This window comes from Nonomuraea sp. NPDC049625 (genome assembly GCF_040675285.1).
Classification (GTDB): domain Bacteria; phylum Actinomycetota; class Actinomycetes; order Streptosporangiales; family Streptosporangiaceae; genus Nonomuraea; species Nonomuraea angiospora_A.
This window is the reverse complement of the sequence record NZ_JBFAOQ010000021.1, coordinates 57,672-112,841: the sequence shown is the minus strand read 5'-3', so window position 1 is coordinate 112,841 and position 55,170 is coordinate 57,672. Positions and strand designations below refer to the sequence as shown.

At 69.7% G+C, this 55,170-nt stretch carries 56 protein-coding genes and 1 tRNA gene (2 of these 57 running past the window's edge); 31 read left to right on the top strand and 26 right to left on the bottom strand.

Features of this window, described 5'->3' with window-relative positions:
- From AB0J87_RS54565 to AB0J87_RS54530, 8 genes are all read left to right on the top strand, one after another.
- Positions 1-191 carry the end of a GNAT family N-acetyltransferase gene (locus AB0J87_RS54565; protein ID WP_350728137.1) on the top strand. The gene continues 940 nt to the left of window position 1, outside the view, so the window shows 191 of its 1,131 coding nt (coding positions 941-1,131); its start codon lies beyond the left edge, outside the window; the stop codon is at positions 189-191.
- A gap of 141 nt (positions 192-332) precedes the next feature.
- Positions 333-1,166 (top strand): glycosyltransferase family 2 protein, encoded by an 834-nt coding sequence (locus tag AB0J87_RS54560; RefSeq protein WP_350728138.1) that lies wholly within the window; start codon positions 333-335, stop codon positions 1,164-1,166.
- Between the two features lie 11 nt (positions 1,167-1,177).
- The gene (locus tag AB0J87_RS54555; protein WP_363981836.1) at positions 1,178-2,119 is read left to right on the top strand and encodes a glycosyltransferase family 2 protein; all 942 of its coding nucleotides are present in this window, start codon (positions 1,178-1,180) and stop codon (positions 2,117-2,119) included.
- Positions 2,116-2,919, top strand: coding sequence for a polysaccharide deacetylase family protein (locus AB0J87_RS54550; protein ID WP_363981833.1), 804 nt, complete (start codon positions 2,116-2,118; stop codon positions 2,917-2,919). The genes AB0J87_RS54555 and AB0J87_RS54550 overlap by 4 nt, the downstream gene beginning before the upstream one ends.
- Positions 2,912-4,228, top strand: coding sequence for a hypothetical protein (locus AB0J87_RS54545; protein ID WP_363981830.1), 1,317 nt, complete (start codon positions 2,912-2,914; stop codon positions 4,226-4,228). Before AB0J87_RS54550 ends, AB0J87_RS54545 begins: the two co-directional genes overlap by 8 nt.
- 89 nt (positions 4,229-4,317) lie before the next feature.
- Entirely contained in the window at positions 4,318-7,380 is a 3,063-nt protein-coding gene (locus tag AB0J87_RS54540; RefSeq protein WP_363981827.1) for a hypothetical protein, read from the top strand.
- A gap of 109 nt (positions 7,381-7,489) precedes the next feature.
- Positions 7,490-8,656, top strand: coding sequence for a DUF418 domain-containing protein (locus tag AB0J87_RS54535; protein ID WP_363981824.1), 1,167 nt, complete (start codon positions 7,490-7,492; stop codon positions 8,654-8,656).
- 6 nt (positions 8,657-8,662) lie between these two features.
- Positions 8,663-9,295 carry a GNAT family N-acetyltransferase gene (locus AB0J87_RS54530; RefSeq protein ID WP_363981821.1) on the top strand — a complete coding sequence of 211 codons (633 nt, stop codon included), beginning with the start codon at positions 8,663-8,665 and terminating at the stop codon, positions 9,293-9,295.
- On the opposite strand, the gene AB0J87_RS54525 is transcribed toward AB0J87_RS54530, so the two are convergent.
- Positions 9,288-10,007, bottom strand: a complete 720-nt coding sequence (locus tag AB0J87_RS54525; RefSeq protein ID WP_363981818.1) for a uridine kinase — start codon at positions 10,005-10,007, stop codon at positions 9,288-9,290. The two genes, AB0J87_RS54530 and AB0J87_RS54525, sit on opposite strands and share 8 nt — an antisense overlap.
- 150 nt (positions 10,008-10,157) lie before the next feature.
- Between AB0J87_RS54525 and AB0J87_RS54520 the strand changes: the two genes are divergently transcribed.
- On the top strand, positions 10,158-10,931 hold the full coding sequence (locus tag AB0J87_RS54520; RefSeq protein WP_363981815.1) for a hypothetical protein: 774 nt from the start codon (positions 10,158-10,160) through the stop codon (positions 10,929-10,931).
- 263 nt (positions 10,932-11,194) lie between these two features.
- Here the strand turns inward: AB0J87_RS54520 and AB0J87_RS54515 are convergent, their stop codons facing one another.
- Both AB0J87_RS54515 and AB0J87_RS54510 read right to left on the bottom strand, forming a co-directional pair.
- On the bottom strand, positions 11,195-11,521 hold the full coding sequence (locus AB0J87_RS54515) for a dihydrofolate reductase family protein (RefSeq protein WP_363981812.1): 327 nt from the start codon (positions 11,519-11,521) through the stop codon (positions 11,195-11,197).
- A gap of 82 nt (positions 11,522-11,603) precedes the next feature.
- On the bottom strand, positions 11,604-13,154 hold the full coding sequence (locus AB0J87_RS54510) for an alpha/beta hydrolase (protein ID WP_363981809.1): 1,551 nt from the start codon (positions 13,152-13,154) through the stop codon (positions 11,604-11,606).
- 523 nt (positions 13,155-13,677) lie between these two features.
- On the opposite strand from AB0J87_RS54510, the gene AB0J87_RS54505 reads away from it, so the two are divergent.
- Both AB0J87_RS54505 and AB0J87_RS54500 read left to right on the top strand, forming a co-directional pair.
- A complete protein-coding gene (locus tag AB0J87_RS54505) occupies positions 13,678-14,448 on the top strand; it encodes a MerR family transcriptional regulator (RefSeq protein WP_363981806.1) in 771 nt (256 codons plus the stop codon).
- Positions 14,449-14,688: 240 nt separating this feature from the next.
- Positions 14,689-15,282 (top strand): RICIN domain-containing protein, encoded by a 594-nt coding sequence (locus AB0J87_RS54500; protein ID WP_363981803.1) that lies wholly within the window; start codon positions 14,689-14,691, stop codon positions 15,280-15,282.
- A gap of 372 nt (positions 15,283-15,654) precedes the next feature.
- On the opposite strand, the gene AB0J87_RS54495 is transcribed toward AB0J87_RS54500, so the two are convergent.
- The 3 genes from AB0J87_RS54495 to AB0J87_RS54485 form a co-directional block, all read right to left on the bottom strand.
- Positions 15,655-17,043 (bottom strand): xylan 1,4-beta-xylosidase, encoded by a 1,389-nt coding sequence (locus AB0J87_RS54495; RefSeq protein ID WP_363981800.1) that lies wholly within the window; start codon positions 17,041-17,043, stop codon positions 15,655-15,657.
- Positions 17,044-17,203: 160 nt separating this feature from the next.
- A complete protein-coding gene (locus AB0J87_RS54490) occupies positions 17,204-17,953 on the bottom strand; it encodes an SDR family NAD(P)-dependent oxidoreductase (protein WP_363981797.1) in 750 nt (249 codons plus the stop codon).
- Positions 17,954-17,997: 44 nt separating this feature from the next.
- Positions 17,998-19,026 (bottom strand): phosphotransferase family protein, encoded by a 1,029-nt coding sequence (locus AB0J87_RS54485; RefSeq protein WP_350728159.1) that lies wholly within the window; start codon positions 19,024-19,026, stop codon positions 17,998-18,000.
- Positions 19,027-19,184: 158 nt separating this feature from the next.
- On the opposite strand from AB0J87_RS54485, the gene AB0J87_RS54480 reads away from it, so the two are divergent.
- Both AB0J87_RS54480 and AB0J87_RS54475 read left to right on the top strand, forming a co-directional pair.
- A complete protein-coding gene (locus AB0J87_RS54480) occupies positions 19,185-20,267 on the top strand; it encodes a GNAT family N-acetyltransferase (protein ID WP_363981794.1) in 1,083 nt (360 codons plus the stop codon).
- The gene (locus AB0J87_RS54475) at positions 20,264-21,397 is read left to right on the top strand and encodes a DegT/DnrJ/EryC1/StrS family aminotransferase (RefSeq protein WP_363981791.1); all 1,134 of its coding nucleotides are present in this window, start codon (positions 20,264-20,266) and stop codon (positions 21,395-21,397) included. The genes AB0J87_RS54480 and AB0J87_RS54475 overlap by 4 nt, the downstream gene beginning before the upstream one ends.
- Here AB0J87_RS54475 and AB0J87_RS54470 read toward each other — a convergent pair.
- Entirely contained in the window at positions 21,378-22,085 is a 708-nt protein-coding gene (locus AB0J87_RS54470; RefSeq protein ID WP_363981787.1) for a hypothetical protein, read from the bottom strand. The genes AB0J87_RS54475 and AB0J87_RS54470 overlap by 20 nt on opposite strands.
- Before the next feature lie 182 nt (positions 22,086-22,267).
- On the bottom strand, positions 22,268-23,650 hold the full coding sequence (locus AB0J87_RS54465; RefSeq protein WP_363981784.1) for a PLP-dependent aminotransferase family protein: 1,383 nt from the start codon (positions 23,648-23,650) through the stop codon (positions 22,268-22,270).
- 71 nt (positions 23,651-23,721) lie between these two features.
- On the opposite strand from AB0J87_RS54465, the gene AB0J87_RS54460 reads away from it, so the two are divergent.
- The 9 genes from AB0J87_RS54460 (at position 23,722) to AB0J87_RS54420 (ending at position 33,537) form a co-directional block, all read left to right on the top strand.
- Positions 23,722-24,360 carry a pyridoxamine 5'-phosphate oxidase family protein gene (locus AB0J87_RS54460; RefSeq protein ID WP_363981781.1) on the top strand — a complete coding sequence of 213 codons (639 nt, stop codon included), beginning with the start codon at positions 23,722-23,724 and terminating at the stop codon, positions 24,358-24,360.
- Between the two features lie 48 nt (positions 24,361-24,408).
- Positions 24,409-26,742 carry a serine/threonine-protein kinase gene (locus AB0J87_RS54455; RefSeq protein WP_363981778.1) on the top strand — a complete coding sequence of 778 codons (2,334 nt, stop codon included), beginning with the start codon at positions 24,409-24,411 and terminating at the stop codon, positions 26,740-26,742.
- A gap of 106 nt (positions 26,743-26,848) precedes the next feature.
- Positions 26,849-28,495 (top strand): protein kinase, encoded by a 1,647-nt coding sequence (locus AB0J87_RS54450; protein ID WP_363981775.1) that lies wholly within the window; start codon positions 26,849-26,851, stop codon positions 28,493-28,495.
- 21 nt (positions 28,496-28,516) lie between these two features.
- Complete coding sequence (locus AB0J87_RS54445; protein WP_363981772.1) at positions 28,517-29,851, top strand: hypothetical protein; 1,335 nt, start codon at positions 28,517-28,519, stop codon at positions 29,849-29,851.
- A 49-nt stretch (positions 29,852-29,900) separates the two neighbouring features.
- Positions 29,901-31,019 (top strand): DUF2510 domain-containing protein, encoded by a 1,119-nt coding sequence (locus AB0J87_RS54440; RefSeq protein ID WP_363981769.1) that lies wholly within the window; start codon positions 29,901-29,903, stop codon positions 31,017-31,019.
- A 68-nt stretch (positions 31,020-31,087) separates the two neighbouring features.
- Entirely contained in the window at positions 31,088-31,681 is a 594-nt protein-coding gene (orn, locus tag AB0J87_RS54435; RefSeq protein WP_363981766.1) for an oligoribonuclease, read from the top strand.
- Between the two features lie 67 nt (positions 31,682-31,748).
- A tRNA-His gene (locus tag AB0J87_RS54430) sits at positions 31,749-31,824 on the top strand.
- A gap of 188 nt (positions 31,825-32,012) precedes the next feature.
- Positions 32,013-32,207, top strand: a complete 195-nt coding sequence (locus AB0J87_RS54425; protein WP_235030925.1) for a LuxR C-terminal-related transcriptional regulator — start codon at positions 32,013-32,015, stop codon at positions 32,205-32,207.
- Between the two features lie 109 nt (positions 32,208-32,316).
- Positions 32,317-33,537, top strand: a complete 1,221-nt coding sequence (locus tag AB0J87_RS54420; protein ID WP_363981762.1) for an NAD(P)/FAD-dependent oxidoreductase — start codon at positions 32,317-32,319, stop codon at positions 33,535-33,537.
- On the opposite strand, the gene lat is transcribed toward AB0J87_RS54420, so the two are convergent.
- The 5 genes from lat to AB0J87_RS54395 form a co-directional block, all read right to left on the bottom strand.
- A complete protein-coding gene (gene lat, locus AB0J87_RS54415) occupies positions 33,527-34,801 on the bottom strand; it encodes an L-lysine 6-transaminase (RefSeq protein ID WP_363981759.1) in 1,275 nt (424 codons plus the stop codon). The two genes, AB0J87_RS54420 and lat, sit on opposite strands and share 11 nt — an antisense overlap.
- Positions 34,802-34,867: 66 nt before the next feature.
- Positions 34,868-35,410, bottom strand: a complete 543-nt coding sequence (locus AB0J87_RS54410) for an HdeD family acid-resistance protein (protein ID WP_363981756.1) — start codon at positions 35,408-35,410, stop codon at positions 34,868-34,870.
- Between the two features lie 46 nt (positions 35,411-35,456).
- On the bottom strand, positions 35,457-35,822 hold the full coding sequence (locus tag AB0J87_RS54405) for a PPOX class F420-dependent oxidoreductase (RefSeq protein WP_363981753.1): 366 nt from the start codon (positions 35,820-35,822) through the stop codon (positions 35,457-35,459).
- The gene (locus AB0J87_RS54400; RefSeq protein WP_363981750.1) at positions 35,822-36,469 is read right to left on the bottom strand and encodes a hemolysin III family protein; all 648 of its coding nucleotides are present in this window, start codon (positions 36,467-36,469) and stop codon (positions 35,822-35,824) included. Before AB0J87_RS54400 ends, AB0J87_RS54405 begins: the two co-directional genes overlap by 1 nt.
- Before the next feature lie 121 nt (positions 36,470-36,590).
- On the bottom strand, positions 36,591-38,126 hold the full coding sequence (locus tag AB0J87_RS54395) for a penicillin-binding transpeptidase domain-containing protein (RefSeq protein ID WP_363981747.1): 1,536 nt from the start codon (positions 38,124-38,126) through the stop codon (positions 36,591-36,593).
- A gap of 50 nt (positions 38,127-38,176) precedes the next feature.
- Between AB0J87_RS54395 and AB0J87_RS54390 the strand changes: the two genes are divergently transcribed.
- The 6 genes from AB0J87_RS54390 to AB0J87_RS54365 all read left to right on the top strand — a co-directional run bounded on the left by AB0J87_RS54390 (position 38,177) and on the right by AB0J87_RS54365 (position 41,847).
- Positions 38,177-38,998, top strand: coding sequence for a fused MFS/spermidine synthase (locus tag AB0J87_RS54390; protein ID WP_363981744.1), 822 nt, complete (start codon positions 38,177-38,179; stop codon positions 38,996-38,998).
- Between the two features lie 97 nt (positions 38,999-39,095).
- Positions 39,096-40,034: an SPFH domain-containing protein gene (locus AB0J87_RS54385; RefSeq protein WP_363981741.1), complete on the top strand. Its 939-nt coding sequence runs from the start codon at positions 39,096-39,098 to the stop codon at positions 40,032-40,034.
- Positions 40,034-40,300 (top strand): hypothetical protein, encoded by a 267-nt coding sequence (locus AB0J87_RS54380; RefSeq protein ID WP_363982047.1) that lies wholly within the window; start codon positions 40,034-40,036, stop codon positions 40,298-40,300. The genes AB0J87_RS54385 and AB0J87_RS54380 overlap by 1 nt, the downstream gene beginning before the upstream one ends.
- On the top strand, positions 40,269-40,910 hold the full coding sequence (locus tag AB0J87_RS54375) for a GPP34 family phosphoprotein (RefSeq protein WP_363981738.1): 642 nt from the start codon (positions 40,269-40,271) through the stop codon (positions 40,908-40,910). Before AB0J87_RS54380 ends, AB0J87_RS54375 begins: the two co-directional genes overlap by 32 nt.
- 41 nt (positions 40,911-40,951) lie before the next feature.
- Complete coding sequence (locus tag AB0J87_RS54370; RefSeq protein ID WP_350728179.1) at positions 40,952-41,491, top strand: MarR family transcriptional regulator; 540 nt, start codon at positions 40,952-40,954, stop codon at positions 41,489-41,491.
- Positions 41,488-41,847 (top strand): hypothetical protein, encoded by a 360-nt coding sequence (locus tag AB0J87_RS54365; RefSeq protein ID WP_357741199.1) that lies wholly within the window; start codon positions 41,488-41,490, stop codon positions 41,845-41,847. The genes AB0J87_RS54370 and AB0J87_RS54365 overlap by 4 nt, the downstream gene beginning before the upstream one ends.
- On the opposite strand, the gene AB0J87_RS54360 is transcribed toward AB0J87_RS54365, so the two are convergent.
- From AB0J87_RS54360 to AB0J87_RS54315, 10 genes are all read right to left on the bottom strand, one after another.
- Positions 41,840-42,169, bottom strand: a complete 330-nt coding sequence (locus AB0J87_RS54360) for a nuclear transport factor 2 family protein (RefSeq protein ID WP_363981733.1) — start codon at positions 42,167-42,169, stop codon at positions 41,840-41,842. The two genes, AB0J87_RS54365 and AB0J87_RS54360, sit on opposite strands and share 8 nt — an antisense overlap.
- Positions 42,166-43,251, bottom strand: a complete 1,086-nt coding sequence (locus AB0J87_RS54355; RefSeq protein ID WP_363981730.1) for a low temperature requirement protein A — start codon at positions 43,249-43,251, stop codon at positions 42,166-42,168. The genes AB0J87_RS54360 and AB0J87_RS54355 overlap by 4 nt, the downstream gene beginning before the upstream one ends.
- A 50-nt stretch (positions 43,252-43,301) precedes the next feature.
- Positions 43,302-43,874 carry a superoxide dismutase family protein gene (locus AB0J87_RS54350; RefSeq protein ID WP_355199512.1) on the bottom strand — a complete coding sequence of 191 codons (573 nt, stop codon included), beginning with the start codon at positions 43,872-43,874 and terminating at the stop codon, positions 43,302-43,304.
- 95 nt (positions 43,875-43,969) lie between these two features.
- Positions 43,970-44,230: a 4a-hydroxytetrahydrobiopterin dehydratase gene (locus AB0J87_RS54345; protein ID WP_185067795.1), complete on the bottom strand. Its 261-nt coding sequence runs from the start codon at positions 44,228-44,230 to the stop codon at positions 43,970-43,972.
- A gap of 9 nt (positions 44,231-44,239) precedes the next feature.
- Positions 44,240-45,085 carry a carbohydrate ABC transporter permease gene (locus AB0J87_RS54340; protein ID WP_363981726.1) on the bottom strand — a complete coding sequence of 282 codons (846 nt, stop codon included), beginning with the start codon at positions 45,083-45,085 and terminating at the stop codon, positions 44,240-44,242.
- Positions 45,086-46,000 carry a sugar ABC transporter permease gene (locus AB0J87_RS54335; protein ID WP_350728185.1) on the bottom strand — a complete coding sequence of 305 codons (915 nt, stop codon included), beginning with the start codon at positions 45,998-46,000 and terminating at the stop codon, positions 45,086-45,088.
- 4 nt (positions 46,001-46,004) lie between these two features.
- Positions 46,005-47,444: an N-acetylglucosamine/diacetylchitobiose ABC transporter substrate-binding protein gene (gene ngcE / locus AB0J87_RS54330; protein WP_363981723.1), complete on the bottom strand. Its 1,440-nt coding sequence runs from the start codon at positions 47,442-47,444 to the stop codon at positions 46,005-46,007.
- 175 nt (positions 47,445-47,619) lie between these two features.
- Positions 47,620-48,537: a hypothetical protein gene (locus AB0J87_RS54325; protein WP_363981720.1), complete on the bottom strand. Its 918-nt coding sequence runs from the start codon at positions 48,535-48,537 to the stop codon at positions 47,620-47,622.
- The gene (locus AB0J87_RS54320; RefSeq protein WP_355199516.1) at positions 48,534-49,076 is read right to left on the bottom strand and encodes a sigma-70 family RNA polymerase sigma factor; all 543 of its coding nucleotides are present in this window, start codon (positions 49,074-49,076) and stop codon (positions 48,534-48,536) included. The genes AB0J87_RS54325 and AB0J87_RS54320 overlap by 4 nt, the downstream gene beginning before the upstream one ends.
- 331 nt (positions 49,077-49,407) lie before the next feature.
- Positions 49,408-49,758: a helix-turn-helix domain-containing protein gene (locus AB0J87_RS54315; RefSeq protein WP_363981717.1), complete on the bottom strand. Its 351-nt coding sequence runs from the start codon at positions 49,756-49,758 to the stop codon at positions 49,408-49,410.
- A gap of 54 nt (positions 49,759-49,812) precedes the next feature.
- Between AB0J87_RS54315 and AB0J87_RS54310 the strand changes: the two genes are divergently transcribed.
- Positions 49,813-50,415 carry an NAD(P)-dependent oxidoreductase gene (locus tag AB0J87_RS54310; protein ID WP_363981714.1) on the top strand — a complete coding sequence of 201 codons (603 nt, stop codon included), beginning with the start codon at positions 49,813-49,815 and terminating at the stop codon, positions 50,413-50,415.
- On the opposite strand, the gene AB0J87_RS54305 is transcribed toward AB0J87_RS54310, so the two are convergent.
- A complete protein-coding gene (locus AB0J87_RS54305) occupies positions 50,409-51,617 on the bottom strand; it encodes a DUF4032 domain-containing protein (RefSeq protein WP_363981711.1) in 1,209 nt (402 codons plus the stop codon). The two genes, AB0J87_RS54310 and AB0J87_RS54305, sit on opposite strands and share 7 nt — an antisense overlap.
- A gap of 64 nt (positions 51,618-51,681) precedes the next feature.
- On the opposite strand from AB0J87_RS54305, the gene AB0J87_RS54300 reads away from it, so the two are divergent.
- Entirely contained in the window at positions 51,682-53,208 is a 1,527-nt protein-coding gene (locus AB0J87_RS54300) for a DUF885 domain-containing protein (RefSeq protein WP_363981708.1), read from the top strand.
- Here AB0J87_RS54300 and AB0J87_RS54295 read toward each other — a convergent pair.
- Positions 53,203-53,838 (bottom strand): class II aldolase/adducin family protein, encoded by a 636-nt coding sequence (locus tag AB0J87_RS54295; protein WP_350728193.1) that lies wholly within the window; start codon positions 53,836-53,838, stop codon positions 53,203-53,205. The two genes, AB0J87_RS54300 and AB0J87_RS54295, sit on opposite strands and share 6 nt — an antisense overlap.
- A gap of 41 nt (positions 53,839-53,879) precedes the next feature.
- Positions 53,880-54,464: a TetR/AcrR family transcriptional regulator gene (locus AB0J87_RS54290; protein ID WP_363981704.1), complete on the bottom strand. Its 585-nt coding sequence runs from the start codon at positions 54,462-54,464 to the stop codon at positions 53,880-53,882.
- 46 nt (positions 54,465-54,510) lie between these two features.
- Between AB0J87_RS54290 and AB0J87_RS54285 the strand changes: the two genes are divergently transcribed.
- A protein-coding gene (locus tag AB0J87_RS54285) for a carbohydrate kinase family protein (protein ID WP_363981701.1) crosses the window boundary here: on the top strand, positions 54,511-55,170 show its 5' portion. The gene runs 258 nt beyond the window's last position; only the first 660 of its 918 coding nucleotides appear in the window; its start codon is at positions 54,511-54,513; its stop codon lies off the right edge, out of view.

Genomic DNA, 55,170 nt, shown 5'->3' with positions numbered 1-55,170 from the left:
CGTCCGCCGCCGCGGCCGTTCACTGGATGGGCCGAACTCCTTTCAACAAAGCCCGAACAATTGTCATGGACCGACCGTCTCTTTATAGGGCGGCCGACCGTGTCCTCAAGGGCTTCGGTCGGGTGCGCACCTCCATGCAGCAGCAGGAGTCACCCAACGGAGTAGTCAAAGAACCAACGGGAGCACGCTGAGCGCTCCCAAGTCCCGGCAGACACCCTCACAGCACAGGACCCTTCAATGCACCGTTCACCGGCTTCGTCATTCCCGCAGCACCCGGGGGTGGCCGCGACCGGACCGCAGCAGGGCGGGGTCCCGGAAGGATTTCCCTCGCCATGAGTCCCGAGATAGCCAAGCACAACGGCAAACTGCAAGCCTCGCCCTTGCGGTCGATGCCGCCCCCTTCGAGTTTCACGCCCGTCACCCCGCACCTGGCCATTTCGCCGACGGTCAGTGTGGTCGTGCCGGCGATGAACGAGGCCGAGAACCTGCCGCACGTCTTCGCCACCATCCCCCAGTGGGTGGACGAGATCGTGCTCGTCGACGGCAACTCCGTCGACGACACGGTCGCCGTGGCCAAGCGACTGCGGCCGAACGTGAAGATCGTCACGCAGACCGGCAAGGGCAAGGGTGACGCCCTGTCCGCCGGCTTCGCCGCGTGCACGAGCGACATCATCGTCATGATCGACGCCGACGGCTCGACCGACGGCCGCGAGATCATCAACTTCGTGGGCGCTCTGGTGACGGGCGCCGACTTCGTCAAGGGCTCGCGCTACGCCTCCGGCGGCGGCAGCGACGACCTGACGCTGAACCGCCGGCTGGGCAACAAGGTCCTCACCGGCATGGTCAACGTCATGTACAACACCAAGTACACCGACCTGTGCTACGGCTACAACGCCTTCTGGGCCCGTCACCTCGACGCGCTCAACCTCGACTGCGACGGCTTCGAGGTGGAGACGCTGATGAACGTGCGCGCGGCCAAGGCCGGGTTGAAGGTGCATGAGGTGCCCAGCCACGAGCGCAACCGCATTCACGGCGAGAGCAACCTGCACGCCGTACGAGATGGCTTCCGCGTGCTCAAGACCATCCTGAGGGAGTGGCGTCGCCAGCCCGCTCCCGCTCAGCCTGAGCCGACCGCCACTCCTGCCGCTGACCGAGGCGTCGCTTAAGAAGGAACGCTGTGAACACGTCTGTTGTCATCTGCGTCTACACCGAAGAGCGGTGGGAGGACATCAGGCAGGCAATCGAGTCGGTCGAGAACCAGACCAGCCCGGCACACGAGCTGATCCTGGTGGTCGACCACAACACCGACCTGCACCTCAAGCTCAAGCGCGCGTATCCGCAGGCCATTGTGGTGGAGAACACGCATGAGAAAGGGCTGTCGGGGGGCAAGAACACCGGAGTGGCCACGGCCAACGGTGAAATTGTCGCGTTCCTCGACGACGACGCGGTCGCCGACGCCGGATGGCTGGAGGCTTTGGAGGAGGGCTTCCAGGAATCCGGTGTGGTGGGCGTCGGGGGTCGCACGGAGCCGCTGTGGGCGTCCGAGCGACGCCCGCGGTGGTTCCCGTACGAGTTCGACTGGACGGTCGGCTGCACCTACCGCGGCATGCCCGCGGTACGCGCGCCGATCCGCAACGTCATGGGCGGCAACGCCGCGTTCCTGCGCGACGTCGTGTCCGAGGTGGGCGGCTTCCACAGCGGCATCGGGCGCAGCGTGCAGGGGCGCAAGTCGCGTCCGCTGGGGTGCGAGGAGACGGAGTTCTGCATCCGGCTGAGCCAGCGCAAGCCCGGCTCGGTCATGCTGTTCGAGCCGCGTGCCGTGATCGGGCACAAGGTGTCGAAGCAGCGCGAACGGTTCGCCTACTTCAGATCCAGGTGCTACGCGGAGGGGCTGTCGAAGGCCCTGGTGACGAAGGAGGTCGGCACCCAGGACGGGCTGGCCAGCGAGCGGGCGCACGCGCTCAAGACGCTGCCGCTCGGCGCGCTGCGCGGGGTCGGTGAGGCCGTCCGCGGCGACGTGGGCGGGCTCGGCCGGGCCGCCGCGATCGTGATCGGGCTGGCCTGGACGACCTGGGGTTACGTGGTGGGCTCCGTACGGCTGAAGGCGGCACGATCATGACCCGCATCCCGATCCTGATGTACCACTCGGTCACCGACACGCCCAACGACGAGACCAAGCCGCATTCCGTGCGGCCCTCGGACCTGGCCGAGCAGCTCGCGTACCTGTCGGAGAGCGGCTTCACCCCTCTCACCCTGGGCGACCTCGTGGCCTCCCTCAACCAGAACAACGGCCGCTCGATGCCGGACAAGCCGATCGTGGTGACGTTCGACGACGGCTACGCCGACTTCCACGGCCACGCCCTGCCCCTGCTCGAGCGCTACAACTTCCCGGCCACGGTCTTCCTGACCAGCGGCTGGGTGTCCGACGCGGGCAAGGACGCGGCGGGCCGGCCGCTGGACGACATGCTGTCCTGGGGCCAGGCCCGCGAGATCGCCCAGACCGGCATCGAGATCGGCGGCCACAGCCACAGCCACCCGCAGCTCGACCAGCTCCGCATCGAGGACCTGCGGCAGGAGCTGCGCAAGAACAAGGGCCTGCTGGAGGAGAAGATCGGCGCGCCGGTCGCCACCATGGCCTACCCCTACGGCTACTCCAGCGCCCGCGTCCGCCGCGAGGTGCGCAAGGCCGGCTATTTCGCCGCCTGCGCCGTGAGCAACACGATCGCCGCCGACCGGCACGACATGCTCGCCATCCCCCGGCTGACGGTCGGCAAGCACACGACCATCAGCATGTTCAAGCGCGCCGTCGAAGGCAACGCCGTACCCCTCATCTACCTGCGCGAACGCATCCTCACCAAGGGGTACGCGGTCGTGCGCAGGACGAGGTACGGGCTGCAGCGGGTGCGCGGAAATGTCTAGCGTCTGGGGGAAGATCCTCCACGACCTCCGCAACCCGCTGTTCCGCCAGGGCTACGCGCTCATGGCGAACACCGTGGTCACCGGCGTGCTCGGCATGGGCTACTGGCTGCTGGCCGCCCGCCTCTACTCCCCGGAGGAGTTCGGCCGCGGCCAGGCGGTGATCACGGCGATGCGGCTGTTCGCGTCGCTGACGGCGCTGGGGTTCGTGGGCGCGCTGGCCCGCTTCCTGCCGGTCGCCGGGCGCCGCACCCCCGAACTGGCCCTGCGCGGGTACGGCCTGGCCGCCGCCACGGGCGGGGTCGCGGCGCTCGGCTTCCTGCTGACGCTGCCGATGTGGGGCAAGACGTACTCGGTGCTGAGCGGCTTCTGGCCCGGGCTGTTCTTCCTGGCGTCCGTGCTGGTGTGGGCCGTCTTCACGCTCCAGGACGTGGTGCTGACCGGGCTGCGGCGGGCCACGTTCGTGCCCCTGAACAACCTGGTCTTCGGCATCGTCAAGATGGGGCTGCTGGTCGCGCTGGCCGGCGCGCTGCCGTCGGGCGGGATCTTCGTCTCGTGGGTCATCCCGACCGCCCTCGCGCTGATCCCCGTCAACTGGCTGATCTTCGCCGTCGTGGTGCCCAGACACGTGGAGAAGAGCGACGCCGAGCAGGAGCCTCCTCGGCTGCGCGAAATTGGAAGGTTCCTAGCTGGGGACTTCCCCGGGACGCTGTCCATTCTCGGCATCGTCTACCTGGTGCCCGTGGTGGTCGCCACGCAGGTGGGCGAGGCCACGTTCGGCCGCTTCTCGATGGCGCACACGCTCGCGAGCATGATCGAGCTGCTGGCCATGAACATGGCGGTCTCGCTGACCGTCGAGGGCTCTTTCGACCGTGCCAAACTGGCCGACAACTGCCGGCGGGCGCTGCGGCGGGCCTTCATGATCGTCACCCCGATCATCGCGGTGGCGATCCTGGCGGCGCCGCTGATCCTGACCATCTTCGGCTCGGCCTTCGCGGCCGAGGGCACGACGCTGCTGCGGCTGATGTCGCTGGCCGTGCTGCCGCGGGTGCTGATCGAGGTCTACCTGAGCGCGCTGCGGGCGCAGAGCCGGGCCCGTACGCTGGCGACCGTGCAGATCGGGCTGGCCGTGCTCGTGCTGGTGTCCACCGTCGCGCTGTTCCCGTACGCGGGTGTGAACGCGGTGGGGTACGGGCTGCTCTTCAGCGAACTTCTCGTGGCAGTTTTGATCTTCGGGAATCTACGTAAAATTCTCAAGTTCGGCGAAACCCGTACGCCGGTTGTCACCCAGGGGTCGTCCGGGGCCGCATGATGGTCAACGTGAAGCAACGGGACGGCGATGGCGTGGCAAGCTCCTCGGAGGTGCGAGGGGAGGTGCGCGGAGGCAAGGAGGAGTCAGACGTGCCCTTCGATCCGGAGGCGACCGGGGTCATCCCGAAGCTGACGTTCGACACCGCTCCCCCGGAGGGCTCGCCTGCGGAGGACCCGCCCGCGGAGGACGCCGAGCCGGATTCGGACACGACGACGATGATCCGGCTGCCGGCCGCCCTGCACATCGGGCACCCGCCCACGGTGGAGGAGGCCGCCGACCCGGACGCGACGGGCACGGTGACCACCCCGGCGCAGACCGCCCCACCCGCTGACACCTCCGCGACCAAGCCCGGACTGCGGTCGCAGCCGGCGAGCGGGCCGCAGCCTGCCGATGGGACGCGGGCCGATGGCGCATCGGCGGAGGCGACGAGCACGAAGCCCGACACCGCCGCCAAACCCGGCACCACCACGCCCAGCGGCGCTACCTCCAGCCCTGCCGCACCCGGCACCTCCAAGGACGCCGCGCCCGGGAAGGCGCCCGCCAAGAGCGCGTCGCCGGCCGAAGCTCCCGCCAAGGACGCCGCATCCGGGAAGACGCCCGCCAAGGGTGCGACGCCTGCCAAGCGGCCCGTCACCGAGACCGCGGCCGCCGGGACCGTGCCCGTGCCGATAGTCCGTCCCGCCTCGGCGCCCTCCGCCGGAGGAGGAGCACCGGCCGGAACGACGCCCACCGGAACGACGCCCGCCGGTGGCTCGGCCTCCAGCGCGTCAGCCGCGAGTGGATCGGCCGCCAGCGCGTCGGCCGGCGGGTCGGCCACGAGTGGATCGGCCGCGAGTGGGTCGGCTGCCGCGCCTGTGGAGGCGCCGCAAGCCTCGCCCATGTCCGCCGCCCCGCCCACCGCGCCCCCGCAGCCCGCGGCCCCCAAGGTCGCGACGAAGCAGGCCCCGCCCCAGCAGGCGACCCCCCAACCGGCCCCTCAGGCGGCCCCCGGCAAGCCGCGCACGCTCGGCGGTCGGATCGGCGCGCTGGTCGCCAGTGCGCCCAAGTGGCTGCCCGTGCTGCTGGTCCTCGAGGGCCTGGCCATGTACATCCTGGCCCTCAAGGTCGCGCCAGGACCCCTGCGCGGCGTGGACCCCAACAAGATCGACGGCCTGGGCCTGATCTCGGCCCTCCCGACGACGGCGTTCATCGCCATCCTCATCATGATCGTGTCGTTCTTCGTCACGGTCGCCCAGAGCACCGACCGCAAGTTCCTCCTGCTGTTCCAGATCGCCGCCATCACCTTCGCCCTGCACGGCGCGGGAGCGCTGGTGGCCACGGCCCCGCGCTTCCCCACGGCGTACATCCACGCCGGTTTCGTGGAGTTCATCAGCAGGACCGGCGAGTCGGCCATCAGCATCGACGCCCGCATGGGCTGGCCGGGCTTCTTCGCGCTGTTCGCCTTCGTGACGAAGGCCGCCGGGATCACCGACCTGACGCCGATCCTGCAGTGGACGCCGCTCGTCTCGAACCTGCTCTACCTGCTCCCGTTCGTGCTGATCCTGCGCCAGGTCGTGGCCACCACGCGCGCGCGGTGGTTCGCGGCGCTGCTGTTCGTGCTGGTGCAGTGGATCGGGCAGGACTACTTCTCGCCCCAGGGCTTCACGTTCGCCTTGTACCTGGCGTTCATCGCGATCCTGCTCAGATGGTTCGGACGGGTCGAACAGCGGACGAAGCCGATCCCGCCCAAGGGCCTGCGCAAGCTGCTCGGCAAGCTGGACGCGATGACCCCGGGCGAGCTGGCCAACACCGGCACGTACCGGGCCGACAAGCTGCTCATGCTGATGATGCTGCTGGCGCTGTTCGTCGCGTCGGTGGCCTCGCACCAGATCACCCCGTTCATGATGCTCGGGGTCGTAACGGCGTTCCTCATCTTCAAGCGGACGTCGCTGACCTGGGGGTTGCCGTTCTTCCTCGGGCTGCTCGTGCTGGCCTGGATCAGCTACATGACAGTGGGCTTCTGGTCCAGCCAGATCGGCGCCATCTTCGGCGGCTTCGGCCGGATCCTGCAGAACATCGGCAACAGCACCGGCGACCGGATCGAGGGCAGCGACCCCGCGCACGCGCTGGTGCTGCAGGCGCGGCTCGGCATCCTCGTGGTGATCCTCAGCCTGGCGGCCACGGGGCTGTTCCGGCGGTTCCGGCGCGGGGTGTTCGACCGGTCGGCGCTGATCCTGCTCTGCGTGCCGGTGCTGGCGCTGGGGCTGCAGAGCTACGGCGGCGAGATCGGGCTGCGGATCTACATGTTCGCGCTGCCCGGGGCCTGTCTGCTGGCCGCGTACGCGTTCTTCCCCAACCTGCCGGCCGACAGCGCGGACGTGCGCGAGGAGACCGTGCCGCTGCGCAAGCGGAACGTGCGCTTCAACCCGCAGCTCACCAAGAAGCTCTCGGTCGTGCTCGCGGCGTGCTTCGCGGTGCTTTTCGCGTTCGCGTTCCTGCTGGCCAGGTACGGCAACGAGAAGTTCGAGCGGGTCACCGTGGGTGAGGTGGCCGCGCTGCACTACGTCTACCAGCACGACAAGCCGAGCGCCAAGGTGCTCTACCTGGTCCCCAAGACGGGGCCGGAGGTCACGCCGACCCTGCCGTGGGGCGAGAAGGACGTCGAGCTGGTCAACTTCGGCGTGCAGGCCCTGGTGCACAAGGACCCGACGCAGGTCGCGGACGCGATCGCGGCGCTCAAGGAGCAACCGCGTAACTCGTACCTGATCGTGAGCCGCGGGCAGGTGAGCTACCTGCAGCTCAACGAGGGCTTCCCGGAGGACTGGGGGACGAAGTTCCGCGCGGCGCTGGACGCCTCGCCGGACCTGAAGCGGGTGTTCTCCAACCAGGACGCGGCCCTCTACACCTGGAAGAAGTTCGTCCGGGGCACCGAGATCCCCGAACCGCAGCCGTACAAGGGACGCGGCGACCCCACCACCCCGTGGACGCCCGTGGGCATCGGCGCGCTGGCCGTGACATGGGTCTCGCTCTTCGCGTACGAGGTCATCCGGCTGAACGGCCCCAACCGGGCACGCAAGGCCAGGAAGCGCCTGCTCTTCCTCGCCGTGCCCGCTTTCGTGGTCGCGCTAGCGGTGATCATCGAGCGATTCATCTATATCGCACAAAATAACTGAATTCACAGGAAACACTCAGCTTGTACGGGATGATGTTCTCCATATGAGGACACAGGAGACGCTTCCCGCCATGCCGAACGCACGACTCGCGGCTGCGAGGATCGCTTCCGTGGACGCCTTACGAGGCTTCGCACTCCTGGGCATCCTCGTAGTCAACATCGCCTTCCTGGCCTCCGGCTACCGGATGGCCGGGATGGCCGAACCCGCCTTCCAGTCCCCGCTGGACTGGACCGTGCGGTTCACCGTGACGCTGCTCGTGGAGAACAAGTTCTACCTGCTGTTCTCCTTCCTGTTCGGCTACAGCTTCACCCTCCAGGTCGACTCGGCGGCGCGGCAGGGTCGCCCGTTCGGGCCGATGTTCCTGCGCCGCCTGGCCGGGCTGCTGCTGATCGGGCTGGCGCACGCCGTGCTGCTGTTCCCCGGGGACATCCTGACGACGTACGCGGCCGTGGGCCTGGCCCTGCTGATCTTCCGCAAGCTCCGGCCCAAGGCCGCGGTGGTGCTGGCGGTCATGTTGACCGCGATGCTCGCGCTCGGCTTCGTGCTGCTGGCCCTGCTCGCCACGTTCGGCCTGGACATGGGCGGCACCGTGGCGGACTCGGCGGCGGAGGCCACCAAGGCGGACACGGCGCTGGCGGCCTCCGCCCTGCAGATCATCTCCGAGCACCTCAGGAAGCTGTCGCTGATCATCGTCTTCCGCGTGCTGTTCCAGGGCCCGGCGGTGCTGGCGGCGTGCCTGATCGGCCTGGCGGTCGGCAAGCTGGGCGCCATGCGCGACCTGTCGGCCCACACGGGCACGCTGCGCAAGCTGCAGTGGACCGGGTTCACGGTCGGGCTCGCGGGCGCCTTCATCTACACGACGTCGGCCTGGCACGGCACGATGCACAAGTTCTGGGGCGAGGCCGTGGACCTGGTGACGGCCCCGCTGCTGGCGGCGGCGTACGCGGCGACGTTCCTGCGGGTGCTGCCGTACATGCCGCGCATCGCCCGGGCGCTCGCGGCGCCGGGCCGGATGGCGCTGTCCAACTACCTGGCGCAGTCGCTGATCTGCTCGCTGATCTTCACCGGGTACGGGCTGGCGCTCGTGGACCGGGTCAGCCCGCCGCTGGAGGTGCTGATCGCGCTCGGCGTCTTCGTCTGCCAGGTCTTCTACAGCCACTGGTGGCTCAAGAGGCACCGGTACGGGCCCGTGGAGTGGCTCCTGCGCTTCCTCACGTACTGGCGCAAACCAGGCCCCAGCCGCCCGCACCAGGCGCGCCACTCTTTGGAGAAATGACGGACTATGCGTCACTGGCCCGTGTTCAACCTCCGCCTCACCACGCCCCGCCTAGAGCTGCGCATGCCCTCTCTGGACGATCTCGACGAGCTGGCCGACCGGGCCGTGGAAGGCGTGCACGATCCGGATGTGATGCCGTTCGGCGTGCCGTGGACGGACGTCCCCGCCGACGAGCTGCCGGCGAACGTCGTCCGGTACCAGCTCGGCCTCATCTCGCGGTGGCAGCCCGAGCGGTGGTGCTGCAACTTCGTCGTCGTCCACGAGGGGCGGGTGATCGGCACCCAGGACCTGTCCGCGCACGGCTTCCGGGTCACCCGCGAGGTGCACACGGGCTCGTGGCTGGGCCGCGCCCATCAGGGCAAGGGCCTCGGCACGGAGATGCGCGCAGCCGTCCTCCACCTGGCCTTCACGGGGCTCGGGGCCCTGACGGCGGTCTCCAGCGCGTACCTGGACAACCGGGCCTCACTGGGCGTCTCCCGCAAGCTCGGCTACCGGCCGGACGGGGTGATGGTGGACGAGGTACGCGGCAAGCGGGCGTTCCAGCAGCGCCTCCGCCTCGGCCGGGACGACTTCACCGACCCCGTCCCCGTGCGGATCGACAACCTGGAGCCCTGCCTGCCGCTCTTCGGGCTCACCTGATGCGGGGCCGGTCGAAGACGGTGTTGTCGATGACGACGTCCATCCGGCTCAGCGGGTCGGTCTCCTCGAGGTAGATGCGCTCGGCTACCAGGTACCGGTTCCGGTGGATCGACTCGGCCTCCGACCCGGCCCAGTCCTGGTCGCGTTCGGCCCCTCTGCGCACCGACAGCTCGGCGTCCACGTCCATCCAGATCCGGAGATCCCAGTACTTGTCGATCTCCGGCCGGAACGCGAACACCCCGTCCACGACCACCACCGAGTCCGCCGCCAGCGGCGCCGTCGTCCCGGAATGATCGATCTGCGTCAGCGGATCGATGCCGCACAGCGCGCACGACACCGCCTCCACGGAGCGGCCGGGCTCCAGCAGCAGCCTCTTGACCGCCTCATAGTCGTAGGCGTTGCGGTAGTAGCCCTCGCCCGACTCGCGGTCGTAGAGGTGCCGGTCCTTCCACGGCTTCTTGAAGTCGTCCAGGGTGGCGCGGAGCGCGGGCCGCCCCGCCTTGACGATCTCCTCGGCCAGCTCGTGCCCGAAGCTCGTCTTGCCCGAGGCGGTGAACCCGTCGATCCCCACCAGCACCCGTCCACCGCCGCAGGCCAGCGCTTGCTCGGCGACCCGCCTCACGAGCGCGGAACGTTCCGGCGAGGCCGGGGCCGGGCAGGGCTGCTGCCAGGTCGAGACGGAATACTGCACCCGCGCATCAGAGGACACCACCAGCACACCCTATCCACGGACATTTCACCCAACGTACGAAGGTCATGGTGTGCGGGCGTTGGCGGGTCGCCACGGCGTCCGGGACGGGGAGCAGGCCCCCTAACCCCGCGGAGATGATCTTGTCGGCGGAGGCCACTATGGTGCGGCGGCATGACCACCGGCTCCGCAGCACCGAACCTCGCGGCCTTACGCACCCTCCTGCCCAAGGCAACCCCGACACGCGCCTGGAAAGCGATCCGCGAACTCGCCATCGTCGCCCCCACGGTCTCACGGCCGGCACTCGAACTGGCCGCCGAATTCGCCGAGATCGCATTGCCGCCCACGGAACGGCTGCTCAGGTTCTGGCCTGCGACCCCGGATCCGGACGGGTTCGCCGAGTTCCTCCTCGCGCCCGCCTTCGTGCGCGAGGAGCGCACCCACCTTCGGGTCAATGAAAGATCCCTCACCCCAGGCCTTCGCCATCTCAGCAACCTGCGTACGGTGGACCTGCGCAAATGCGGCTCCTACGCCGACATCGCCGAACTCGCCGGCCTCACCAGCCTGGTCGAGCTCGATCTCAGCTCAGCCGGGCTCGTGACCGACTTCTCGCCCCTGGCCGCCCTGACACGGCTGGAACATCTCGACCTCTCCGCCACCCGGATCAGCGACCTCACCCCATTGCTGGGCATGCACCACCTGAGCTGGCTGAACCTCTCTCGCACCGAGGCGACCAGGCTCGACGGATTCGCCGACGCCTTTCCCCTGCTCTACTGGCTCGACCTGTCCCACTGCCGGTCGCTCGACGACGTGCGCCCCCTGTCCGGGCTGCCCGAGTTGCACAGCCTTGACCTCGGTTACACCAAGGTCAGCGCTCTCACCGGCCTACGCGATCTCGGCGCACTCCAGGAGCAAGGACGCGGCGCAGCGCCCCGGGGCCGGCGGTGAGCAGGTCGCGGACGGCCCGCTCGGCGCGGGCTGTGGCCCCCGTCGCCTCGGCGGCGAGGGCTTCGTGGACGAGATCCTCGTATCCGCTCATGTGATAACTAGTACTCCAGTTTGACGGTCGGACGGAGAACCGGCGACGGGTTCAGGCCGCCGCGGGAGTCGCCGCCGACCGGATGCGCAGAACCGGACCCTGATCGCCTTACGGCTGGTCAGGGCCCGGTTCTTTGGGTACTGGATGGGCCGCGGTCACCGATCGGGCTCGATCACGGCTGCGCCGCGAAGACGTGGGCGACGGTTCCGCCGCTGAACACGGTCGTGCTTTTCGGCTCGAGGGTAAGCGCCGCCGGGAAGATCCGCTCGCCCGCGCCGAGGACGACCGGGCGGACGAGAAGGCGGTATTCGTCGATCAGGCCGGTCTCGACCAGCGACCGGGCGAACCGTGCCCCGCCGTGGGCGAGCAGGTAGCCGTCGGAGCGCTCCCGCTTGAGCCGCGTGATGGATTCGGCCAGGTCTCCGGCGGCGATCGTCGTCTCGTCCCAGTAGGCGGAGGTGAGCGAGTTCGAGAACACGACCTTCGGGATGTCGTTCATCGGCTTGGCGAACGGCCCGGAGTCGTTGGGATAGTGGGCGGTCCGGCCGATCGGAGGAGGCTCCGACGTGCCGGTACCCGCCTCAGAGCTTGCACCGGGCCCCTTCGGCCGGGGACTTGAGGTCGATGAGGTAGGCGGCCACGGCCTCGTTGACGCAGGCGTTGCCGGCCAGGAGGGCGCCGTGCTGCTCGCCCTCGACGGTGAGCAGGCTGCCGCCCAGCTCCTTGGCCAGGTTGATGCCGCCCTCGTGCGGCGTGATGGCGTCGCCCGTGACGGAGACCGTGAGCGTGTCGGCCAGGCCCTTGATGCCGGTGGCGTACGGGTAGCCAAGCGTCGGCTTGACGGGCCACTGCTCGCAGCCGTCGCGCGCCTCCTTGACCGGACGGCCATGATCGGTGAACGGCGCCGCCTTGAACCACGCTCGGTTCATCGCAGTCTCTTGCTTCGGCGTGTGGCGCTCCTCGTCCAGGCAGTTGATCGCCAGCGTGGCCTCGAGCGAGTCGGGGTAGACGCCGTCGGCGGTCCGCCCGTGATAGCTGTCGCGCAGCTTCAGCAGGCTGTCGCCCTTGCCCGCCTCCAGTTCGGCGATGCCCGCGATCGCGACGGGCCACATCGCCTTGCTGTACAGCGCGGCCGTCACCCCCTCGACCGCTTGCTCGAACGTCAGCCCGCGCCCGTCAGACGTCCGCGCGGGCTTGTCGATCAGCGGCCGGACGAGTTTCTGGAAGGCCTTGGTGGCGCGCTTCGGGTCGGTGCCGAGAGGACAGTCCTTCTCGGTGGCGCACGAGGCGGCCAGGCGCTCGAACGCGGCCTGCGTCCCGGCGGCCTGCTGGACGCGCCGCTCGTGGGTACCCACCAGCGGGTCCATCGCCCCGTCGAGCACAAGCGCGCGGACCTTCTTCGGGAACATCTCCGCGTACACGGCGCCGAGCCGGGTGCCGTAGCTGGTGCCGGCGAAGGAGAGCTTCTCGTCGCCCAGGGCCTGGCGCAGCACGTCCATGTCCCGCGCGACGTCGCGGGTGCCGACGTGCGTGAGCACCTGCTTGCCGCCAGAGCGCTCGGCGCACTGCTGGAGGAGCCGGCGGGTTTCCTGCTTGGTCCAGTCGTCCAGACCGGCGGGGATCGAGGAGAGCTTGGCATCGCGGTCGCGCTCGGCGTCGGTGTAGCAGTCGAGCGCCGGCTTGGAGGCGCCGACGCCGCGCGGGTCGAACCCGACCAGGTCGAAGCGTTCGGTGATCGGCGATTTCGCCCACGCGGCGGCGGTCAGGGCCGCGTGATCGGTGCCGGGGAAACCGGGACCGCCGGGGTTCAGCAGAAGCGACCCGATCGGATTCTTTCCGCGCGCGGGCACGCGCAGCAGCGCGATCTCCGCCTGCTGACCCTGCGGATTCCGGTAGTCGAGCGGCACCTTGAGCCGCGCGCACTCGGCTTCGACGGCCGGCGCGCCCGGCGGCAGCTTCGGATCGCAGGGCTTGAACGCGAGTTTCTGCCCATAGAAGCGGTCCAGGCCGGTGTCGGGGGAGGCGGGCTGCTGACCGCCCTGGAGAGTGCCGGCCTGGCCGGCGCAGGCGCCGAGCAGCAGCGTCAGCGCCGCGGCGCCCAGGACGACGGCCGGTCTCTTGCGGTAGGGCATGTGCTTTCTCCCATTGTCGGAGGTGATGGTCAACTGGGGGTCCGGAGGCCGAGCAGGCTCACGTCCGGTGCGCGGCACCGCCAAGGGCGTGGACGTGCATGCGTCGGAGCACGTCGAGCCGCACTTTCGTGGTACGGGTCCCGCGGCGCCGGCGCCACCGTCCTGGCCGCGCGTTCGTCACCGGTCGGGGCGCGTGACTCCAGGCTGGTCAGCCACGGACACTCGGCCGGCTCGCTGGTCGTGCTGTTCGCGACACCGAGCTAACAGCGTGCCCTTGGGGCACAGTCAAGGAGCGTCGCGTATCCGGCCACGGAGCGGTTCGAGAGAGGCTTCGAAGCCTGGGCGCACTTCGACATGCTTGTCGTTCCCGGCATGGAGCACGCTCCCCGGGCCTCCAAGCCGGCTCGGGCGCGCGAGACGTCTGGGCCCCCATTTTGACTGTGCCCTTGGGGCATGGTGTGAACTGCAGTCAGGGACGCGTGGCGTGGGCGCCCACGGCTGCGGACGACGAGGGAGACAGAGAGTGGCGTGGAGCACCCGGCAACTTGCCGATCTTACGGGCTCGACGGTGAAGGCCATTCGGCATTACCACGAGATCGGGTTGCTGGATCTGCCCGAGCGCGCGGCCAACGGGTACAAGCAGTACCAGGTCGCGCATCTGATCCGGCTGTTGCAGATCAAGCGGTTGCGCGATCTGGGGGTGCCGCTGTCGCAGGTCGCCGCGATGGGGCGGGCCGACGAGGAGCCGGACGAGGCCATCCGGGCGCTGGATGCCGAGCTGGAGGCGACGATAGAACGGCTCAATCGGGTGCGTGCGGAGCTGGCCGTCATCTTGCGTCATCGCGCACCGGTGCATATGCCGCCCGAATTTGCTCCCATCTCTCAAGACCTCTCCGACACAAACCGATCCTTGTTCATGGTCTTCTCGACGCTTTTCAGCGAGGAGGGCATGGCGGAATTCCGCGAGATAATCGCCGTGCGCGACGACACCGGCGACGAGTTCGACGCCCTTCCCCCGGACGCCGACGATGCCACGGTCGACCGGATTGCCGAGCGAATTCTGCCGCTGGTCCGCAAGATGCGGAAAGAGCACCCGTGGTCGAACGACCCGGTGGCGGATTCGCCACGAGGAGCAAAGCTGGCCGAAAGCACGATGGGCCACGCGGCGGTGGAGCTCTACAACCCCGCGCAGCTACGAGTCCTGCAGCGCCTGTTCATCCTCCTCGAACAGGCAACGCACACGAACGAAGACACTGACGCGAGCAATGAGCACGCGGCCCACCGCCGTAATTGAACGGAGACCTCATCCGCAGGGCACGTCGTCAGATCAGGCCAGGATGTACTTCGCTGGAAATTTCTTCATTGCCGCAACCCCTCACGGAATCACGAAAGTCTCCCGACAGATCGATGACAGCGTTTGTGAGTACCTTCGACCGCAGACGGACTGTCACCCGAAGAGCCGGAAGAGGCTCTCTTTCCCAGGGAGGAAGTAATGCGGCGCTTATGCATCACCGTCGCGGTTCTACTCACTGCGATGACCGCGCTCATCACGAGCCCCGCCTCGGCGGCCGAACCCGCCGTCGTCACCGCGGCCGAAGCCTACAAGCAGGTCCAGCAAGCCGCTGCCGCCGGTGAGGGCGGTCGGAAGCTGGCCGACGGTTCCACCGTGTACGACTCCGCACCTTTCCTCATGCGCGTCCGCTCCTACGGTAGCGGCTACTGCCTGGACAACTTCGCCTCCGGCGGAGGGCAGAACAACTCCCCTGTCGGCTTCTGGCAGTGCAACGGCGGCGGGACCCTGCTGTGGCGGTGGCGGGTCTTCGACAGCAACCGCTTCTACGGCACCGAGTTGGTGAACAACGCTTCCGGACGCTGCCTGGACTATCCGGCCTCCGCCGGCGGCCAGACCGGTCGTCAGTTCAACGTCTACGACTGCCGAGACGGCGGCTGGTCCGGCCAGAACTTCCACATCTACATCGGCGGCTCCGACCTCTGGCTCTCATCCGAGCACACCGCTGACGCCGTCTGCCTCGACGGCTACGCCAGCAGTTGGCGCGGCAACGGCAGCCCCGTGGGCCTGTGGAGCTGCAACGTCAGCAACCCCAACGCCTGGCAGCGCTGGTACTGACCGACCGCGGAGCCGCTCTCCCCCGGCACCTCCACGACCGCCCCGCCCCGATCATCGCCGACGCCCTCGGCTTCCACCCCGTCTCAACTCCGTCCAAGCCCTAGCGGTTCGTCTCTGGCCGTGACAGCTCGTGTGCGCGGCCCTCGCTGGATCGCGAGTCGGCCTGGGACTCGGGTACCGAGGAAGCGCACCATCGGCGGAGCCCCAAAGCGAGCGAAGCGAGCGGGATTTCGGGGTGGGCTCCAGCAGGCCCAGCCGGTAACAGGGCAACGGGCGGGGGGTTAAGGGGGGATCGAAAGGGGGGCGGAGCCCTCCTTGGGCAGCGCTGTCTGGAATTTCGTGCGCGAAGCGCTCCCTGTGGAAGGCCGTGCTTTAGGTGCCGCCGCGGCCCGACCATTTGATTTCGTGGGGTTTCAGGGTTACCTGGCGGCCGTCGACCGTGGCCGTGACCTCGCGGTCCGAGGTGTTCACCATGACCACCTGGCGTTCCTGGCCGATTGCCTTGATCTTGGGGTCCGAGGTTGTCACGGGCTCGACGCGTACGCCTGCCGGAAACCATTTGGTGAAGCCGCTGAGCAGGCCCGCCATCGGCATCTCCCCGCCCACCTTGGGGCTCCAGAGGCAGCCGGCGCAGTCACCTTCGCTCTTCTGCTGCGGGTTCCAGTAAAGGGCCGTCGTCACGCCGCTCTTCGCGAATTCCATCAGCGCCGTCGCCTGCACCGCCGTGCGCTTCGCCTCCGACCAGCCGGAGTTCTCCGGCTCGACGTACCATTCGGCCCACCACACGGGCAGGTCCTTGCTCTGCTGCCGCAGCCACGTCGTGATGGCGGCGAACTTGGCCTGCGCGGCGAAATCGTCGGGTACGTTGCCCCGGTCGTTCGTCATGGACGCGCCGTCCACCACGACGAAGTCGGCGCCCTTCTTGTGCTCCAGCCAGTACGTGATCGCGTCCAGCGCCCGCTGGTCCACCGTGCCCCACGGGCCGCTCAGCTCTGAGGGGCCGCCCTTGGAGTTGGTCTCGATGGGGATGTACGGGCCGCCGACCTGGATGTCCTTGTTCACCTTCTTCAAGGCCGCGTAGACCTTGTTGTACAACTCGGTGTACCCCTCGGCGTCCCAGCGGTTCGTGGACGGGTCCCAGAAGCCCTTGAACTCGTTCCACACCATGTAGTGCTTGACCGTCGGATACTGCTTGGCGACCGTGGCGGCCAGTTTGGCGTAGTCGTCGAAATGCTCGCGCTTGGGCGCGACCGTGTGGTTCTTGCTCCAGTCCGTACGCCCGGCCTGCCCGCCCTTCATCCAGTCCGGCGCGCAGCACAGCGTGATGACCGGCACCGCCCGCGACGACGCCATGAACTTCAGCCGCCGGTCCAGGTCACGGAAGTTGAACTGCCCGGGACTGGGCTCCGGGTTGCCGACGCCCCAGCCCATGATGTGCTGGTTCTGCAGCATGGGGACCCGGCCGAGCACGCCCCTGGCTTCCTCCACGACCTGCGGCGGCTCGTTGTCCGCGCTGTACTGGGTGTGGGTGATGCCCCAGCGCGGCCAGTTGTCGAGCGCGGGCGGCTGCTCCAACTGCGGCGCGGGCTCGCTGGGGAGCGTCGTGGCGACGTCCTCGCCCTTGAACACGCTGCGTGACTGGCTGCGCATCGACGCGTAGACCATGATGCCCGCCACCAGGACGACGGCGAGGACGCCCGCTCCCAGCGCGAGCGGCCACGGCGATCGTCTTCGTGCGTGCCGGCCGTCAGTCGGAATCACCGAATGCTCCTCATGCTGCGGCAAAGGTACAAGGACTCACGAACCTACAAGGGCTCTGGATTCTGCGAGGGCTGCGAACGTTCCAAGAGACTGCAAACGTACAAGAGCCTGACCCTTAATAGGCTAATCGCCCCACTTGCAAGGCACTTGCCGTTTCCGTTCAGGAGACAGGGGGACGCTGGCCTCCCACAGGGCCCGGAACCCCTGCGTAGCGGTACGGGACCGGCGGCCGGCCGGGCTGCACGACCAGGAGCGTGCCGGGGGTGTCGGCGTAGAAGGCGGACTCGACGGCGGCGGCCACGTCCTCGGCCGTGAGCAGGGGGAACCCGGCGTTGACGAACATCTCCCGCGACTCCGCCACCAGCGGCGTGTCCGTGAATCCGGGGCAGACGGCGCTGATGCGGATGTTCTGGGCGGCCAGCGGCTCGGCGAGCGCCCTGACCAGGCCGACGACGGCGTGCTTGGTCATCGTGTAGATCGGGTCGCCGGCGAAGCCCACGAGCCCGGCCAGCGACGAGGTGGTCACGATGGCGCCCCCGCCCGATCGCTTGAGCAGCGGGAGGCTGGCCTGGACGCCGAAGACGACGCCGTCCACGTTCACCCCGACCACCTGGCGGTAACGCGTCAGGTCGAAGTCCGCCAGGTCCACCCGGCCCGAGATCCCCGCGTTCAGGTGGACCAGGTCGAGCCGTCCGTAGCGCCGCTCGGCCAGCGCCACCGCCTCCAGCGAGGCCTCCTCGCGGCTGACGTCGGCGGCCAGCCACGCGCCGTCCACCTCCTTGGCCAGCCTCTCGGCGCCCTCCCCGTCGAGATCGACGAGGACGCACTTGACGCCGCCCGCCGACAGCCGCCGCGCCACCGCCGCCCCGATGCCGCTGGCCGCTCCGGTGATGAGTGCAACTGTGCTCATGGCGTGCTCCTTGCGTCGGGGGTGTCCTTCGCGAAGGCCGACCGTCAGGGCTGGTCGAGCATGCGATGCGCACGGGAGATCAGCGTGGGCACCGCGGACCCGATGCGGTCGAATCCCTCCCCAACGGTCTTACCTTGCCGGAACCGGGCGTGGATACCCTCCACGATGACAGCGAGCTTGAAGTTGCCGAAAGCCACATAAAACCCAAGATCCGAAATATCCCGGCCGGAGACCTTGGCATAGTGCGCGGCGAACTCCGCCGCGTTCATGAAACCCGGCGCCACCGTCACGTCCCCCGCCACGGGGATCCGCGCCCGTTCCTCGTCCCCCTGATCGTGCCAGTACGTCAGCGTCAGCCCCAGGTCGGCCAGCGGATCGCCCAGCGTGGACATCTCCCAGTCCACCACGGCCATGATCTCGATCGGCTCCCCGAACCGGATCAACGTGTTGTCCAGCCGGTAGTCACCGTGCACCAGCGTGCTGTCGGAGGCGGCGGGCAACCGCTCCCGCAGCCGCTCCACGAGCCGGTCGTACTCGGGCAGGTCTGCCGTCTTCGACCGCTCCCACTGCTGCCCCCACCGTTCGAGCTGCCTGGCCAGATAGCCCTCGGGCCGCCCGAAGTCCCCGAGCCCCACCTCTCGGTAGTCCACCGCGTGAATGGCCGCCAGCACCTCGGCCAGCCGCTCCGACAGCCGCCGCGTCTGCGCCGGCGACGGCGAGCCGAGCTCCTCCCGGGTCCGTACGGCGGCGCCCTCCACGTACCCCATGAGATAGAACGGCGCCCCGACGACGGACTCGTCGGCGCAGAACGCGATCGGCGAGGGCACCGGCACGGGCGTGCCCGACAGGGCCGAGATGACCCGCCACTCGCGCCGCATGTCGTGGGCGGTGGGCAGCACGTGGCCGAGCGGCGGCCGGCGCAGCACCAGGCGGCGGTCGCGGGCCTCGATCAGGTAGGTGAGATTGGACCTGCCGCCCGAGATCAGCGAGACGGACAGCGGCTCGCCCGCATCGGGCACGTTCCGGCCCATCCACGTGATCAGTGCAGGCCAGTCGATGCCAGGTACGGTCATGAACACACATTAGAACGACACTCGGTCCTGAACACCACCTGAGAGTTCGGTAACGTTCGGGACCTGCGGTTACGACTGCTCTGGTAATAGCCTTTACCCTGGCTGTACAGGTCCCCCCTCAAGCTTGAAACACAGTGGCATGCCGACGGTAGGAGCCCATGCGCGTCACCCTTGCCCTGCCCCGTGAGCTGGGACAATCCGAAGTGAGCCGCTGGAGAGAGCTGCAGGAGGCGGACCCCGCGCTCGACAGCCCCTTCTTGTCCCCGGAATTCACCATCGCGGTAGGCGAACTCCGAAATGTCGTACAGGTCGCGGTCCTCTACGACGGCCCGGACATCGTCGGTTTCTTCCCCTTCGAACGACATCCCCTCGGCATCGGCAAACCGGTCGCCGCGGGGCTGACCGACGCGCAGGGGATGGTACGTGCCAAAGAGCTCCCCATCGATCCGCGCCGCCTCCTCAAGGAGTGCGGGCTGGCGGTGTACGAGTTCGACCATCTGGTCTCCGGCCAGCCGCTGCTGAACGAGCGGCACGAAAGGCATCCGTCGCCGATCATCGACCTGCGCGGAGGCTACGAGCACTACACCGACATCCTCCGGGAGCACTCCGGCAAGACGTACAAGACCACCCTGGCCAAGTCCCGCAAGCTGCAGCGCGAGGCCGGGACGATGCGTCACGACTACGCGACCACCGACCTGACGCCCCTGCACACGCTGCTCGGCTGGAAGACCGACCAATATCGCCGCACCGGGCGCACCGACAGGTTCGCGCACCGGTGGATCGTGGAGCTGGTCGAGCGGCTGCTGGCCACCCAGTCGGACAGCTTCGCCGGGGTGCTCGACATGGTCTCCGTGGACGGGCGGCCGGTGGCCGGGCATTTCGGTCTCCGCACGCGTACGACGCTCGCCGGGTGGTTCCCCGCCTACGACACCCACTTCGCCAAGTACTCCCCCGGCCTCATCCACCACCTGGCGATGGCCGAGCAGGCCGCGGCCAACGGCATCGAGGTGATCGACATGGGCCGGGGCGAGAAGGAGTACAAGGACAAGCTCAAGACGGGCCAGCTCGAAGTGGCCGAGGGGCGGGTGGCCAGGATCGGCGCGGCCGCCGGGGTCCACTGGATGATGCGGGTGCCGGTGCGCAAGACGCGCGCCACGGTGATGGCCAACCCGTTCCTGCTCAAGACCGCCGACAGGGCGCTGAAGACCTACGGACGGCTCCGTACCGTCCTGCAGGGATGAGGCTCGTCGAGGAGCGCACCGGCCGTCGCTGCCTGGCGCTCCCCTCCAACCGCCTCGGCCTCTACCTGGCCTTACGCCACTGGTGCGAGCCGGGCCAGCGGCTGCTCATGTCGCCGATCTCGGCCGACGAGATCCTGTTCCTGGTGCTCGCGGCCGGCCTGCGCCCGGTGATCGCGCCGCTGTCCCCGCGCGACGGCAACATCGACGTCTCCCGCGTCGACCTCGCCGCGGTGGACGCCGTCCTGACGACCAACCTGTACGGCCTGCCCGACGACGCCCCCTCCCTGTCCGGAGAAATGTCCGGAAAAATCCTGATCGAAGATGTGGCGCACGCCATGGAGACGAGCATCGGCGGCCGGCCGCTGGGGACCTTCGGCCAGGCCGGGGTGTTCAGCCTCTCCAAGCACCCGGGAGCGGGCTCGGGCGGCGTCCTGGTCGTCGAGCACGAGTCCGACCTGCGCGCGCTCCAGCGTGCCCGTGACGCCCTGCTGGCCCCCGGCTCCCTGCGGGCCGACCTGACCGGCGTGGCCACCTCGATGGCCCGCCAGGTGGCGCTCAGGCTCGACCTCGTACGCCCCGCGCTCAGGCTCATGCGGGCACTCGGCATGCAGGAGGACCGCGAGGGCTACCGCATCGCCCTGGAGCCCGAGGCCCTGAAGCAGGCGCTCGAGCGGATCCCCGAGCTGCCGCCCTTCGACCCCTGGGTACGCGCCGACCTGCACGACTACCGCGCCCGCCGCGGCCGCGTGGCCCGCTGGTACCAGTCCAGGCGCCTGGCCAAGGTCTCCGCCGACCGCGGACGGCGGCTCGCTGGCGTCGCGGCCCTGGCCGAGCTGCCCACGGTCGCGCCCGCCGTGCGCGACGACGTGCGCCGGCCGCTGTTCCGCGTGCCGCTCCTGGTGCGCGACAGGGACGCGGCCATCGCCGAGCTGGAGCGGCGCGGGGTGGCCACGGGCTACCTGTACGACCCGCCGTACGACGACTACGCCCCCGCCTTCACCGAGCCCTCCCCCGACCCCGGCCCCGCGCGCTGGTGGGCGCGGCACGTGCTGCCCGTGGACCCGGTGTACGCCTCCCGCGCCCTGCCCGTCCTGCGCGACCTCGAGCCTCCTACGCAAGGTCCGCCCTGATCAGCCGCAGGAACGCCTTCAGCCCCGTGATCACCTCCTGGTTGTCGTTCAGCCCGTCCACGGTCTCGTCGAACCGGCGCGCCATGAGCGTCATCCGGCGGCCCAGATCGTGGTCGGCCAGCTCCAAGCCCTGGCGGGCGGCGTTCAGGTCGTCGATGTCCCTTTTGAAGCCCTTCATGACCGTCTCCAGCTCGGAGACCCGGTCGCGCAGGGAGATCACGTCCGCGCGCGGGTAGCGCACCTCCTGCCCGAGCGTCCTGACCCGGTCACGCAGGTGCTTCGTGTACGCCGCGATCGGCCGGAAAGCGGTGGCGAGCAGGTAGAACCCGGAGAAGTAGTAGCCGAGCTGGGCTCCCGCGAAGAACGTGACGACCGCGATCACGGCGGCCGAGACGACGTGGCCGGAGATCGCGAGCACGAGCATGCGCCGGGCGATGCGCCGCGCCTCGTCCTCGCGGTGCTGGGCCACCTCGATGCCGGCCTCCCTGGACACCTGGATCTCGTGGAGGACGTGGCGGGCGGCCAGGCACAGGTTCCACGGGACGGTCAGGACGACGACCAGCCAGAGCAGGCTGATCGCGCCGGCGCCCAGGGAGAGGAGCGTGGACGGCGCCACGCCCGCGTAGAGGATCAGCCAGACGGTGAGCAGGGTGACGATCAAGGACGCGAGGAGTAGCCACCATTTCATGGGGTTCAGCATGCTTCGGGGGTGGGGTGGGGAGCGAGAGCTCGGCTACTCAAATCCACCCTGAGCACCCGACGTGACCCGCCGCACTCCGGCTGGGGTCCCTCGGGGGAGCGGAGGGGTGGGAGCCGGCCGGGGTCCCTCGGAGGGTGAAGGGCCGGGGCCGCTTGAGGAGTGGGCGGGGGTCAGTGGGGGCGGGTGGAGCGGATGAGGTCGGCGAGGATGCGGCAGCCGCGGCGGACGTCGGCGAGCGTGGCGGAGCCGTAGCCGATCACCACGCCGTGCAGCCGCGCCCGCCCGTGGTGGTGGCGGCCGATGGAGTCGAGCAGGACCCCGCGCTCCCTGGCCCGCTCGACCACGTACGGCTCGACCGACGACGGCAGCTCGGCCACCACGTGCAGCCCGGCCGTGTCGCCGCGCAGGCGGCAGACGGGCCCCAGGAGCTCGACGACCGCGGCGCGGCGGCGGGCGTACTCCAGGCGCATCCTGCGCAGGTGCCGGTCGAGGTCGCCGCACTCCAGCAGGTTGATCACGGCCTGCTGGACGGGCCCGCTGGTACGGTCGCCGACGCTGCGCCGCAGGCGGGCGATGGCGGCGACCAGCTCGGGATCGCCGACGAGCCAGCCGACGCCCACGTCGGGCGCGAGCGTCTTGGAGAGCGTGCCGAGGAGCACGACCCGCGAGGGGTCCAGGCCGTAGAGGGCGGCCAGCGGGGCGACGTCGTAACGGAACTCCGCGTCGTAGTCGTCCTCGACGATCGTCGCGCCCGTGCTCCTGGCCCAGGCCAGCAACCGCTCCCTGCGCGGGATCGGGAGCCGCCCGCCCAGGGGGTACTGGTGCGCGGGCGTGGTGTAGAGCACGCGGAGGTCGCCGGGCAGCCCGTCCACGATCACGCCGTCCTCGTCCACCGGGCACGGCACCACCTGGGCGCCCCTGGCCGCGAAGACCGTGCGCGCCACGTGGTAGCCCGGGTCCTCGACGCCGGCCCGCGTGCCGTTGCCGAGCAGGGCCAGCGCGCACAGGTCGAGCCCGTTGCCGGTGCCCCGGGTGACCAGGATGTTCTCGGGGCCGACGGCCATGCCTCTGGCCCGTCTCAGGTGGTCGGCGAGCAGCTCCCTGAGGCGCGGCAGGCCGTACGGGGTGGGGTCGGCGCCCGGCGGCAGGTCGGCGGCCCTGCGCCAGGCCCGCTTCCACGCCGCCAGGTCGTAGTCGCGCACCCAGGGCTGGCCCGGTGTGAGGTCGATCCAGTCGGCGGGGGCGGGCGGCGGCGCGGGCACGTACGGCGTCTGCTCGCGCGGCGGCGGGGCCACCTCCATGTCGGCCACGAACGTCCCGGAGCCGTGCCGCCCGTCCAGCCACCCCTCCGCGTACAGCTGCTGGTACGCCTCCGTGATCACGGTCCTGCTCACCGCGAGCTGGGTCGCCAGGGAACGCGTGGACGGCAGCCGCTCGCCGGGCGCCAGCGTGCCGTCCAGCATGGCGCGCCGCAGCCAGTCGGCGAGCTGCGCGGTCAGCGGCGCGTCCGAGTCACGGGAAAGGGAAACAGGCAGGTCAACATGGGTACGCACGGAAGTGGTCTCCGCGAAGGGCTCGATAGTGGCCCTACAGAATAGGTCCACTTCCTGGTTACGGTCGAATCATGCTCTCCACCACTTCCCGTACCACGCTCGGCCGCTCGAAGGAGCGGGGCAGCACCGACAGGAACGATCTCTTCGAGGTGCTCGACACCGGCCTGGTCTGCCACCTGGGCGTGGTCGTGAACGGCCACCCCATGGTCGTGCCCACGGGCTACGGCCGCATCGGCGAGACCCTCTACCTGCACGGCTCCACGGGGGCCACGACGCTGCGCGCCGCCGACGGCGGCGAGGTGTGCGTCACGGTCACGCACGTGGACGGGATCGTGCTGGCCCGCTCCGTCTTCCACCACTCGGTCAACTACCGTTCGGCGGTCATCTACGGCCGCGCCAGGCTCGTGACGGACCCGGAGGAGCGGATGGCGGGGCTGCGGGCCCTGTCGGAGCAGCTCGCGCCGGGACAGTGGGACTACGTCCGGCAGCCCAACCGCAAGGAGCTCGCCGCCACCGCCGTGCTGGCCCTGTCGTTGGAGGAGGCGTCGGTCAAGATCAGGCGCGGGGCGCCCAAGGACGAGGAAGAGGACTACGACCTGCCGGTCTGGGCCGGGGTGCTGCCCCTGGTCACCACGTGGGGCGAACCCGAGCCAGATCCGATGCTCCCAGAAGGTATCGACGCGCCTGTTCACATCCTCCATCGGGAGTAGTTCCATTGAGCAGGCAACACCTGCTCCTGATGGTGATGGGAGACGGCGATGGAGTGGAGCGCTCCCGGATATACGGAAGTCAAGCAACTCGGCGCGGGCGCCAGCGGGCGCGTGGCGATGGCCGTCCACGACGAGACCGGCGTCAAGGTCGCCATCAAGTACCTCTCCGAGGGACTGCTGCGCGATCCCGCCGCGCTGGGCAGGTTCCAGGCCGAGGCACGGCTGCTGACCACCCTGCGCGACCCGAACATCGCCACGATGTGGGAGTACGTCCAGGACACCGGTGGCGCGGCCATCGTGATGGAGCTGGTCAACGGCGTCTCGTTGCGGGCCCTGCTGCGCGAGAACGGCGCGACCGAGCCCGAGGCGGCGCTGGTGGTGCTGAAGGGGTCGCTGCTCGGGCTGGCCAGGGCGCACGACCTCGGGCTGGTGCACAGGGACTACAAGCCCGAGAACGTGATCGTCAGGGACGACGGGGTCAGCAAGCTCGTCGACTTCGGCATCGCGGTGCGGCAGGGCACGCTCACGCACCCCGAGGGCACGCCGCCGTACATGGCGCCCGAGCTGTGGGAGGGGCTGCCCGCCTCGCCCGCGACCGACGTGTACGCGGCCACCGCCGTCTTCTTCGAGTGCCTGACGGGGCACCGGCCCTACCGCTCCACCGAGCCGAGCGTGCTCGGCTACCAGCACGTGCACGCCCCTGTGCCGTTCCACGACGCGCCGCAGCCGGTGCGCGAGCTGGTCAGGCGCGGGCTGGCCAAGGACCCGGCGCGGCGACCGGCGAGCGCGCACGCGTTCGTGGCGGAGCTGGAGGCCATGGCCAGGGCCGCGTACGGCGAGGACTGGGAGGAGCGCGGAAAGCGCCGCCTGGCCGCGCTCGTGGCCCTGCTGGCCCTGCTGCTGCCCACGGCGCAGACGCCCGTCCCCGAGGTGACGACCTCGCTGGCCCGGACGGTCTTCCGCGGCCTGCGCTCGAACGCGGCACGCATGGCCATGGCCGGCGCCGTGGCCGTGGCGACCGCCGTGGCGGTGGTGGTCGTGCTGGCCAACCGCCAGTCGCCGCCCACGGAGGAACTCGGCGCGGCGGCGGCCGTCCCGCCCTCGCAGTTCACGACGGAGCCGGCGGCCGATCCCCCGACCACGCCGGAGCCGACGCCCGAGACCACACCTGAGGTCACCCCGAAGGCGACGCCCGCGAGCACCCCCAAGGCGGTCGTCCCGATAAAGACGCCCATACACACCCCCGTGAAGACCCCGGTCAACACACCGACCGCCACGAAACCGGTCAAGACGCCCAAGCCCACCAAGAAGGCCACCCCGACCCCCACCCCCAAGCGGACGCCGACTCCCACCCCGACCCCCACCCCGACTCCGACGCCCACCCCCACTCCCACTCCCACTCCCACCCCGGAGCCCGTGACCGACGTGCTCGGGGTGAACGTGGGCGGCCTCACGGTCGACGAGGACGGCGACGCCACCGCCACGGTCACCGTACGCACCGACGGCACCGCCGCCGTCATCGCCACCGCGACCTGGTCGGCACCCGGCGCGGGCGGCCGCACCCAGCGCCTGCGCCTGGCCGGCGCCAGGTCCTACACCCGCACGCTCTCCTGGTCCATCGGCGAGCGCCCGTGCGGCAGGACGGTGACACTGACCGTCGCCACCTCTCCTGCGGCCCCAGGAGGCGCCAGGACGGCCTCGCTGGCCGTGCCGCCCTGCCCGACGAGGGTGACCGGCCTGCGCGTCTCTCTGGACCTGCCGGACGCGCCGGGCCGCACCGCGGAAGCGGCGGTGCGGGTGACCGCGAGCGGCACCGGGGAGATCCCCGTCGAGGCCCAGTTCGCGGTCAACGGCGATCCGGTCGGCACCCGTTCCGCGACCCTGTCCGGCCGGACCTCTTATGCGCGCTCGTTCGCCCACACCTTCAGGTCCCGCCCGTGCGGCGCGATCCTGTCGGTGCGGGTGCGCGCCGGTGACCGGACCGCCACCGCGCGGGCCTCGGTGCCCTGCCCGCCGCGGGTGGAGCGGGTCTCGATCGTCAGGGCCGGTCAAGGCGAGGGCGGGCTCGTCGCGACCGTCTCAGTGACCACGTCGAGCACCGAGCCGGTACGCCTCGTCGTGTCGTTCTCGGCCGGCGAGGGCGGGGGCACGAAGTCGGTCACCCTGTCCGGCGACACGTCGTACACCAGGACCTTGAGCCACTCCGTCAAGCTCCCCTGCGGGACGAAGTGGTCCGTGACGGCCTCCACCGACCCGGCGGCCGGCAACGGGAGCGACAGCGCGAGCGGGGCCACCCAGGAGTGCCCAAGGGAGGAGGAACCTCCCAAAGAGGAGGAGCCCAGCAAGACACCTAGCCCCGGCACAGACGACAACATTGGGTGACATTGTTGACTAATAGGGATATCGGTAGCGGGAAAGCGGTTCCCTCTGGTTAAGCTACGGCCGTTTGATGAGGGTGGGGGCCCGGCAGACTCCAGAGGAGACCGTTATGCACGGTGAAGGCCAGTGGGGGGTCCCCGGCTACACCGAGATCCGCGACCTGGGCTCGGGTGCGTCCGGGCGTGTGGTCCTGGCCAGGCGCGACCTCGACGGCGTCGAGGTCGCGATCAAGTACCTCAGCGACGAACTGAAGACCGACGTGGGGTTCGTCGCGCGCTTCCGGCACGAGGCCCGGCTGCTCGGCACGCTCCAGAGCCAGTACCACGCCCGGCTGATCGACTACGTCGAGTCCGGCCGGGGCGCGGCGATCGTCATGGAGCTGATCAGAGGGGTGTCGCTGCGCGAGATCCTCAGGTCCGAGGGCCCGACCGGCCCTGAGGCGGCGCTGACCGTCCTCAAGGGCTCGCTCCAGGGTCTGGCCTCGGCGCACGCGCTCGGCGTCGTCCACCGCGACTTCAAGCCCGAGAACGTCATGGTCCAGGGCGACGGCACCAGCAAGCTCGTGGACTTCGGCATCGCGGTCAAGGCGGGCGAGGGCGCGAGCGCCGCGGGCACGCCGCCGTACATGGCGCCCGAGCAGTGGGCGGGCGGTCCTCCCGCGCCCCCGACCGACGTGTACGCGGCGACCGTCGTGTTCTTCGAGTGCCTGACCGGCACCAGGCCCTTCCGCGCTCCCAACGTCGCCGCCCTGGCCCGCCAGCACCAGAGCTCGCCGCCTCCGGTGGACGAGGTGCCCGCGCCGCTGCAGAGCCTCGTCGAACGCGGTCTGGCCAAGGACCCGGCCCAGCGGCCGCCGTCCGCGGAGGCGTTCCTGAGCGAGCTGGAGGCGGTCGCGGCCGAGGGGTACGGGCCCGACTGGGAGGAGCGCGGACGCCGCCGCCTGGCCGCGCTCGCCGGCCTGCTGGTCCTGCTCTTCCCGACCGCCCTCGACGAGCCCGCCCAGACGCAGACCTCGCTGGCCGAGACCCGGTTCCGCGACCCGTCGCACGTCCTCGGCAAGCTGCCCGCGAAGATCGCCATCGGCGCGACCGCCGTCGGCGTGCTGGTGGCGGTGGTCGTGGTCATCGCCAACGCCTCGTCGGACACTCCGGTGCTGCGGGCGCAGACCAGTACGGTCTCCCCGACCACGGCCGTGCCCGCGACGCCGGAGCCCGTGGAGACCGACGAGGAGCCGACGCCCACTCCCTCGGCCGAGGCGACCACCCCGGAGGCGACGCCGACGCAGAGCGCCGCGCCGCCGCCCGTACAGCCGACCGCCACCACGCGCCCCACGCGGCGGCCGACGCGCAAGCCCACGCCCAAGGCCGTCGCCACCCCCGTCAAGACGCCTCCCAAGATCAAGAAGCCGACCCCGACCCCGTCTCCGGAGCAGTCCCGGATCACCGGCACACCCCACGACCCCGAGGGCGACATCCCGCCGACCACGGCCGCGCCCACCCCGACGCCTCCTCCCGCCACCACGACCCCGCCGACCCGGCCGACCCGGCCCGCCCCGACGCCCAGCTCGCCTCCCGGCGACGGCGGCGAGGGCGGAAGCGGAGGCGAAGGGGAGCCGTCGCCGGAACAGCCTCGGATCGATCGCGGGAGTGACGCGCAGGCCGCGCTGGTCGCCTTCGGCCTGATGACGTCCGGCGCGGTTCCGGTCACACTTGCGGTGAGACGCCGTATGGCGGGACGCCACAGAAGGAAGCGCTGAGACGCGCCGGGGGGACGGCGGATGAACAACCCTGGACACGGGATCGCCGGTTTCCGGCTCACTGAACACACCTGGATGACCGAGCTCGGCAACTGGATCGACGCGATCTCACCCGATGGCCGTAGGGCGGGGGCGCTGCTGTTCGACCCCAAGATCATCGCCCTGCCCGGCGTGCGCGACCGGGTGGTGCACGCGGTCATGACCGACCAGCGGCTGGTGCTGGGCGGGCTGACCGGGCTGATCCCGGTGGCCGACGTGGTGGCGGCGGGTGACCAGGTGTGGCTGCTCACCGCGCAGGCGGTCAGCCCCACTCTGTCCGATCTGCTCGCCGCCGGGCCGATCGGCCCGGCGGGTGCGGCGTCCGTACTCGTGGAGACCGCCCAGACGCTGATCGCGCTGCACGCGGCCGGGGTCACGCACGGGTCCGTGCACCCGGGCACCGTGGTGATCACGGCGGAGGGGGCCCCGCTGCTGTCCGAGCGCGGGCTGTCCGACGCCATCCGCGGCCGGGTCGCGCCTCGCGAGCGGGACGCGGCCGGGTGGGCGTCGCTGGCGCGCGGGCTGGCCGCCTCGTTCGGGCAGGGCCGGCAGGAGGCCGAGCTGTTCGAACGCGCCGCGGCCACGGCCGGGACCCTGGGCCTGGCCGCCGCCCGCGACCTGCTGGCCGGCCAGGCCACCGGCCGGGAGGAGCTGGCGCAGGCCGCCCGCGGGAGGTCGGCGTTCGCCCAGGCGCGGGCGTACGCGCCGCCGCCCGTCCTGCCGCCCAGGGACGAGGGCGACATCGTCACGCTGCTGCACGTCCCGGGCCGGTCGTCGGGGCCGGTGCAGTTCGGACCGGGGATCGGCACGCAGGAGCAGCGGCCGGAGACGACGGCCGAACGGATCTGGCGGGCCGGGCGCGACCAGGCCGCCACCGAGCACCGTCCCGGCGTCAGGCTCGCCAAGGCCTCGCGGGCGCGGCGGCGGCGCACGATCACCTCCGCGGCCCTCTTCGCGGTGATCATGGCGGGGGCGGTCCTGGCCTGGTTCTACGTGGGGAAGACGCCGGAGCTGGCGGTCGAGTCGATCGACGTGGTGGCGCCGAAGAAGACCCAGGGCTGCGACAAGGCCGTCCTGATCACCGGAACGGTCGTCACCAACGGAGCGCCTGGCGAGATCACCTACGAGTGGCGCAAGAACCTGGACAAGGAGGTCGTCAGGGGGACGCTGCGCACGAAGGCGGACCAGACGACGTACGAGGTGCCGCTCCGGTGGACGCTCCAGGGCAGGAGCAACGTCAAGGCCACCGCCACGCTGCGGATCCTGACGCCCGGCCCGGTCCGCAGCGACAAGGCCAGCTTCACGTACAAGTGCTGATGCCCTCGCGACAATGCATATCAATGAGGTTCTTACTAATCTGGCGAACATGACCACGCAGACCCCCGCGGGCTGGTACCCGGACCCGTACGGAGAGCCCCAGCTCCGCTGGTGGGACGGCACCCAGTGGACCGACGCCCTCCATGCGCAGCAGCAGCCCGGGCCGGGCGGACCCCCGCAGCAGCCCTCCGGGCCGCAGCCGCAGCCCCCGTCGCAGCCCCAGCCCCAGCCCCAGTCACAGCCGCAGCCGCAGCCGCAGCCGAGCCCCGACTGGTCGGCGACGCCCGCGAACCCCACGCTCCAGTTCGGCCAGCCGACGTACGGGCAGGGAAGCTACGGCCAGCCGACGGCGCCCACCCAGTGGGGCGGCCCGCCCCTGCCCGGCGTGAACTACGGCCCGCCGCCCAAGCAGTCCAACCCGCTGCCCTGGGTGTTCGGGGGTCTGGCGGCCCTGGTGGTGGTCGCGCTGATCGTGGTGGCCGGCATCTTCTTCGTCAACCGGAGCACCAGCCCGACGGCGTCGCTGCCGACACCGGCCGACACGTTCGAGCAGGAGGACCCGCCGAGCCAGGAGCCCCCGTCCAACGAGCCGCCCTCCCAGGGCGTCACCGAGCTGCCCCAGCCGGTCGGCGGCCGCATCACCGACCCGAAGGCCGGCCTGTCCTTCCAGGTGCCCGACAGCTGGACGGTGCCCAAGTCCGCCGAGGTCAACGGCTCCAACCCGGCCCCGACCCAGCAGCTGTGGTCGGGCGGGGCGCAGGCCGTCTCGCAGGCGAAGTACGACGGCGAGGGCGACTGGATCGGCAACATCTACACGGGCCTGCTCAACGAGCTCTATCCCTATTCCGGCGCCTCCGGCATGGGCGACACGGCCAAGGCGGTGTTCGTCGACTTCTCCACCAAGTTCTACCAGGTCGCTCACGAGACCAAGGTGGTGGAGGACAAGGCGATGAAGATCGGCGACAAGGACGCCTGGGTGCTGCAGTTCCAGCTCGATTTCTCCAAGGTCTCGGAGGAGAAGGGCTACAAATGGAAGAAGGAGAACGGCGCGATCGTGCTCATGGACCGTGGCGACGGGCAGCGTCCGGCCATCATGTACGCCTCCATTCCCGACAATCTGGGCACCGACGTGCTGGCCAAGGTTCTCGGCTCGCTCAAGCCCGCCTAATCAGTGGCACTAGGCTGGTGGGGTAACAAGCGGGCGGATTGCTCCGAGCCGCTGGGCGAGGAGATCGAATGAGTGACTTGCTGGTCTGGATCGACTGCGAGATGACCGGGCTCGACCTGGGTCGCGACGCGCTGATCGAGGTGGCGTGCGTCATCACCGACAGCGAGCTCAATCAGCTCGACGAGGGCGTCGACGTGGTCATCAAGCCGCCGCCGGAGTCGCTGGAGCAGATGTCGCAGGTCGTACGCGAGATGCACACCGCCTCGGGGCTCCTGCCCGAGCTGGCGGGCGGTGTGACGCTGGCGGAGGCCGAGTCGGTCGTGCTCGACTACATCCGGCGGCACGTCCCCGAGGCGAAGAAGGCGCCGCTGTGCGGCAACTCGATCGGCACCGACCGCACGTTCATCGCGCGCGACATGCCCGGGGTCGATGGTTATCTGCACTACCGGATGGTCGACGTCTCGTCGATCAAGGAGCTGGTGCGCCGCTGGTACCCCCGCGTCTACTTCGCGGCACCCGAGAAGCAGGGCGGACACCGGGCTCTGGCGGACATCACGGAGAGCATCAGGGAGCTTCGCTACTACCGCGCGGCGATCTTCGTCGCCCAGCCAGGGCCCGATTCGGCGACCGCGAGATCCCTGGCTGAGCGTGTCAGCGGCTAAAGGAGTGGCGTAAAGACTCCCGAACCCCGCTACACTTTTCCTGTGCCACCACACAGCGGTGGCCATGGTGGGTGTAGCTCAGTTGGCAGAGCGCCAGGTTGTGGTCCTGGATGTCGAGGGTTCAAGTCCCTTCACTCACCCCAACGAGGCACGGCCGGTCCTTCGGGGCCGGCCGTTGTCGTTTTCTCCCAACAACGGCCCCAAATCATGACATTGCGAGTTATGCTCGCTGTCTACCGCTAACGCCGGAAGCACGGGGGCCATCGGCGATCTGACCGTCTGCGCGCCACCCGGAGGCCGGATGAGAGTCGACGACGCAGCGTTCGATAGCGTGTTCACGTCCCTGAGCAAGCGTGAAGCCGAGGTCATGGACCTGATCGCCACCGGTCAGTCCAACGGGCAGATCGCTCAACGGCTGTTCCTCAGCGAGAAGACGGTCAAGAACCACGTCAATCGCATCTACGCCAAGCTAGGGGTGGACTCCCGGGTCACCGCCATCGGCCTGTGGCGGTCCCGCCAGGAGTAGCCCGCTTTGCTCGACCCCGTCACGAGCGACCCGCCTCCCCGATCCGGCGGGCCGCCTACAGGCCTGAGCCGCCGGTTCCGTGAGCGCATTCAGGGGCAGACCCCATGGCATGGTTCAGAGACCGCGAGTCGTGGTGGTGGGCGGCGGATTCGCCGGGCTGGCCGCCACCAAGGAGTTGGCCAAGGCCGGAGCGCTGGTGACGCTCATCGACCGCAACCCGTACGCGACTTTCCAACCCCTCCTCTACCAGGTGGCCACCGCCAGCATGGGCAGCGCGGACGTGTCGTACCCGATCCGCACGTTCGCCGCCAGGTGGCCCAACGTGCGGGCGCGGCGGGCCGCGCTGACCAAGATCCTCCCGGGCGAGCGGCGAGTGGAGCTCGACGACGGCAGCGGGATCGAGTACGACTACCTCGTGCTGGGCACCGGCGTCACCACCAACTGGCTCGGCATCGAGGGCGCGCAGGAGAACGCGCTGCCCATCTACTCGCTCGGCGACGCGGCGGTGCTGCGCCGCCGGTTCCAGGACTACCTGGAGGACACCGCGGCGGGCCGGCGCGAGAGCGTGCACGTCGTGGTGGTCGGCGCGGGCGCGACCGGGGTCGAGATGGCGGGCACGCTGGCCGAGCTGCGGCGGCGCACGCTGCCGCTGACGCATCCCGAGATCAAGCCGGAGCAGACCAGCGTGACGCTGGTGGAGCGGTTCGACTACGTGCTGGCGCCGTACAAGCCGCGGCTGCGCGACAGGGCGGCGGCCGCGCTGCGCAAGAGGGGGGTGAACCTGCGGCTGGGCGCCACGGTGGCGTCCGTCGAGCCGGACGCCGTGGTGCTGTCGGACGGCACGCGGCTGCCGTCCGACGTGACCGTGTGGGCGCTCGGCGTCACCGCGCCCAAGCAGGCGGGCGACTGGGGCCTGCCGCAGGGCAAGGGCGGGCGGATCACGGTCACGCAGGCGCTGAACGTACCGGACCATCCCGAGATCTTCGTGGCGGGCGACCTGGCGGGGCCGCCCAATCCGCTCCCCCAGCTCGCCCAGCCGGCGATCCAGATGGGCGAGCACGTGGGGCGGCAGATCGTCGCGGTGCACCAGGGGCGGTCACCGGCGGCGTTCAAGTATCACGATCCGGGCATCATGGCCACCGTCGGCAAGGCGGAGGCCGTGTTGCAGCTGTCCAACGGGCTGATCATGTACGGGCTGCCCGCCTGGCTGGCGTGGATCTTCGTCCACGTGGCGTACCTGCTGGGCGGGCGCAACCGCATGACCGTTCTGCTGAACTTCTTCTGGCGCTACTTCGGGCCGCGCCGCGCGGCCACCAGCGTCACGCAGTAAGAGCCGCCGACAGGGCCCGGAGGCCGTGGTCGACGTCGGCCTCCGGGATGTTCAGCGCGGGCCTCAGGCGGACCGAACGGGGCCCGCAGGGCAGCACCAGCACCCCGTGCTCCTCCCTGAGGCGGGTCACCAGCGCGTCGCGCTCGGCCTGGTCGGGCAGGTCGAACGCGCACATCAGGCCCCGGCCGCGGACGTTCGAGATCGACTCGGGGCGCTCGGCCTCCAGCTTGGTGAGGCTTTCGAGCAGCACGTTGCCGAGGGCGCCGGCGCGGGCGATCAGGCCGTCGCGTTCGACGATCTCCAGGATGCCCCGGCTGCGCACCATGTCCACCAGGCCGCCGCCCCAGGTCGAGTTGATCCGCCCGCTCTGCCGGAACACGTTGTCCGGCACCAGGTCCACCCGGCGGCCCGCCATGATCCCGCCCACCTGCACCTTCTTCGCGAAGGCCACCACGTCCGGAGCGAGACCCAGCTGCTGGTACGCCCACGGCGTCCCGGTCGTCCCGCCGCCCGTCTGAACCTCGTCAAGGATGAACAGGGCGTCGTACTCATGGCACATATGCTGCATGGCCTGCAGGAACTCGGGCCGCATGTGGTTGTCGCCGCCCTCGCCCTGGATGGGCTCGGCGATGAAGCAGGCGATGTCATGCGGATTCCGCTCGAACGCCTCACGGGCCTGGGCCAGCGCGCGCTCCTCGGCGGCCTCCACGTCTCCGAAGTGGATGGCGGGCACGTCGATCCGCGGCCAGTCGAACTTGGGGAAGCGGTCGGTCTTGCCCGGCTCGGTGTTGGTGAGGCTCAGGGTGTAGCCGCTGCGGCCGTGGAAGGCCTTGGCCAGGTGCAGGACCTTGGTGCCCAGGTCACGCGAGCGTCCGGCGGCCTCGTTGCGGCGGCTCTTCCAGTCGAAGGCGGTCTTGAGCGCGTTCTCGACGGCCAGGGCGCCGCCCTCGACGAAGAACAGGTGCGGCAGGTCGGGGTCGCCCAGCACGCGGACGAAGGTGTCGACGAAGTCCGCCAGATGCTCGGTGTAGATGTCGGGGTTCGCCGGTTTGTTCCGGGCGACCTGACCGAGCAGGAGAGCGAAGTCGGGGTCGAAGGGCGGGTTCACCCCGAGCGGGGCCGAGGCGAAGAACGTGTAGAAGTCGAGGTAGCGGCGGCCGTTTCGGGCGTCGACGAGCCAGGAGCCGCGGCTGAGCTCGAGATCGAGCACGAGCCGGTATCCGTCGACGAGCAGGTGGCGGGCGAGGCGGGCGTGTACGTCCATGAAGACTCCACGTGCGTCGGTCTGACCGGATGTTCCTCTTGAGGAACACGGGCATCTACGCAAAATTTACGGCATACCTACCCTGCGAGTGAAGTTCTTCACGCGGAACGACAGAGCGATCATGGCGATGCCGTGCAGGATCGCGAAGATGCCGACCAGCCAGACGAGGCTGAGCAGTCCCGCAGCCGGCCAGATGAGCAGCAGGATGCCGAAGATCAGCGACAGGATGCCGCCGACGATGAGCATCCATTCGTTGTCGATGGACTTGCGGAGTTTGATACCGGCGATGATCTCCGAAACGCCCGCGAAGATGGCCCAGAAGGCCACGACGTAGAGCAGAGCCAGTGACGTGATGCCCGGCCAGATAAATGTCGCGATGCCGGCCAATATCCCGATAATTCCCGAGATGATCAGCCAGGCTCGCGACTCGGCCCCGTGCCGGAACCCGGCGAACAGCTCAGCCACACCGCCGACCAGCGCGTACGCACCGAAGAAGATCACGAGCACGAGCAGCGTGATCGCCGGCCAGATCAGCGCCAGGATGCCGAAGATCAGCGAGGCTAGGCCGCGTATGAGTAGAAGCCACCACGACCGTGTGATATCTCCCATACTGATCTAATTTCCAGGTAATGCCCGAAATCAGACCAGTGTGGGGTCAAATGTCGGTGATCCGCACTCCAACGGTGCCGGTGCTCCCCCTCCGGAGCCTGCTGCCGAGCAGCGTGATCCGCCCCATGAGGCCGTACTTGCGCCGCAGCAGCCCGCGCACCCGCTCGGTCTCCGCCGCGTCCAGCACCACGGCCCGGCCCTTGACCGGCTCGGTCTTCACCTTGCCCCGCACGTCGCACCCGGCCACGCTGACCTCGGAGTTGTTCCGGATCCGCTTGATCTTGCCGGAGTCGGCGACGGTCCAGAAGACCACCGCGTCACCGTCCTGCACGGCCCACACCGGAGTCGCGACGGGGGTGCCGTCCCTCCGGTACGTGGTCACCGAGATGTACTGCTCTGCCCCAAGGTTCATCACACGTGCGAATAAACCACAATCGACACCGCGATGTACTGGACCAGGTACGCCGCCAGGGTGAAGGCGTGGAACACCTCGTGGAAGCCGAACCAGCGGGGCGACGGGTCCGGGCGGCGCAGGCCGTACACGACGGCCCCGGCCGAGTAGAAGACGCCCCCGACGGCCACCAGCACGACGGCGGCCACGCCCGCGCCATCCAGCAACTGCGGCATCACGAAGATCGCGGTCCAGCCCAGCGCCAGGTAGAGGACGGTGTAGAGCCAGCGCGGCGCACCCATCCAGAACACCCGGAACAGCACCCCGGCCAGCGCGCCGCCCCAGATCACGGAGAGCACCGCGATCCTCGCCACCCCGTCCAGCGCGAGCAGGGCGAAAGGCGTGTACGTGCCGGCAATGATCAAATAGATGTTGGCATGGTCGACCCGGCGCAGGAACTCCGCCAGCCGCGGCCCCATCGTGCCCCGGTGATAGGTCGCCGAGATCCCGAACAACAGACCGGACGTGATGGCGTAGACGGCGGAGGCCACCCGCGCCTGCAGGGTCGGGCCGAGCGCCACGAGCACGAACCCCGCGACCAGCGTCACGGGCAGCGCCCCGGTGTGCAACCAGCCTCGCAGCCTGGGCTTGACGGTGATGGTCGTCATGAAACCTACGGTACCGTAGGTTAGGGTCGCCTTCTCACCGACCCCAAGGTGCTCGCGGTCAGGGGCCGGGGGCCTTTGAGGGAAAAGGCGGAGGCGTCCGCCGGAGGTGGCCTTTCGCAGCTCAGAGGCCGCTGAAGAAACGCGCGGCGATGGGGACGGCGGCCTGCCGGCCCGAGCCGCCGTGCCGTACGAAGACGCAGAAGGCCAGGTCGTCCCGGTAGCCAATGAACCACGCGTGCGACAGTTCCTCGTCCGGCACCTCGGCCGTCCCCGTCTTGCCCGCCACGCCCGCCGGCAGCCCCATGTCGCTCGCCGTGCCGTGATCGACCACGGCGGCCATCATGTCCCTGAGCGAGGTCACGATCCCCTCGTCCATCCGCATGTCCTTGTGCGGGATGCCGTCGATCCGGCGCACCTCCGCGTCCGACAGCAGCCGGGGCGAGCGCCAGGTGCCGCTCTGGACGGCGGCGGCGAGCGCGGCCATGCACAGCGGCGTCGCGACCACCTGGCCCTGGCCGATCGCGTCGAGGCCGAACATGTCGGGATCGTCGGTTTCCTGCATGGCCCCGCAGGTGCCGCCGATGCCGGTCGCGATCTGCCGGCTGAACCCCCACTCGTCCGCCGTCTCACGCAGTTGGTCCGCGGTGAGCCTGGTGGTGGCCTGCTCGACGAACGTCGTGTTGCACGAGTACGCGTACGCGTCGGTGAAGCTGATGAACCCGCGGTCCACCTCGCCGTCGTTCTTGAAGGGCGCGTGGAACGGGATGGTGTACGTGCCGGGGCACCGGACCTCCGCCGCCGGGTCGAGCCCGCTCCCGAGCAGCGCCGCCGCCGTGATCGTCTTGAAGACGGACCCCGGAGGGAAGACGTCCCGGACCGCGCTGTAGTTGTTCTTGAGCCGGTCGGCCAGCGCCAGGATCTCGCCGGTGCTCGGCCGGATGACGACCATCGCGGAGTCGTCGACCCCGTCCAGCGCCCTGGCGGCCGCCGCCTGCACGGGGCGCGACAGCGTGGTGCGCTCGACGTCCGCCTTGGGCAGGCGGGTCAGCAGCTGCCTGGCGGGCTGCCCCGGCGCCTTCGACACCAGCTCCCAGCCGCGGGACGACGACCCGAACTCGGGTTTGAGCTGATTGAGATAGGCGTCCGCGTAGCTGTCGTTCGGGATCCGCTCGCCCTCGCTGGTGACCAGCTCGGTCACCGACGCGTCGACCTCGTCCAGTTCCAGCGTGCCGCCGTCCTTGAGCAGGGGGTGCAGCGTCTCTGGGGCCCACAGCACCTTCCAGGCCCGGTCCCGTACGCCGAGCCGCAACGTGCTGTCGAACGGCCACGCCCCGAGGTCGGCGAGCTGCCGCACGCCGGCGAACGGCACCTCGGCGGCCCCCTCCCCTGTGCTCTTCAACCGCCCGGGGGTCAGCCGGATGGACTCGATGTGCAGGTCCTCCGTCAGCCGGTGATGCCGGACGGCGAAGTCGGCCGGCGGCTGGTACACCAGGCGCGCCATGCGCGACACGTCACCCTTGCCCCAGGCGTCGAAGTAGTCCGCAGCGGTCTGGGAAGCGCTCCCCTTGACCCGGTTCGACGCCGCGACTGCGAACGCACCCGCCCCAACTACCGCGACAAGTGCGATAACGAGCACAATCAGCCTTCGTCGTCGCATACGGTTTCTCCCAGGAGGGGATCAGCGTGGCACGAGGACAACGGGAACCGATGCCCGGCGTGTATCCGGTGACGTTCGGCGAGGTCGAGCTTCTCCGTGACCTGGACCGGCAGGACGGCTGGGTGCTGTCCAAAGATGGCGTACCTCAGTCGTATGTTGATCTTCAAGACCCGACATTTCTGGAATTTGAGTATGTACGACTCATGGCGGATGTGATCGACCTTTTGTCGGAAGGACCGCTGAGCTGCGTACACGTGGGCGGCGGCGCCTGCACCATCCCCCGCTACGTCGCCTCCACCCGGCCCGGCTCCCGCCACATCGTCATCGAGCCGGACGGCCTCCTCGTCAATCTGGTACGCGAGCAACTGGACCTGCGTTCGGTGCCCCGCCTGAAGGTCATCGTGGCCGGGGGCCGCGAGGGCACCGCCAAGGTGTGGGACGACTCGGCGGACCTGGTGGTGCTGGACGCCTTCACGGGGGCGACGATGCCCGTCGACCTGGCCACGACCGAGTACATGGGGGACATCGCCAGGATCCTCCGCCCGGACGGGACCCTCCTGATCAACCTGGCCGACGGCAAGGGCCTGGCCTTCGCCAGGCGCCTGCTCGCCACGGTGACCGGCACGTTCGGCCACGTGGCCCTGCTGGCGGAGCCGGGCATCATGCGCGGCCGCCGCTTCGGCAACCTGATCGTGGCCGCGTCCCGTACGGGCCTGCCGCTGGACCTCCTGACGCGGCGCGCGGCGGGCGGGCTGACGCAGGCGAGATGCGTGCACGGCGAGGCTTTGACGAACTTCATCGCCGGCGCCGCCCCCATCAAGGACGGCGACCCGGTCCTCGCCCCCGTCCCCCCGCCCGCCGTCTTCGGCTGACCGGCCGATCCTCCCGAGTCGAGGCCTCTTCCCCGTGCACCCGAAAAGTGATATCACTTTGATAGCAGACAAAGTCAGCTAGAAAAGGGGACGGGCGATGACAGACACATCGTTCGAAGGGACCGTCGTGGACATGCCGGCGCCGCACACCAGCGAGCACCCCGTCCGGGCGGCCAACGGATTCGTGCTGCTGGGGGTCGCGGTGGTGCTGATCCTGGGCGGGGCGGCGTTACTCGCGCTGGGGATCATCATGCTCGCCGGCGGGGCCGGGCAGTCCGGCGCGTGGGTGGTGGTGGCGGCCCCCCTCGTGGTCCTCGCGGGCGCGACGCTGTGCTGCGGGCTCACCGCCGTGGCGCCGGGCGAGGCCAGGGTGGTGCAGCTGCTCGGCCGGTACGTCGGCACCCTGCGGACGCCGGGCTTCCAGTGGGTCAACCCGTTCACCCTGCGGCGGCGGGTGTCCACCAGGATCCGCAACCACGAGACCGAGGTGACGAAGGTCAACGACGCGGACGGCAACCCGATCCAGATCGCGACCGTGGTGGTCTGGCAGGTACAGGACACGGCGCAGGCGGTGTTCGAGGTGGATGACTTCGTGGAGTTCGTCGCCATCCAGGCGGAGACGGCGGTGCGGCACATCGCGGGTGTCTACCCGTACGACGCGCACGGCGAGCCGCGGCTGTCGCTGCGGGACAACGCCGACGAGATCAACGAGCGGCTGTCCGCGGAGATCGGCGCCAGGGTGGCCTCGGCCGGGGTGAAGGTCATCGAGTCGCGCATCATCCACCTGGCGTACGCGCCGGAGATCGCCCACGCGATGCTCCGCCGCCAGCAGGCCGGCGCGGTGGTGGCGGCCCGGCAGCGGATCGTCGAGGGGGCGGTCGGCATGGTCGAGATGGCGCTGGCCAGGCTCGCCGAGCACGACGTGGTCGAGCTCGACGAGGAGCGCAAGGCGGCCATGGTCAGCAACCTGCTCGTGGTGCTGGTCGGCGACCGCGACACCCAGCCGGTGGTCAACACCGGCACGCTCTACCAGTAATCGCCGTGGAGCGGAAGAAGATCCTGCTGCGGCTCGACCCGGTGGTCCACGACGCGCTGGCGAAGTGGGCCGCCGACGACCTGCGCAGCACGAACTCGCAGATCGAGTTCCTGTTGCGCAAGGCCCTCTCGGAGGCCGGTCGCCTGCCCGACAGCGTGGGGCGCATGCGCCCCCGCGGGCGCCCGCGCAAGGCCCCGGAGACGGAAGAAGCCCTGGAAGGAGGGGAGACGGCGGATGGAACCGCGGACGACGACGCAGCAGGGTGAGCCCTGGCCAAGGTCGGTTTTCCTGCTGGCCTTCGACCTCCGCAAGGAACGGCCGACCAACCGCCGCCGGCTGGGCTGCCTCCTGCGCGCGGCGGCGCTCGCCGAGCTCATGACGAGCGGCAGCCTGGCGGACGAGTCGGGCAAGGCGCGGGCGGTCACCGCACCCGCCGCCCCCGGCCGGCTGCAGGCGGCCGTCTGGGAGCAGATCGCCGGCTCTCCGCCCCGGTCGTGGGCGAGCTGGATCCGCAAGGACCACGCGCAGGCGTACCGGCTGGTCCGCGACGAGCTGGAGGCCGCCCGGCTGGTCCGGGTGGAGCGCCACCGGGTTCTGCTGTTCCCGGTCGAGCGGGTCACGCCACGCAAGCCACACCTCTCGCGCAGGCTCGTCGAGCGCGTCGCCCGCGCGGTCCACGGCGGCCGGACCGTCAGCCGGCTGAGCCCGGACGTCCGCGCCCTGGCCGCGCTGGCCGCGGCGGCCCAGCTCAAGACGGTCCTGCCCGGCCGGGAGTGGCGCCGCCACCAGCACAGGGTGGAGCAGCTGTCGGCGCCCATCGAGCCGATCACCACGGCGCTGCGGAAGAACCTGCAGGCCGCCGAGAGCGCCGGTTGAGTGGCGATTTATGGAAGTACGTAATAAAGTGTGGCTTCATTATGAAGCTAGAACATGATGACACCGGATTGCTCTACGACCCCAACGCCAGAGCCGCCATGAGCCGGCTCGCCGGCGACGACACCCTCACCTTCGAAGCCGCCGCCGCCGTCCGCACCGCCTTCCAGGCCATCGAGCGCATGCGCGCCCACGGCAGCGAGGGCCGCGGGCTCAGCTCCGGGGCGATGGACCTGCTGTTGCGGCTGAGTGACGCGGACGACGACGGCGTCAGCATCGGCGAGCTGGCCCAGTCGGCGGGCGTGAGTTCGAGGAACGCCACCGGCCTCGTCGACACCCTTGAGAAGGACGGGCTCGTGCAGCGGGTCCAGGACCGGCGCGACCGGCGGTCGGTGCTGGCCCGGATCACCCCCGAGGGGCGGGCCTGGATCGAGGCGTTCAGGAGGCCGTCGCAGCTCGCCATGGCGGCGATCTTCCGCGGGTTCTCCCCCGAGGAGCTGACGTCGCTGCGCCACCTGTGCCTGCGGCTGGCCGGCAACCAGCAGCGGCTGGCCGAGCACCTGGCCGCCCAGGAGGCCCGATGAGCGCGCGCGAGGTCGTCAGGGCCTATCACGACGCCCGCTTCCGGGGCGCGGTCGAGGAGGCGGCGGCGCTGGTCGGCGAGCCGTTCTCGTTCAGGAGCCCGTTCATCTCCTCCGCCGACCCGGCCGGGCACCTGGCGGGGCTGGAAGGCTTCCTGCGGGTGGTGACGGAGGTGGAGATGATCAGCGAGCTGTACGGGGAGTCGGAGGCGACGCTGGTCTACGACGTGCACACGGCGACGCCGGCCGGGATCCAGCGCACGGCCGAGCACTTCCGCCTTCGCGACGGGAAGATCAGCACGATCATGCTGATCTTCGACGCGGCGCCGTGGCAGCCGATGGCGGCCGCGATCAGGTGACGGGCGCGGCGGCCGCCGTCTGCCGCCAGATCCTGCCGTCCCTGACGACCAGGGTGCCGTACGTGGTGACGCGGTTCCCGGCGATCGTCATCAGGGCGTTGTAGAAGATCACGTCGTCGGTCGTCCGCACCGAGACGATCTCGTCCACCTTGGGCTCCGCCGAGAGGTACGCGCTGAACAGGTCCCTGATCTCGGCGGGGCCCCGGGCGACGCGGTCGAAGCGGACGACCGTGGCGTCGTCGTGATACTGGCCCAGCAGCGCCTCCAGGTCGCGGTCGGCGATGGCGGCCAGCTGGCGGTCGAACAGGTCCTTGGCGGTCATGCGACACCTTCCGGCTGCGGGCGGAACAGGTCGTACGCGACCTGCGCCGCCGCGTACAGGATGATCAGGGGCAGCGCGGCGGCCACGGGAAGCGCCGAGGTGGCGAGCGTGAGCGCCGCCGCGCCGAGGCGGATGGCGCCCGCCCGCCGGTCGGACGAGCACAGGTGTTGCAGGCCGAGCACGGCGAGCACCACGGCGGCGGGCAGCCCGAAGGACCAGCTCGACGAGGACGGGTCCATGATCGCGTGTTCGATCCCGATCCCGAACGCCACCAGTCCCAGCGAAAGCGGCAGATGCGAGTAGACCCACACCTGTCCGGCCAGCCGGGTACGCAGCACGACGGACTCGTCGGTGTGGCCGAAGTACAGCCACCAGAAGCCCATCGCGATCGCCACCCCGGCCAGGGCGATCAGCAGCGTGCCCGGCGTCACGTCGTGGCCCTTCAGCCCGAGGACGACCGCCGCCACGACCTCGCCCAGGACGATCACCACGAACAGGCCGAAGCGCTCCGGCAGGTGCTCGGACTGCGGCGGCAGCTTGCCCTGGGCCCGCCGGGTCAGCAGGGGCGTGACGAGGTCGATCGCGAGGGCGACGGCCCAGAACGCGTAGCGCTGGGGCGGGTCGACGGCGAGCGAGGCCAGCCAGATGAGCACCGCGACCGTGAACCCGATGGCGTAGCGGGTCGTCAGGGGCCGGGCCTCGGGCACGTGGCGACCGGCGCGGACGTAGGCCACGATCAGCAGCACCCTGACCACCGCATACGCGATGGCGAAAAGTCCGGAACGCTGCTCGATGTCGCTCACGCTCGCCGCCATGGCCGCCACGGCCAGGATCTGCGGCAGCGCGAGCAACCGGTGGCTGACGTCGTCGGTGTCGAACCTGTTGGCGTAGAAGACGTAGCCCAGCCAGGCCCACCAGATCGGTACGAACAGGCCCACGAAGGCCGGCAGGCTCGTGGGGAGCACATCGGCCAGTTCGGCCACGGCGACGACGAAGACGAGGTCGTACAGGAGCTCCAGCCAGGTCGCCCTGCGGTGCGCGTCTTCGAACAGCCGTAATCTGGGTGGCTGCCACTGGGTCACAACTACACCTTCCGTTATGTAATTGTGTAATTATGCCCTTGGCTGGGTGGTTACGACACCTTTTTAAGGGTCAGGCAGGCCACGCGGTCGCCCGCCGTACCGACCTCCGGACCTGAGGTCTTGGTGGCCTTGGCGTGGATGACGAGCGAACCGGGCAGTTTGGCCGGGTCGAGGACCCAGTCGTTGCGGGCGGACGAGCGGCCCGCGCCCTCACCGTTGGTGGTGAAGTCGAGCCAGACCTCGCTGGCCGGGCTGATCTCGCCGGCCTTGTGCTGGTAGTGCGGCCCCGCCTCGTCGGGCTTCTTCCCGCAGGGCTTGACGTGCAGGTGGGCGCCGTAGTGGCGGTTGGGGAGCAGGCCCTCGACGACGAGGGTGGTGCGGGTCTGGCCGTCGGCCGACTCGACGTGGGCGCTGCCCTGGGCGCCCTGCGGGACCAGCTTGCGGTCGTAGACGATGGCGGCGGTGTCGGAGGCGGTGAACTCCCCCTCGCCGGACAGCCTGATCGCCGCGCTCGTGGCCCCCTCGCTGGGGCCCTCGCTGGGACCCATGGCCTGCTGGAGCGGGGCGGGCGGGCCCGCGCAGGCTGCGGTGAGCATGATGAGCAAGAGTGCGGGCACGCGCATGAGACCCTCCATGGTTCGAGCCCCTTCGACAGGAGGGCTCCGGGAGGGCACCCACTCTAACGAGTAATCGAGCTACTACGGTGAGTATTCAGCGGTTAGGCGCCGTGTTTCGCCGCGATGTCATCGATGACGGCCGCCAGCGTGAAGTCGAGGTCGGTGAGCCCGCCCGCGTCGTGGGTGGTGAGGACCAGGTGGAGAGTACGCCAGCGGATGTCGATGTCGGGGTGGTGGTTGAGCTCCTCGGCCTTGACCGCGATCTCGTCGACGATGCGGATGGCCGTGGGGAAGTCGGGCGCCTCGATCGTGCGCCGGATCTCGTCGCCCTCGCGCCGCCATTCGGGCAGGTTCTCGCTCATGGCGCCACGTTACTTCAGCGCCCCCGAGCCGAGCCCGGACTGGATCTGGCGTTGGAAGATAATGTAGACGACCATGACCGGCAGGATCGTCATGCTCAGCGCGGCGAACAGACCCGGCCAGTCCGCCTCGTATCCGGCCAGGGTGGAGATCTTGGCGATGCCCTGGGTGAGGACCCATTTGTCCGGGTCGCCGGCCAGGAGCACGAGGGGCAGCAGATACTGGTTCCACTGGCCCAGGACGTTGAAGATGGTGATGCTGATCAGGCCGGGCCGGGCCATGGGCACCATGATCTGGAAGAACGTCCGGGTGTGCGAGGCGCCGTCGATCATCGCCGCCTCGGCGACGGTCTCCGGCAGCGTCCGGAAGAACGCCGCCAGGAAGAAGACGGTGAAGGGCAGGGAATAGGCGATGTAAACGAGAACGAGCCCGACGTGGGAGTTCAGCAGGCCCAACTGCTTGACGACGAAGAAGAGCGGCCCCAGGGCCAGGAACACGGGAAACGCCAGCCCGGCCACGAAGTAGTAGTAGATCAGCCTGTTGCCGATGAAGGTGTAGCGGGCCAGCACGTACGCCGCCATCGACCCGAACAACATCGTGCCCGCCGTGCCGAAGAAGACGACGACCACGGTGTTGAGCATGTACTGCCCGATGTGCGCCTTGTCCCAGGCCCGGCCCCACGAGTCCAGCCGCAGCGCCCCCGGGAGTTGCAGCGGGTCGCCGAAGATCTCTGTGTTGTTCTTGAACGACGCCAGGAACGTCCACAGCAGCGGCAGGATGATCAGTAACGCCCAGACGGCCAGCGCCACGTGCGAGAGCCCGTTGAGCACGCCGGGCCGCGGCCTGTTTCTGGCCATCTAGAGCTCAACCCTTTCACGCCTGGTCGTCCGCAGTGTCAGCACGGCGAAGGTCACGGTGAGGAAGAACAGCGCCACGCCCATCGCGGAGGCGTATCCGACCTTGTTGTAGGCGAAAGCCGTTTTGTAGATGGTGACCGGGAGAATGGTCGTGGCGCCGTCCGGCTCGCCTTTGTCGCCGGCCAGCACCTGCACCAAAGCGAATCCGTCGAAGGCCGCGATCCCCAGGTAGATCCAGCCGACCTGGATGGTGTCGCGCAGCAGCGGCAGCGTTATCGAGAAGAACAGCCGGACGCGTCCGGCGCCGTCCAGCGCGGCGGCCTCGAAATAGTCCTTGGGAATGGCCGCCATGCCCGCCGAGAACAGCACCACGTAAAAGCCGACGCCCTGCCAGATCATCACCGCGATGATCGACCAGAGGGCGAGGTCGGGCTCGGTGAGCCAGCCGACGGGCTCGGCGCCGAACCTGGCCAGCACGCCGTTGATGACGCCGTCCGCGTCGGGGCGGTAGACCGCCTGGAAGAGCACGCCCACCACGGCGACGGCCAGGACCTGGGGGAAGAAGAACACCACCCGGTAGAACTTCGACCCCCAGACCCCTCTCATGCCCGCGCCGCGCGTGCCGCCGCCCAGGTTCAGCAGGAACGACAGGAACAGCGCGATGACGATCGTCGCGATCGGCAGCACGAGCAGCATGATCCCGTGGTTGCGCAGGGCCTGCCAGAACACCTCGTCGTCGAACAGCCGGCCGAAGTTGTCCAGCCCCACGTACCGCACGATCGAGCTGTATCCGTTCCAGCTCGTCAGGGAGAGCTGGAACGCCTGGACATAGGGGCTGATGACGAAGACCGAATAGAGCGCCAGGGGGACGACGAGAAATCCGGCGACGAACCCGTACTTGCGCAGCCGCTCCATCTGCTCACTGGCTCCGCGTCTGCTTGGCGACCGCGTCGTCCTTCTTGATCTCGTCGGCCTTCTTCTGCATGTTCGCGCAGAACCTCTCCGGGGTGATGCGCCCGGCCATGACCACGTTGATCTGCTGGGTGCCGTAGTCGAACAGCTCCTTGTACCAGCCCTCGAAACGCGCGTCGGTGATGATGTTCTGGCCGGCCGCGTCCTGGGCCTTGGCGGCGCTCATCAGTCCGGCGGGCAGGTCGAGTCCGGCGGCGGCGCCGTTCACCACGGTGAGGTTCTCGGTCTTCTCCGTGAATCCGCGCGCGCCGTCCTTGGACAGCATGATGCGCAGGTATTCGAGGCCGCCCTGCGGATTCTTGCCCTTGGCCGCGACGACGAAGTTCTCGCCGACGCCGACCTGGATGGCGCCGTACGGCATCTTGTCGGCGGCGGTGACGTCGGGAATGGGGGCGATGGCGTATTCGAAGTCGTCGGGCTTGTCCTTGGCCATCTCGTTCTCGACCCAGGAGCCCACGGGGTAGAAGAGCAGCTTGTTCTGGAGCTGCTTGACCTGGGTCTGGGTGTGGTCGAGGCCGAAGTACGCTTTGTCGCCATATTTCGCCTGGATGTCCACCCAGGCCGTGACCGCCTGCTTCATCGGCTCGGCGTTCCAGGCGTTGTCGACCAGGTTGTCGATGTCGATGATGACCTGGTTCCCGCCGATCTTGGCGGCCGTGTAGAGGACGTTCCAGAGCTGGTAGTACGGGCCCTTCTGCCCCGGGTACGCGAAGAGCAGGATGCCTTCCTGCTTGGCCGTGTCCCCCAGCGCCGTGAACTCGGCCCACGTCCTCGGCAGCGACCACCCCTTGGACGCGAACAGCTTGGCGTTGTACCAGAGCGCGCGGTGGGAGACGGTGTAGTTCAGGACGAGGTCCTTGCCGTTGATCTTGGCGTTGTCGATCACGGCGGGGGTGACGGTGTCGCGGATCTTCTTGGCCGGGTCGTCGATCGACGGGGCGTCGAAGAGCGCGGTCAGGTCGGCGAGGTGGTTCTCGGCGGCCAGCGCGGCCAGGTCCATCGAGTCGGGGCCGGAGTTGTTGAGCACGTCGGGCACGTCGCCGCCGGCGAAGCGCGGGCGTAACTGGGTGCCGATCTGCTGGGTGGCGTTGTGCTTGATCGACACGCCGGGGAACTCCTTCTTGTAGAGCTCCTCGTGCAGGTCCTTGGCGTACGCGTCACCGTACCCGCCGCTGAAGATGACCACCTCCAGCGGCTTCTTGGGGTCGACGCCGAACGGGTTCTTGCTGTCGGCCGAGGCGGTGATGCTGGGGGCGGCCGACGGCTCGCCGCCCGTGCCGGCCGTGGCGCAGGCGCTCAGGAGGCCCGCACCGGGGCCGGCGACGAACGCGGTCATACCGAGGCGGCGCAGCAGCTGACGCCGAGTGATCTCGCCCGGATGGGTCATGGGGGGCTCCTGAATTAGGAAAGTTTCCTAAACGTTTGCCCGAACGTACGAACGGCCGCCGACACGCGTCAAGGGGGCGCAATCGAGACGTGACCTTGCCGTGTTCCCTGCCGTGATCCACTCGCCTGGCCAGATGCCAGCATCGCGGACGAGAGTGTGGACGGCAAGAGCGGGCTCAGTCCTTCCACCAGTCGGGATCGTCGAACACGGCGGATTTGGGCAGCGACCCCAGCGGCACCCCGGGACCGGCTTCGACCGACAGCCGGACGGTGTCGGACGCGGTCTTGCTGGCAAAAGCGACGGTCCAGTCGTCCTTGACGTACGCGGCGTCCACTTTGTACCCCTCGCCGCTGCCGTCGGGACTGGTGGTCCACATCACCACGTACGTGATCTTCAGCCCGAGCTTTTCCATGTCGGCCCTGACCTCGGAGACCCGCTTGCCGTGAGCCTTGTAGCCGTCGATCATCCCGCCGTCGGAGGGCGGAGAGATCTGGCCCTGGGTGGCATAGCGCTCCCCCGGCGCGGCCGGTCGGCCGATCCCGAAGATGACCTTTCCCTTGAAGTGGATGGGGATGGAGACCGTGCCGCACCAGGCGGATGCGCAGTCCTCGGTCCATGATCCGCTCACGCCCGTACCGGGCGGGAACTCTCCGTCCATGATCGGGCCGACCAGCTCCCCCACGTCCTCCGGCGCCACCGGCGCCTTCTTCACCTCGGCGTCCAGCCCGACCGCCCGGAACGCCTCCGTGAACTGCGCCGCCTCGGCCTCGGGATCGTTGATCGCCACCTCCAGGTAGTCGTCGCCCGCCTTGACCGAGACGGCGGCGTTGGCGTACTCGGTGACGGGCCCGCCGAACGGCACTCCGACGACGAGCACGGCGGACGCGGCGACCGCCACCGTGGCAAGCCCGAGCCACCGTCCTCTGCGCGGGGAACGCCTGCGCACCGGCACCCGTTCCTCGGCCATGATCGACTCCATCAGCGCCCGCGCCCCCGCGCCGGACGCCTGCCCCACCGGGTCCCCGGCCAGATCCTCGTCCCGTACGCGGGCGAGCTCGGCGATGTTCACGGGCTGCTCCCTTCGGATGCTCACAGGCTGCTCCCTTCGATCGCGACGGCATTCGAGTACTCGACCCCGGCCTCGGCCAGGCCACGGGCGAAGCGTTTTCGCGCACGGAAGAGCCTGACCCGCACGGCGTTGCGCGAGATGCCGAGGATCTTGGCGATCTGACCCGGATCCAGCCGCTCCCACGCGACGAGAGCGAGCAACTCCCTGTCGTCCCCGGACAGGGCCCGGAACACCTTGCCCATCTGCGAGAGGTCGTCGCCGGGCAACTCGGCGACGAGCGGCGAGGCGGCCAGCTGCTCGCGCAGGGCGGCGGTGCGCTGCTCATGCCGCCGCTCACCGCGCCGCTGGTTGGCCAGCACCTTCCTGGCCACCCCGAAGAGCCACAACCTCGCCTCGTCGCCTTCGGGCACCTCCTCTATCCGGCGCCACGCGACCATGAACGTCTCCGCGACGACGTCGGCCGCGTCGTCCGGGTCCGGGCATCGGCGTAAGGCGTATCCGAGCAGTTGGGGGTATGCCGCTTCGTATATCGCCTCGAACCGGCTTTCGGGATCGGCTCCCATCCGTTCTCCTCACTGTGGTCCACCACCACTCACCCCATGTCCGGATTCCCGCCCCCATTACCGACCCTCCTCGACTACGGAAGCGCGCGAGGGGGCGGTGGAGCCGCGGCGGTGCGCGGTGAGAGGCGGGCGGCGCGTGGGCGGCGGGCGCTCCGACGACGCGAGGCTGCGACGGCGAGCGGCGATGGCGGGCCGTTGAGGGGCGGGTGCGCTGGCGAGGAGCCGACGGTGCGGTGGTGAGGAGCGGGGACGAGGGGTGAGGGACGGGCGGTGAGGTGGTGAGGAGGTGGGGTGGCGAAGGGGGTGGGGCGGTGAGGGGGCCGGGTGGAGGTTAGGCGGATTGGGTGCGGTGGGTGAGGATTTCGGTTATGTGGTTCTCGGCCCATGCCGCCACCGCCGAGATCGGCTCGTGCAGTGAGCGCCCCAGGGACGTCAACTCGTACTCCACCCGCGGCGGCACCTCCGCGAACACCTCCCGCGTCACCAGCCCGTCCGTCTCCATGGCCCGCAGCGTCTGCGTCAGCACCTTGGGGGTGACCCCGCCGATCCGACCCCGGAGGGCGGTGAAGCGCATGGGGCCGTGGGCGAGGCTGAGGAGTACCAGCACCGACCATTTATCGCCGATCCGATCCAAAACCACCCGGGTCGGGCAGTTAGGGTCGAAGACATCGCCAGTATCCATAAGGTACTTATAGCACGATGAAGTAACCAGTATCCGATGGATACTCTGGCGCACATGAAGATCCTGCTCTTTGGCGCGACCGGCATGATCGGCCAGCGCATAGCCGCCGAGCTCGCGAATCGCGGCCACCAGGTGACCGCCGTCAGCCGCAAGGGCCCCGTCAAGGGTGACGTCCACGACGCCGCCACCCTGGCCAAGGACTACGACGCCGTCGTCTCCGCCATCGCCCCGCCCCGCGACGGCACCGAGCCCGAGCCGCCGTTCCTGGACGCGAACCGCGCGCTCATCGAGGGCGTGCGCGCCGCCGGCGTACGCAGGCTGATCGTCGTGGGCGGCGCCGGCAGCCTCCAGATCGCGCCGGGACAGGACCTGGTCGACACGCCCGGCTTCCCGGAGCTCTACAAAAAGGAGTCCAAGGCCCAGAGGTCGGCCCTCGGCCTCTACCGGGAGGTCGAGGACCTGGACTGGACGTACATCTCACCGGCCGCGGAGATCGCGCCGGGCGAGCGCACCGGCGTCTACCGCATCGGCGGCGACACGCTGCTCGCCGACCGCGAGGGCCGCAGCTTCATCTCGGCCGAGGACTACGCGGTCGCCGTCGCGGACGAGCTGGAGAACGGCGCCCACCCGCGCAAGCGCATAACTGTGGCCTACTGAGCCGCCTCCTCCGGGAGCAGCGCCTTCTCGTCGGGCTTGTGGACGAGCACGTTGTCCACGTACGACTTCACGGCCGCGGCCAGCCCCACGTCCGCGCCCGTCTCCTCGGACAGGTACCAGCGGTGGTCGAGTATCTCGTGGAAGAGCTGCGCGGGCTCCAGCTTGCCGCGCAGCTCCGCGGGGATGGCCTCGACCGTCGGCTGGAATATCTCCGCCAGCCACCGGTGCGCCACGATGGCCTCGTCCTCGTGCCGCAGCCCCTTGGCCACCCGGAACCCGTCGAGGTCGTTGAGCAGCCGCCGCGCCTGGTTCTCCTCCACGTCGAGCCCGGTCAGCCGGAGCAGCCGCCGCTGGTGGTGGCCGGAGTCCACGACCTTGGGCCGTACGATGAGCCGCCCGGTGCCGACCTTGCGCCGCACCATCATCTCGGCCACGTCGAAGCCGAGCAGGTTCAGCCGGCGGATCCGCTGCTCCACGCGGTGCCAGTCGACCTCCTCGATGATCTCGCTCTGGGTGATCTCATCCCACAGGCGGTGGTAGCGGGTGACGATGTCCTCGGCGGTCTCCATGGGGTCGATGGACGGGTGCAGCAGCCCGCCGGCCTCCAGGTCGAGCATCTCGCCGAAGATGTTCGTGTGCGCGGTGTCGATGTCGGCCAGCCGCTGCCCCTCGCTGATCATCGGGTGCATCTCGCCGGTCTCGGCGTCCACCAGGTACGCGGCGAAGGCCCCAGCGTCCCTGCGGAACAGCGTGTTGGACAGCGAGCAGTCGCCCCAGTAGAACCCGTTCAGGTGCAGTCGCACTAACAGCACGGCCAGCGCGTCCAGCAGGCGGGTGAGCGTGTCGGGCCGCAGCGTGCCCGACATGACGGCGCGGTACGGCAGCGAGAACTGCAGGTGCCGGGTGATCAGCGCCGCGTCCAGCCCTTCCTCGCGGCCGGTCACGTAGGCGACGGGCTCCACGGCGGGCGCGTCGAGGCGGGCCAGGTCCCACAGCAGCTGGTATTCGCGCTTGGCGTACCGTTCGCTGATCTCCTTGATCGCGTACACCTTGCCGGACAGCCGGGCGAACCGCACCACGTGCCGTGAAATGCCGCGCGGCAGATCGACGAGATGGTACTGCGGCCAGTCTTGGAGGGGGACCTCCCAAGGGAGGCGGATCAGGTCAGGGTCGCCTAGCGCGCCAGTGATCTGCAGGGGCATTTCCACAGGATATGGTGCATTGGTGGACGAGTTTCTCAAGTGGTACTTTTCCGACCGTCCCGTCGTGGCCAGCTTACTGGGGGCCGACGGTTATGATCACACCCTCGGCGACTTCACGGCCTCCGGCTGGACCGCCCGCGAGCGGGAAGAGGCCCGCTGGCTCGACCGCCTCTCCTCCCTCCGAACGGCCACCCTTGACGACGCCATCGACAGAGATCTGGTCCTCTCCCAGCTGAGAGGCTCGACCGCGCTCGCCTCCTGGCCCGAGTGGCGGCGTGACCCGGCCGTCTACCTGTCCGCGATCTTCTCCTCCATGTACACGCCGTTCCAGCGGCGCCTCAAGCCGGAGCCCGAGCTGGTGTCCTCGGCCGTCTCCCGCCTGGCCGAGGTGCCCGGCGTGCTGGCCGCCTGCCGCGCCAACCTCGACCCCGAGCTGGCCGCCCCGCTGCTGATCAAGCGCGGGCTCGGCCAGGCCCGCACCGGCCGCAACTTCCTCACGCGTACGATCCCGTCCATGGTCGAGGACCCCGACCTGGCCGCCAAGCTGGCCGAGGCCGCCGAACCGGCCGCGCGGGCGTTCGACGAGCTGGTCGCCTTCCTCGAGGGCTTCGAGTGCGGCGGCACCTGGCGGATGGGCGAGAAGCTCTACTCCACACTGCTGCGCGAACGCGAGATGCTCGGCTACGGCGCCGCCGAGCTGCACGAGAAGGGCAAGGCCGCCTGGGCCGAGCTGGACGCGCGGATGCGCCAGGTGGCGCTGCGGGTCAACGGCGGCGAGGACTGGCGGGCGGCGATGGAGTTCCTCATGGACGACCATCCGCCGACCCTGGCCGACATGCGGGCCGAGTACGCGGCCGAGACCCAGCGGGCCAGGGAGTTCGTGCGGGAGCGGGACCTGGTCACGTTCGCCGACGGCGAGGAGTGCGACGTGCTCCCGTCCGCCGAGTACACCCGTCCGGTGCTGTCCGTCGCCCACTACCTGGCGCCGCCCCCGCTGAGCGCCTCGCGCAAGGGCGTCTTCTTCGTCCCCTACACGCCCGACGACTTCACCCCCGAGCAGGTACGCCAGCGCCTCCGTACGAACTCGCGGGCCCAGATGCCCTCGATCGCCGTGCACGAGGCCTACCCGGGGCATCACTGGCACCTGTCGTACATGGCGGGCAACCCCCGTACTGCCAGGAAGGTCTTCCGCACCCCGTACTTCACCGAGGGCTGGGCCCTGTACGTGGAGAAGCTCCTGCACGAGCAGGGCTACTTCGACACCCCCGCCACCGAGCTGGCCCACCTGGACTGCCGGATCTTCCGCGCCGCCAGGATCGTCGTGGACACCGCGCTGCACTGCGAGGACATGTCGATCGAGGAGGCGGAGACGTTCATGGCGACCAGGGCGTCGCTGTCGCCGGGCACCGCTCAGGGCGAGGTGAACCGCTACTGCGCGTGGCCCACGCAGGCGCCCTCCTACCTCACGGGCGCGATCGAGATCGACCGCATCCGGGAGTCGTTCCAGGGGTCGCTGAAGGAGTTCCACGACCGGATCGCCGGGTCGGGCGGGCTGCCGCTGGGCCTGGCGGAGCAGGCGGCGCTCTCATAGGCGACGAGGGAACGTCGGGGGGTTCAGCGCGCGCTCGATCACCGCGTTGAGCTGCTCGTTCGTGAGGACGGCCGGCTTGCCCACGCTGAGCCCCCGGACGTAGACCTCGCACAGCCACTCCAGCAGCCGGGTGGCCTCGAACGCCTCCTCCAGCGTCGCCCCGACGGTCACCCCGCCGTGGTTGGCCATCAGGGCGGCCTTCTTGCCCTCCATCGCCGCCCGGACGTTGGCGGCCAGCTCGGGCGTGCCGTAGGTGGCGTACTCGGCCACCTTGACCACGCCGCCGAGCAGCAGCGCGTTGTAGTGCACGGGCGGCAGCTCGGTCATCGTGGTGGCCACGATCGTGCCGAACACCGAGTGCGTGTGCACGATGGCCTTGGCGTCCGTGGTCGCGTAGACGGCCAGGTGCATGGGGGTCTCGCTGGACGGCTGCAGGTCGCCCTCGACGAGGTAGCCCTCGACGTCCACGACCGGGCACATCTCCGGGGTCAGCCGGTCGAGCGCCGCCCCCGAGGGGGTGACCGCGACCAGATCCCCCTCGCGCACGCTCAGGTTGCCGGACGTGCCGATGACCAGGCCGAGCTCGACCGCGCGCCGGCCGTACTCGCACAACTGCTCGCGCAGGCTCATGCGCGGCAAATGTAGTCGGTCGTCCGAAATACATCAACGGGTCACAAACGATCCAGCGCCTGGAGCATGAGGCGCTCGACGTCGACGCGCCTGAGCCGGCCCGGGTAGAGGAGCAGGTGCAGGCTGAGGCCGTCGACCAGGGCGAGCAGGTGCTCGGTGAGGTCGTCCAGGTTGTCGTCGGTGCGCAGCTCGCCGGCCGCACGGGCCTGAGCCAGCAGGTCGCGTACGGCGGCGCGCAGCTCGTCCGCCTCCGTGCGCTGGACGTCGGCCAGGCGCTCCGAGGCCAGGCTGCGGCTCCAGAAGCTGACCTCCAGTCGCGACTCCTGGGTGCGCTCGGCGTCCAGCGGCAGGTTGTCCAGCAGCAGCTCGCGCAGCGCGGCCAGCCCGGTCGCGCCCTCGACCTTGCGGGTCAGCCGGTCGCGGATGCGCTGGTGCGACTGGCGCAGCGCCGACAGCAGGATCTCGTCCTTGTCGGCGAAGTAGTGGGCGAGCACGCCGTTGGAGTATCCGGCCTCCTTGGCGATGGCCCGCGTGGTGGCGGCGTCGATGCCGTCCCTGACGATCACCCGGCGGGCGGCTGACAGGACCTCGCGCCGGCGCTCGTCGTGATCGACGATCTTGGGCATCGGCTCCTCCATTGACTTTTTATTCGGACGTCTGTCTATTTAGACTATGACCGTCGCCACCGTCGGCGTCCACATCGTCGACATTCTCGCCAGGCCCATCGATCACATCCCCGAGGGCCAGGACACCGTACTGGTGGAGCAGATCCGCCTCACCGCCGCCGGCGCCGCCGCCGGGACCGCCGTCGACCTGGTCAAGCTGGGCAACCCCGTGATCACCATGGGAGCCGCCGGCGACGACGAGCTGGGTGACTTCCTGGTGGCGGTGCTCGCCAAGCGCGGCGTCGACGTCTCGCGCCTCGTGCGCAGGGCGGGCGAGCAGACGGCCGCGTCGATCCTGCCCATCAGGCCCGACGGCGGACGGCCCAGCTTCCACGTGCCGGGGGCCAATCTCAGCGTGACGTACGCGGACCTCGACCCCGACGTGCTGCGCGGCGTGCGGGCGATCCACCTGGGCGGGATGGACGTCACCTTCGGCCTCGGCGACCCGGCGTTCTTCGCCCTCCTGGACGAGGTACGCGCGTCCGGCACCGTCATCACCATGGACCTCCTTTCGGAGATGCCCGACTTATTGGGAATGGCCCGCGCTTTCCTGCCGCACGTGGACTACGTGCTGCCGAACGAGTCGCAGGCCCTCCTCATGACCGGCGCCTCCGACGTCGGCGAGGCCGCCCGGGCCCTGCTGGCCGACGGGCCGCGCGGCGTGCTC

What these genes read in the sequence shown, in the direction of transcription:
- AB0J87_RS54315 (WP_363981717.1), bottom strand. Translation starts at nt 49,758, where the DNA reads ATGGATACTGGCGATGTCTTCGACCCTAACTGCCCGACCCGGGTGGTT.
- AB0J87_RS54500 (WP_363981803.1), top strand. Translation starts at nt 14,689, where the DNA reads ATGACCGCGCTCATCACGAGCCCCGCCTCGGCGGCCGAACCCGCCGTC.
- AB0J87_RS54405 (WP_363981753.1), bottom strand. Translation starts at nt 35,822, where the DNA reads ATGAACCTTGGGGCAGAGCAGTACATCTCGGTGACCACGTACCGGAGG.
- AB0J87_RS54410 (WP_363981756.1), bottom strand. Translation starts at nt 35,410, where the DNA reads ATGGGAGATATCACACGGTCGTGGTGGCTTCTACTCATACGCGGCCTA.
- AB0J87_RS54490 (WP_363981797.1), bottom strand. Translation starts at nt 17,953, where the DNA reads ATGAGCACAGTTGCACTCATCACCGGAGCGGCCAGCGGCATCGGGGCG.
- ngcE (WP_363981723.1), bottom strand. Translation starts at nt 47,444, where the DNA reads ATGACCCATCCGGGCGAGATCACTCGGCGTCAGCTGCTGCGCCGCCTC.
- AB0J87_RS54385 (WP_363981741.1), top strand. Translation starts at nt 39,096, where the DNA reads ATGACAGACACATCGTTCGAAGGGACCGTCGTGGACATGCCGGCGCCG.
- AB0J87_RS54420 (WP_363981762.1), top strand. Translation starts at nt 32,317, where the DNA reads ATGGTTCAGAGACCGCGAGTCGTGGTGGTGGGCGGCGGATTCGCCGGG.
- AB0J87_RS54350 (WP_355199512.1), bottom strand. Translation starts at nt 43,874, where the DNA reads ATGCGCGTGCCCGCACTCTTGCTCATCATGCTCACCGCAGCCTGCGCG.
- AB0J87_RS54520 (WP_363981815.1), top strand. Translation starts at nt 10,158, where the DNA reads ATGACCACCGGCTCCGCAGCACCGAACCTCGCGGCCTTACGCACCCTC.
- AB0J87_RS54295 (WP_350728193.1), bottom strand. Translation starts at nt 53,838, where the DNA reads ATGAGCCTGCGCGAGCAGTTGTGCGAGTACGGCCGGCGCGCGGTCGAG.
- AB0J87_RS54305 (WP_363981711.1), bottom strand. Translation starts at nt 51,617, where the DNA reads ATGCCCCTGCAGATCACTGGCGCGCTAGGCGACCCTGACCTGATCCGC.
- AB0J87_RS54310 (WP_363981714.1), top strand. Translation starts at nt 49,813, where the DNA reads ATGAAGATCCTGCTCTTTGGCGCGACCGGCATGATCGGCCAGCGCATA.
- AB0J87_RS54345 (WP_185067795.1), bottom strand. Translation starts at nt 44,230, where the DNA reads ATGAGCGAGAACCTGCCCGAATGGCGGCGCGAGGGCGACGAGATCCGG.
- AB0J87_RS54320 (WP_355199516.1), bottom strand. Translation starts at nt 49,076, where the DNA reads ATGGGAGCCGATCCCGAAAGCCGGTTCGAGGCGATATACGAAGCGGCA.
- AB0J87_RS54375 (WP_363981738.1), top strand. Translation starts at nt 40,269, where the DNA reads ATGGAACCGCGGACGACGACGCAGCAGGGTGAGCCCTGGCCAAGGTCG.
- AB0J87_RS54390 (WP_363981744.1), top strand. Translation starts at nt 38,177, where the DNA reads ATGCCCGGCGTGTATCCGGTGACGTTCGGCGAGGTCGAGCTTCTCCGT.
- AB0J87_RS54340 (WP_363981726.1), bottom strand. Translation starts at nt 45,085, where the DNA reads ATGGCCAGAAACAGGCCGCGGCCCGGCGTGCTCAACGGGCTCTCGCAC.
- AB0J87_RS54445 (WP_363981772.1), top strand. Translation starts at nt 28,517, where the DNA reads ATGAACAACCCTGGACACGGGATCGCCGGTTTCCGGCTCACTGAACAC.
- AB0J87_RS54290 (WP_363981704.1), bottom strand. Translation starts at nt 54,464, where the DNA reads ATGCCCAAGATCGTCGATCACGACGAGCGCCGGCGCGAGGTCCTGTCA.
- AB0J87_RS54395 (WP_363981747.1), bottom strand. Translation starts at nt 38,126, where the DNA reads ATGCGACGACGAAGGCTGATTGTGCTCGTTATCGCACTTGTCGCGGTA.
- AB0J87_RS54530 (WP_363981821.1), top strand. Translation starts at nt 8,663, where the DNA reads ATGCGTCACTGGCCCGTGTTCAACCTCCGCCTCACCACGCCCCGCCTA.
- AB0J87_RS54475 (WP_363981791.1), top strand. Translation starts at nt 20,264, where the DNA reads ATGAGGCTCGTCGAGGAGCGCACCGGCCGTCGCTGCCTGGCGCTCCCC.
- AB0J87_RS54460 (WP_363981781.1), top strand. Translation starts at nt 23,722, where the DNA reads ATGCTCTCCACCACTTCCCGTACCACGCTCGGCCGCTCGAAGGAGCGG.
- lat (WP_363981759.1), bottom strand. Translation starts at nt 34,801, where the DNA reads ATGGACGTACACGCCCGCCTCGCCCGCCACCTGCTCGTCGACGGATAC.
- AB0J87_RS54545 (WP_363981830.1), top strand. Translation starts at nt 2,912, where the DNA reads ATGTCTAGCGTCTGGGGGAAGATCCTCCACGACCTCCGCAACCCGCTG.
- AB0J87_RS54360 (WP_363981733.1), bottom strand. Translation starts at nt 42,169, where the DNA reads ATGACCGCCAAGGACCTGTTCGACCGCCAGCTGGCCGCCATCGCCGAC.
- AB0J87_RS54485 (WP_350728159.1), bottom strand. Translation starts at nt 19,026, where the DNA reads ATGACCGTACCTGGCATCGACTGGCCTGCACTGATCACGTGGATGGGC.
- AB0J87_RS54470 (WP_363981787.1), bottom strand. Translation starts at nt 22,085, where the DNA reads ATGAAATGGTGGCTACTCCTCGCGTCCTTGATCGTCACCCTGCTCACC.
- AB0J87_RS54515 (WP_363981812.1), bottom strand. Translation starts at nt 11,521, where the DNA reads ATGAACGACATCCCGAAGGTCGTGTTCTCGAACTCGCTCACCTCCGCC.
- AB0J87_RS54370 (WP_350728179.1), top strand. Translation starts at nt 40,952, where the DNA reads ATGAAGCTAGAACATGATGACACCGGATTGCTCTACGACCCCAACGCC.
- orn (WP_363981766.1), top strand. Translation starts at nt 31,088, where the DNA reads ATGAGTGACTTGCTGGTCTGGATCGACTGCGAGATGACCGGGCTCGAC.
- AB0J87_RS54455 (WP_363981778.1), top strand. Translation starts at nt 24,409, where the DNA reads ATGGAGTGGAGCGCTCCCGGATATACGGAAGTCAAGCAACTCGGCGCG.
- AB0J87_RS54440 (WP_363981769.1), top strand. Translation starts at nt 29,901, where the DNA reads ATGACCACGCAGACCCCCGCGGGCTGGTACCCGGACCCGTACGGAGAG.
- AB0J87_RS54550 (WP_363981833.1), top strand. Translation starts at nt 2,116, where the DNA reads ATGACCCGCATCCCGATCCTGATGTACCACTCGGTCACCGACACGCCC.
- AB0J87_RS54335 (WP_350728185.1), bottom strand. Translation starts at nt 46,000, where the DNA reads ATGGAGCGGCTGCGCAAGTACGGGTTCGTCGCCGGATTTCTCGTCGTC.
- AB0J87_RS54365 (WP_357741199.1), top strand. Translation starts at nt 41,488, where the DNA reads ATGAGCGCGCGCGAGGTCGTCAGGGCCTATCACGACGCCCGCTTCCGG.
- AB0J87_RS54480 (WP_363981794.1), top strand. Translation starts at nt 19,185, where the DNA reads ATGCGCGTCACCCTTGCCCTGCCCCGTGAGCTGGGACAATCCGAAGTG.
- AB0J87_RS54450 (WP_363981775.1), top strand. Translation starts at nt 26,849, where the DNA reads ATGCACGGTGAAGGCCAGTGGGGGGTCCCCGGCTACACCGAGATCCGC.
- AB0J87_RS54400 (WP_363981750.1), bottom strand. Translation starts at nt 36,469, where the DNA reads ATGACGACCATCACCGTCAAGCCCAGGCTGCGAGGCTGGTTGCACACC.
- AB0J87_RS54510 (WP_363981809.1), bottom strand. Translation starts at nt 13,154, where the DNA reads ATGCCCTACCGCAAGAGACCGGCCGTCGTCCTGGGCGCCGCGGCGCTG.
- AB0J87_RS54560 (WP_350728138.1), top strand. Translation starts at nt 333, where the DNA reads ATGAGTCCCGAGATAGCCAAGCACAACGGCAAACTGCAAGCCTCGCCC.